The organism is Mesorhizobium sp. W016, assembly GCF_054719485.1.
Genome location: NZ_JBTTIF010000002.1, coordinates 1573787 through 1629208, shown reverse-complemented (window position 1 = coordinate 1629208; position 55422 = coordinate 1573787). Strand labels below are relative to the sequence as shown.

Here is a 55422-nt window from a genome sequence, read left to right as displayed (position 1 = left end):
ATCTCCATTACGGCAATCGACATCAGAACCGACCCGAACAATCCGATACCGCAAGCAAAGGTGGCGTGGTCCTGGAGCGTGCTGGATGGGAAGACTGGCCGCGACTCCAACCCGACAACTTCCACCACCGTTCCGGCGACGCTCAATGTTGCGGGGACTTTCCTCATTCGTGTCAAAACCACTCTAGCATACCAACCGATCATCTCCTGGTCGGAAGGCTCCGAAAAGCCGCTCGGATTTATCTCGGCCTTCAACAAAGGCAAGATAACGATGAGCGAAACCTACTATCTCAGGCCGCGCCGGGCCACGTCGATCCCCTGCAGCGATTGCTGAAGCAGTTCTACCCATTCAACCCGGGTTCATTGCGCGCTGCTGTCGGTGCTGGCTGACACCAGGCGCACGATGGAAGCGGCCATCGCATAGTCACTCGCAGCGGCGAGCGTGAACCCTCCCGAATGTCTCGATTCCACGAAATCGTAGACTTCCGGCGACTGCGATCTGAGATTGGTGAGGAAGACGGTCAGTCGGCGTTTGGCTTCGGGGTCGAGATCGCTGCGTACGGCGTGAGGGCCGTATCTGAGCACGCCGGAAGTCCAGATGATCTGGAGCGCGGCTTCTGGAATCCCCGCCGCCTCCAGCCGCGCCGCCGTGCCGTCCGGATCAGCCGGCTGATCGCCAGCAATCGCCGTCCGGTTTTCCGCCGTGGCCCGCTCCCAGCCGAATACGGCATCGGCCTGGCCATCGGCCAGCATCGCTTCTGCGGCGGCAGCCGAGCCGGCATGAACGAGGAATGGCGCATTCTGGCTGATCTTGATGCCGTCGGCCGCCAGCCCGGCGAGCGGTAGAAGCGAACCGCCGACATTGCCGGACGGCGCCATGGCGATGCGGTGCGTTTCCAGGGCCGCGAGATCGGAAAGCCTGCCGTCGCGCGTCAAAAGCACGGAGCGGATGCCCGTGGCACCGTCGGCATCGACCGGCGCCACAAGAGGTTCGACGCAGCCGCAGCGCTCCGAGGCGGTGGCGTAGGCGGTCGCCGAATAGACCGCGTATTGAATCCGGCCATTGGCCTGCGCCTCTATCAGCGCCGCATAGTCATGCGCGACGACGAATTCCACCTTCATGCCGAGCGCCCTGCCGTAGGCGTCAGTCAGCATGGCCAGACCCGGAACCGTGTTGCCGGCGCCCGGCTCGGCAACGATGCCGATCCGAAACGCGCCGATCTGGTCGCGCCAGTCGGCGTGCGCGGCGAGCTGCGAGGCCAGCAGTGCTACGGTGGTCGCCAGTGCACTCCAACCGAGGTCAGCCCGTCTCATCGATCCATGCCCCGCACACCGTTCCTTGAAGCGCATTGCATGTCTCAAGGATGCGTACACCACGCCTGCCCGACTTCGCGACCATCGCGTCAGGCCGTTGCCGCCTGGTTTACGATTTGCCAATGCCGCGACGGGACCTTATGTCTGGTCAACCAGACTGGCAATGACGGCACCTATGTCACGCGCTTTCCTCTTCGTTCTCGATTCTTTCGGCATTGGCGGCGCCGCCGATGCCGAACGCTATGGCGACGCCGGCTCGAACACGTTCGGACATATCGCGCTGGCCTGCGCGGAAGCCCGCGCCGATCGCGAGGGCCTGCGCGAGGGACCGCTGAAGGTGCCCACCATGGTTTCGCTCGGTCTCGGCCGCGCAGCAGAAACCGCAACCGGCTTCCAATTCGACAGCAAAGCCGCCGTTTCAGCCTCCGCTTTCCACGGCGCCGCGCAGGAGATTTCGAGCGGCAAGGATACGCCGTCGGGTCACTGGGAAATCGCCGGGCTGCCCGTGCGGTTCGACTGGGGCTATTTCCCCGATAAGGTGCCCGCCTTCCCTGCCGAACTGACCGAAGCGATGATCCGCGAGGGTAAGGTGCCGGGCATTCTCGGCAACTGCCATGCGCCCGGCACGGAGATCATCGAGCGCTTCGGCGAGGAGCATATCCGCACCGGCCAGCCGATCTGCTACACCTCGGTCGATTTCGTCCTGCAGATAGCAGCGCACGAAGTTCATTTCGGCCTTGAGCGGCTCTACGAGTTCTGCAAGACGGTACGCCGGCTGGTCGATCCGCTGAAGATCGGACGGGTGATCGCACGGCCTTTCCTGGGCGAAACATCAGCCACCTTCGAGCGCACCTACAACCGCCATGACTACGCCGTGCCGCCGCCTGAGCCGACGCTGCTCGACCGCTTGACCGGGCGCGGCAGCCGGGTGATCGCGGTCGGCAAGATCGGCGACATCTTCGCCCACCGCGGTATCTCGGAAGTACGCAAGGCGCCCGGCAACATGGCAATGTTCGACAAGGCGCTGGGCGCGATGGACGATGCCGGCGACGGCGACCTGGTGTTCGCCAATTTCGTCGACTTCGACACCGAGTTCGGCCATCGCCGCGACGTCGCCGGCTATGCTGCGGCGCTCGAAGCCTTCGACCGCCGGCTGCCCGAGGCACTGGCAAAGCTGAAGCCGGGCGATCTGCTCATCCTCACCGCCGACCATGGCAACGATCCGACATGGCGTGGCACCGACCACACGCGCGAACGCGTCCCGGTCATCGGCACCGCACCGGGTCTCACGGGCGGCGACATCGGGCTCAGGACCACCTTCGCCGATATCGGCGAGACGGTCGCCGAACACCTCAAGCTGGCGCGCGGCCGCCACGGCGCTTCCTTCCATGCGGCGATAGGCGGCCATGCCTGAACTGCCCGAGGTCGAAACCGTCCGGCGCGGCCTGCAGCCGGTTCTGGAATGCGCGCGGATCGTGCGCGTCGAGGCGCGCCGGCCCGATCTCAGATTTCCGTTTCCGGCGAGATTTGCGCAGCGGCTGACCGGCAAGACCGTCATCGCGCTTGGCCGCCGCGCCAAATATCTCACCATACACCTGGACGATGGCCCGGTGCTGATCTGCCATCTCGGCATGTCGGGCTCGTTCCGCATCGAGGCCGCTGATGACAAAGAGACGCCCGGCACGTTCCATCAAGAGCGCTCGAAGAATGCCAAGCACGACCATGTGGTGTTCCATGTCGTGTCGCCTGTCGGCGTCCAGTCTCGCGTGGTCTTCAACGACCCGCGTCGCTTCGGCTTCATGCTGTTTGCGGAAGGCCTGGCCGACGCGCATCCGATGCTCGCGGGACTGGGCGTCGAGCCGACCGGCAATGCGCTGGAAGGCGCCCTGCTCGCCTCTCTGCTGAAGGGCCGCAGATCGCCGTTGAAGGCGGCGCTGCTCGACCAGAAGCTGATTGCCGGGCTCGGCAATATCTATGTGTCGGAAGCGCTGTGGCGCGCCGGCCTTTCGCCATTGCGCGAGGCAGGCACCATCGCCGGGACCAGCAAGAAGGCCAAGGAACAGAGCGAACGACTGGCCGAGGCAATCCGTTCGGTGATCGCCGATGCGATCGCCGCCGGCGGGTCTTCGCTGCGCGACTATGTGCACACAGACGGGTCGCTGGGCTATTTCCAGCATTCCTTCGCGGTCTACGATCGCGAAGGCGAGCCCTGTCCGACGCCCGGCTGTCGCGGCCACATCGAGCGCATCGTGCAAAGCGGCCGCTCGACCTTTTATTGCCGGACCTGCCAGCGGTAAGCTAGACGGTCCTTCAGTGCCGCAACCAGGAGGCCAGCCCATGAGCTATGAAACCATCATCGTCGAGACGCGCGGCAAGGTCGGCCTGATCACGTTGAACCGGCCTAAGGCGCTCAACGCGCTGAACGCGCAGGTGCTGGCGGATTTGCTGACGGCGGCAAAGGGGTTCGACGCCGATCCCGGCATCGGCGCCATGGTCATCACCGGTTCCGAGAAGGCTTTTGCGGCGGGCGCCGACATCAAGGAAATGCAGGCCGTCACCTACGCGGAGGCCTATGTGCAGGATTTCTTCGTCGGCTGGGAAGAGTTTACCCGTGCGCGCAAGCCGATGATCGCCGCTGTCGCGGGCTATGCGCTGGGCGGCGGCTGCGAACTGGCGATGATGTGCGATTTCATCATTGCCGCCGACACGGCCAAGTTCGGCCAACCCGAAATCACGCTTGGCGTCATTCCCGGCATGGGCGGCTCGCAACGGCTGACCCGCTTTGTCGGCAAGTCGAAGGCCATGGACATGTGCCTGACCGGTCGGATGATGGATGCCGCCGAAGCCGAGCGCAGCGGCCTGGCCTCGCGCGTCGTGCCGGCCGGCGAGTTGATCGAGGAGGCGATGAAGGCCGCGGCCAGGATATCAGAGTTTTCACTGCCATCGGTGATGATGGCCAAGGAGGCAGTCAACCGCGCCTACGAGACGACGCTGGCGGAGGGACTGCGCTTCGAACGCCGGCTGTTCCACTCGCTGTTTGCGCTCGACGACCAGAAGGAAGGGATGGCAGCCTTTGCCGAGAAGCGGAAGCCGAATTTCACCAATCGCTAGAGTGGCGGCGGCGAGGACCAAAAAGAAGCCAAAGCGGCGTTGACGCGCCGGAAAAGCTGAACTATAAGCCGCTCCAACCGAGGCGGCCGTTGGCTGCCCGTTTGTTTTTTGCGCCCTGCGGCATCCCGCATGCGCCCACCAGATCAGAAGAGAGGCATCATGGCCAATACCTCCTCGGCCAAAAAGGCAACGCGCAAGATCGCCCGCCGCGCAGCGATCAACAAGAACCGCCGCTCGCGCGTGCGTACATATGTCCGCCAGGTCGAAGAGGCACTGGCTGCCGGCGACAAGGCAGCCGCGCTGGAAGCCTTCAAGACCGCAGAGCCGGAATTGATGCGCGCCGCGACCAAGGGCGTGATCCATAAGAATACGGCATCGCGCAAGGTGTCGCGTCTGGCTCACCGCCTCAAGGTGCTGTCGGCCTGATTGACCGTTCCTGAACTGTCGTTCTTTCAAACCCGGCCAATCGTGCCGGGTTTTTTCGTTTGCCGGCAAGCACTTAAAAAGAACGGCCGCAAAGCACGCCCGAGCCGCATTCCAGAGTCTGGAATGCTTTGCCGGCACATACACTCCCACTGATATTCCAATCCGCCGAAACGGCCCACGCCAATAAATTTGGCTGTCACAAATTGCTGATATTTTTCAACGACTTGCTGGAAGTGATCCACAGCTTGTTCACATCGCCTGTGGGCGATAGGCAGCAAGTTGGTGTCAAGCGAATTATTTCAGAAAATTTCAAACCGCACAGCCATTTTCATATTCGCGGCAAAAGGGTTTGAATCCCAATGGCTTTGTCAAAATATGCGCTTCCAGCACGGAGCCCGAACCGTTGTTCACTAACCAGATTCCTTAAAAATCCGTTAGAGGTGGCCTTGCCCTATCCACAGCGATTTCGGTAATGTCGGTCTATCGAAAGGGACGGGCCATTAGCCCTTAACCCAGCCTGAATCGGCCAGCTAACAGTGGCAGAATTCATGACGTGGATCAATTCCGCGAACGGGTATGGCTTGCCTTTTCGATACGATAGGGGACTGGCGTAATTGTACATGGCAGCTTGATGGCGCACCGGCGTTTTCGCCGGGTAGCACCGCTTTGCCCGAACATGTCAGACGGACTGGCTTTAAGCAGCCGGGACCCATCCCATTCTGACGAGGCAACGTCATCCGCCGGCGGCGGCGGTGGTGTTGTAGCGAAGATACGGTCGCCGGAAACATGGGTGCAGGAGGCGCACTCCCGGCGGAAAAAAGGTACAAAGGAAAAGGGACGCACAATCATGCAGAGCGGCATCGAGCGGGAGCTTACGGGCGACCTGCCATTTCCCGGAACATTGGTCGGAGCGCACGATATGGCGGCTTCCAACGACGCGGAACAGAAGTTCGACCGGGTCAAGGCCCAATTGAAGGCGCGCCTGGGAACCGAGGTCTATTCGAGCTGGTTCGGCCGTATGAAGGTGGCTGAGGCTTCCCGGGGCATTGTACGCATCTCGGTGCCCACGGCCTTCCTGCGCTCGTGGATCAATGGCCATTATCTCGATCTCATCGCCGATCTGTGGAAGCACGAGGATCCCGAAATCCTCAAGATTGAGATGGTCGTGCGCACCGCGACCCGTCCGGCCCGCAATGGCGTCGAACCCGAGGTCGTGCCGGCGCGCAAGATGACCAAGCATACGCAGACCGCATTGGCGGCCGGCACGGTCGGCCCCGGCAGGATGGAGCGGGCGCCCGCCCCTCGTCCCGGCACGCCGATCGAGAGCGAATTCCGGCACAATGTGCTGGGGTCGCCGCTCGACCCGCGCTACACGTTCGGCTCCTTCATCGAAGGCCCGTCGAACCGGGTGGCTTTCGCCGCAGCCAAAGCCGTGGCGGAATCGCAGTCGAGCGCGGTGCGCTTCAACCCGCTGTTCCTTCATGCAACCGTCGGGCTCGGCAAGACGCACCTTTTGCAGGCGATTGCGGCCGAATCCCTGAAACAGAACCCGAAATCGCGCGTCGTCTATCTGACGGCCGAATATTTCATGTGGCGCTTCGCCACCGCGATCCGCGACAACAATGCGCTGACGCTGAAGGAACAGCTGCGCGACATCGACCTCTTGATCATCGACGACATGCAGTTCCTGCAGGGCAAGTCGATCCAGCACGAATTCTGCCATCTCATCAACATGCTGCTCGACAGCGCCAAGCAAGTGGTGGTTGCCGCCGACAGGCCGCCGTCGGAACTGGAATCGCTGGAACCGCGGGTGCGCTCGCGCCTCAATGGCGGTGTCGCGCTGGAAATGTCGGCGCCGGACTTCGCCATGCGCATCGGCATGCTCAAGCTGCGGCTTGCCACGGCCAAGGTCGACGATGCGTCGCTCAATATTTCGGAGGAGATCCTCAACCATGTCGCCCGTACCGTCACCGGCAGCGGGCGTGAGCTGGAAGGCGCGTTCAACCAACTGCTGTTTCGTCAGTCGTTCGAGCCGGCGATCACCATCGACCGCATCGACGAGATCCTGGGGCACATCTATCGCTCTGGCGAGCCGAAGCGGGTGCGCATCGAGGACATCCAGCGCATCGTGGCGCGCCACTACAATGTGTCGAAGACCGAGTTGCTGTCCAACCGGCGCACGCGCACCATCGTGAAGCCCAGGCAGGTCGCCATGTACCTGTCGAAGGTATTGACGCCGCGCTCGCTGCCGGAGATCGGCCGGCGGTTCGGCGGGCGCGACCACACCACGGTGCTGCATGCGGTGCGCAAGATCGAGGACCTTTCCGGCGTCGACAACACGCTGGCGCAGGAACTGGAACTGTTGCGCAGGCTGATCAACGACCAAGCCTGATCGGCGCGGCAAACGGAGCGCGCCGGGTTAGAGTATTCGGTCGTCGCGCTTTAAATTTTCTTGTTTTGATGCATGTCGTTGTCCCAAAACCGCTGCGCAGTTTTCGGCGCTATGCATCGGTTGCCGGCCAACGTCCGCTTTATCCCCAGAAAGCCCGCTTAACCGGCGCGAACCGGTGGCCCGGACTTGCGTTTGCTGGCTTTTTCCTGTCAGTTTGCATAGATTCTGAGCCTGTTCAGACCTTTCGCGGGGCGCCGCCCACTGGTGACCCGTCCATTCATTCAAGCGAGCCTGTTTCGTCATGCGTGTTATCCTGGAACGGTCCAATCTCCTGAAGTCGCTCAACCACGTTCATCGCGTGGTCGAGCGGCGCAATACCATACCGATCCTGTCGAACGTGCTGCTCAGCGCCGAGGGCGCCAGCCTTGAAATGAAAGCCACCGACCTCGACCTCGAAGTGACCGAAGCGACGCCGGCAAAGGTCGAGCGCGGCGGGGCGACGACGGTTCCGGCGCACCTCCTCTACGACATCGTGCGCAAGCTGGCCGACGGCGCCGAAGTGATGCTGAAGACCGATGAGGACGGCAACGCCATGACGGTGACGTCGGGCCGCTCGAGCTTTCGCCTGCAGTGCCTGCCGCAGTCCGATTTCCCGGAGCTTTCGGCGGGGTCCTTCTCACACATCTTCCGGCTCGATTCCGTCGCCCTGAGAGGCCTGATCGAAAAGACCCAGTTCGCCATCTCCACCGAAGAGACGCGCTACTATCTCAACGGCATCTACCTGCACACGCATGAAACTGGCGGCAAGCTGAAGCTGCGTTCGGTGGCGACCGACGGTCACCGCCTGGCGCGCGCCGAGATCGACGCTCCGGCCGGGTCCGAAGGCATGCCGGGCATCATCATTCCGCGCAAGACGGTCAGCGAATTGCAGAAGCTGGTCGACGATCCCGATGTCGCGGTGACCACCGAATTGTCCGACACCAAGATCCGCTTCACCATCGGCAGCGTGGTTCTGACCTCGAAGCTGATCGACGGCACTTTCCCGGACTACCAGCGCGTCATTCCGACCGGCAACGACAAGAAGCTGATCATCGACCGCCAGAGCTTCGCCGCCGCCGTCGATCGCGTCTCGACCATTTCCTCCGAGCGCGGCCGCGCGGTGAAGCTTTCGATCACCGAAGGCCAGGTGACGCTTGCCGTCAACAATCCGGATTCGGGCAGCGCCACCGAGGAACTGGCGGCCGACTATTCGTCCGACCCGATCGAGATTGGCTTCAACGCCAAATATCTGCTCGACGTCGCTGCTCAACTCACCGGCACGGAAGCCAAGTTCATGCTGGCCGATGCCGGCTCGCCGACGCTGATCCACGACATGGCCGATGAGACCGCGCTCTACGTGCTGATGCCGATGCGGGTGTAGCCGCACTGCGGCACACTGCAGCATAGTGATTGCGGCGACTTCTATAGGCGGATAGCGGTTGCCGGAACAAAATCACATAAGTAAGCTCACACTTACGAATTTCCGCAATTATGCGGCGTTGTCGATCGGCTTTTCACCCGGCGCGGTGGTGTTTTCCGGCGACAATGGCGCCGGCAAGACCAATCTCCTGGAAGCCATCTCGCTGCTGACGCCTGGCCGCGGCCTGCGCCGGGCGCCCTATGTCGACGTGGCCCGCGAAGGCGGCGATGGCGGCTTTGCGCTGCACGCAAGGCTCGACGGGCCGGAGGGGCAGGTCGAGATCGGCACCGGCATCACCGGGGGTGAAGCGGCCGGCGAGGGCGGTCGCAAGGTGCGCATCAATGGCGCGCCGGCACGGTCGGCCGACGCCATGCTGGAATGGCTGCGCGTGGTCTGGCTGACGCCGGCCATGGACGGCCTGTTCCCGGGGCCTGCCGCGGACCGGCGGCGCTTTGTCGACAGGCTGGTGCTTGCGATCGATCCCGGCCACGGCCAGCGCGCGCTCGACTATGAGAAGGCGATGCGCGGACGTAACCGATTGCTTACGGAAGGTTCGCGAGACGGCGCATGGTTCGACGCCATCGAGATGCAAATGGTCGAAACCGGCGTGGCGATTGCCGCGGCGCGCGCCGAGCTGGTGCGCCTGCTGGCCGCCATGATCGACAGGTTGCCGTCCAGCGGGCCGTTTCCGCAAGCCGACATCAGCCTCTTCGGCGACCTTGAAAGCCATGTCGCCTCAGCACCCGCTGTGGATGTCGAGCAACGCTATCGCGACGCCCTTGCCGACGGCCGCGAGCGCGACCGCGCCGCCGGACGCACGCTCGACGGCCCGCACCGTTCGGATCTACTGGTGCGCCACCGCCCCAAGGCGATGCCGGCCGAACTCTGCTCGACCGGAGAGCAGAAGGCGCTGCTGGTCGGCATCGTGTTGTCGCACGCAAGGCTGACCGGCGAGATGTCGGCGATGACGCCGATCCTGTTGCTCGACGAGATTGCCGCGCATCTCGATGCCGGCCGGCGCGCCGCGCTGTTCTCGATCCTGGAGGAGCTGAACTGCCAGGCCTTCATGACCGGAACCGACGCCGCGCTGTTTTCCAGCCTGAGGGGACGCGCGCAGTTCCTCACCGTCGACCACGGCACGGTTGGGCCAACCGAAGAGACCTGACAAGGTTTTTGCTCCGCTATATGGTCGGGCAATGACCCCTGCCGCCCTCACCGACGAAGAACTCGAACGCTATGCCCGCCACATCGTGCTGCCCGAGATCGGCGGCGCCGGCCAGCAGCGGCTGAAGCGCGCACGGGTGCTGGTGATCGGCGCCGGCGGCCTCGGCGCACCGGTGCTGGAATATCTCGCTGCCGCGGGCGTCGGCACACTTGGCATCGTTGATGACGACATTGTCTCGCTGTCCAATCTGCAGCGGCAAGTGATCCACGCCACCGATACGGTCGGAACGGCGAAGACCGAGAGCGCCAAAGCAGCGATCGCCCGGATCAATCCCCATGTCGCGGTGGAATTGCACGATTTCAGGCTGACGGCCGACAATGCTGCCGTTCTCGTCGCGCGCTACGACGTGGTCGTCGACGGCTCCGACAATTTCGAGACGCGCTATGTGGTGGCGGATGCCTGCGCGGCGGAAAAGCGGCCGCTCGTGCATGCCGCCGTCGGCCGCTTCGACGGCTCGGTTACGGTGTTGATGCCGTTCGGCACCGGCACCGACGGCAGACCGAACCCTGGATATCGCGACCTCTTTCCCGAAGCGCCGCCAGAGGGGCTGGTGCCATCCTGCGCGGTGGCCGGGGTCGTCGGTGCGCTGACCGGCGTCGTCGGCACGCTGCAGGCGATGGAAACGATCAAGCTGATCACCGGCATCGGCGAACCGCTGGTCGGCCGGCTGCTGCTCTACGATGCGCTGTCGGCGCGCTTCGACACGATCCGCTACAAGAGAAGCTGACCGCATGGATCAGCCTGCCAGTGTTTTGGTCACGCAGCTCGCCCCCGGCTTCGACCGCTGGGACGAACTGCTCAGCCTGATCATGCGCGCCTTTGCACCGATGGACGGCGTCATCGACCCGCCCTCCTCGGCACATCTGCTGAACGCCGGAAACCTCAGGGACAAGGCTGGCCGCGAGACCGTGTTGCTGGCCCTGCAGGATGACAGGATCGCCGGCTGCGTTTTCGCGCTGGAGAGAGCCGATGATTTCTACATCGGCAAGCTCGCCGTCGAACCTGAGCTTCAAGGGCAAGGCATCGGCAGGCGGCTGATGCAGGCTGTCGAATTTCTCGCCCGCAGCCGGAACAAACCGGCCATCGAACTGCAGACGCGAATCGAACTGACCGTAAATCATGCAACCTTTGCCGGTCTCGGCTTTCGCGAGACTGAACGCACCGCGCATGACGGCTATGACCGGCCGACCTCGATCACCATGCGCAAGGAGTTCGCGTGAGCCTCGCCCTCAGCGCACAGGAGCAGACAATCGCCTCCGGCCATGACGGGGCGGCGATGGCGATGCGCATCGTTGCCGAAAGCGCTGCGCTGCTCGGCGCGCCGCGACTGATCCCGATCGCCTCGACGCATATAGACGGCGCGCTCTATCACGGCGATTCCGGCACGCTGTTTGCCGAAAGGCTGGTCGATGGCGGCGCCAGGGTCGCGGTGCGCTCGACGCTCAATGTCGGCGCGCTCGATCTGATGGGCTGCTCGCGCGTGCGCCTCGAAGAGCCGGCGCGCGGCATGGCGCGACGAATGATGGAGGCCTACCGCAAACTTGGCTGCGAGCAGAGCTGGACCTGCGCGCCCTATCAAGCCGGCCACAGGCCAGCGCTTGGCAGCGATGTCGCCTGGGGCGAATCCAACGCGGTGGTGTTCTGCAATTCGGTGCTGGGGGCACGCACCAACCGCTATGGCGACTTCCTCGACATCGCCTGCGCCATATCGGGGCGCGCGCCGGATTACGGCCTGCATCGCCCCGAGAACCGGCAGGCACGGCTGGTGTTCGATGTGTCCGGCCTCTCCGCCTCGTTCCTTGGCTCCGAGATCGCCTGGCCGGTGCTAGGCAGCCTCTACGGCCGCGAGGTCGGCAACGCGGTCGGCGTCGTCACCGGCACATCCAGCCATCCCGGCGAGGACGCGCTGAAAGCCTTCGGCGCCGCGGCGGCATCGTCGGGCGCCGTCGGCCTGTTCCATATCGCCGGGGTAACGCCAGAAGCGCCCGACGCCGAGACCATCCTGGTGGGCGGCAGGCCGGAAACGATGATCCGCGTAACGCCGGAGATGGCCATGAAGGCCCGCGCCGGCCTGTCCACCGCAGCCACGCAGACCGCCATCGATGCCGTGGCGATCGGCAGTCCGCATCTGTCTTTGGCCGAATTCGATGCACTTGAGCGGCTGATTGGCGGGCGGCGGCTCAGCGTGCCGATTTACGCCTGCACCGGCCGCCACGTGCTCACCAGGCTGGAGCAGAACGGCAAGCGCAAGATGCTCGAAGCCAGCGGCGTCATCATCGTCGCCGACACCTGCGTGGTGGTGACGCCGATCCTGCCGAATCTGGCCGGCGGCGTGCTGATGACCAATTCGGGAAAATTCGCGCACTACGCGCCGGGCAATACCGGTTACGCCGTGCTTTACGGCTCGCTGGCCGACTGCGTGGAAAGCGCGGTTGCCGGTAAGCCCAGGTTTACGGATATCGCCGCATGAGCGCCGTCGCTGAAATCCTGGTGCCGGGCAGCGGAGGCGAAGGGCTGGCCTTGGTGCTGACGGCGCCGATCAGCTTCTGGGGCGGCGTCGATCCGAAGAGCGGCCGCATCGCCGATGTCCGTCACCCGCAGCATGGCGAGACCATTTCCGGGCGTGTGCTGTTCCTGCCCGGCACGATCGGCTCGTCCTCAGCGTCAGCCGTGCTGATGGAACTCGTCCACAATGGCCATGCGCCGACGGCACTCGTGCTGCACGAGCCGGACGCGATCCTGCTGCTTGGCTTGATTGTGGCCAGGGAAATGGGCTGGCCGACGCCGGTAGCGCTCAGGCTCAGGCGCGACGCTTTTGAGGCCTATCGCGGCAAGCGTGTGAGTGTCGCGGCGGATGGCGCCCTCACAACCGCATCCTGAACGCGGCCCGCTTCAAGTCCGTAGCGGCAGCACGCGGTCCGGCGGCCGGTGGCCGTCGAAGAAGGCGCGGATGTTGATGATCACCTTCTCGCCCATGTCGATGCGGCCCTCGATCGTCGCAGAACCCATATGCGGCAAAAGCACGACTTTGTTCTTGGCGGCAAGCTTCAGCAGTTTCGAGTTCAGCGCCGGTTCGTGCTCGTAGACGTCGAGGCCGGCGCCGGCGATCTTGCCGTCCTGGATCAGCTTGACCAGCGCTTCCTCGTCGATGATGTCGCCGCGCGCGGTGTTGACCACATAGGCGGTGGGCTGAAGCAGAGCTAGGCGCCGCGCCGAAAGCAGATGAAAGGTCGCCGGCGTCGACGGGCAGTTGATCGAGATGATGTCCATGCGGGCAAGCATCTGGTCGAGGCTTTCCCAATAGGTCGCCTCCAGCCCTTCCTCGACCGCCGGCAGCACGCGATGGCGGTTATGGTAGTGGATCGACAGGCCGAAAGCCTTGGCGCGCCTCGCAACCGCAGTGCCGATGCGGCCCATGCCGACGATACCGAGGCGCTTGCCCCAGATGCGCCGGCCGAGCATCCAGGTCGGCGACCAACCGGCCCATTTCTTGTCGCTGGTGAGCACATTGGCGCCTTCGGCCAGCCGCCGCGGCCCGGCCAGCATCAGCGCCATGGTCATGTCGGCCGTATCTTCGGTCAGCACGTTCGGCGTGTTGGTGACGGTAATGCCTTTCTTGGCCGCCGCCGCCACATCGATCTTGTCGACGCCATTGCCGAAATTGGCGATCAGCTTGAGATTGTCGCCGGCCTGGGCAATCAGCGCCGCATCGATCTGGTCGGTGATGGTCGGCACCAGCACATCGGCTTCCTTGATCGCCGCGACCAGCTCCGGCTGCGTCATCGGGCGGTCCTCGACATTCAGCCTGGCGTCGAAGAGTTCGCGCATGCGGGTCTCGACCGGATCGGGCAGCTTGCGCGTGATGACGACGAGAGGCCGTTTTTTGCCTGCCATTGTTTCCTCGAACCCGATCTCGTTGAGACCTCTTTAACCAAGACAGGCGAAACTGAATACCGGTCGCGGTGCCTGCCACTCCTGTAACAAGCGGTGCCGCCGAAGACAAAGAAAAAGGGGCGCCCGGGCCAAAGGGCACGCGCCGAAAGGAATGAAAGTGTCTGGTTTCGCGTCGCTTCGCCTGATCCTCAGCGCAGCGCTTCTCGGCGCTCTCCTGCATTTCCCGCAAGCCGCGGCGCAAGGTGCCGCCGCACCTGTGCAGACGGTCACGCTCGGGCCGAGCGGCCTGCCGCTGCCGCGTTTCGTCAGCCTGAAATCGGCTCGCGTCAACTCGCGCGTTGGGCCCGGCGCCAACTATTCCGTCGACTGGATGTACACAAAGGCCGGCCTGCCTATGGAGATCATCCAGGAATTCGATACCTGGCGGCGCGTGCGCGATGCCGATGGCTCGGAGGGTTGGATCAACCAGTCGCTGCTGTCGGGCCGCCGGACCGCGATCGTCGCCCCCTGGCAGCGCACCAAGGGGGGCCGAATCAATCTGCTCGACGATGCCGACAAGGACGCCAGCGTCATCGCCATCATCGAGCCGGGCGTTACGGGCACGATCAAAACCTGCGATGGCCAGTGGTGCGAAATGACCTTCGACGGCCACACCGGCTGGATCGCCCAGTCGCAGGTGTGGGGCGCCTATCCCGGCGAGCACGTCAAGAATTGAGATTGCTGGAGGCCTAACGGCCGATACGGCCGAGATGGGTGTCCCGAAAACCGGCCGACAGTTTGAGACCGTAGCCGAGCGCGCGGTCGACGGCGATGTGGATGATCCAGATCAGACCAATCGCGGTCGCCGTCGAATTGGCCAGAACATATCCGGCGAGCGCCAGCAACAGCGGGACGATCAATATGTGCAAGGCATTGTAAGCGACAGCGCCGATCCGTGCCCCGGCGAGATAGCCCAGCATCGACAGGTCTGGCGCCAGGATAAGCAGGGCGAACAGCCACCAGGAAACGCCTGACGCGGCATAGGCGACTATAGCCACGACCGCGACCGCAACCCATTCGAGCCGGATTGCAAAATCGACAGGTTTCACGGGTTGGGGCTTAAACGCTGCGTTTCGGGCGCAGCCTCACCACGATGTCGACATTGGCGATCTCCATACCTGCGGGTGGCTCCGGCAGGTTGGAGACGGTCACCGGACCGCTTTCTATATCGAAGATCCTGTTTTCGCCTTCGATGTAAAAATGATGGTGATCGGAGGTGTTGGTGTCGAAATAGGTCTTGGACCCCTCGACCGCCAGGATGCGCAGCAGGCCGGCCTGGGTGAACTGGTGAAGCGCGTTGTAGACGGTGGCGAGCGAGACCGGCACGCCGGCGGCGACCGCCTCTTCATGCAGTTCCTCGGCCGAAAGGTGGCGGTCGCCCTTGGCAAACAGCAGATCGGCCAGCGCAATGCGTTGGCGTGTCGGCCTAAGGCCGGCTTCGCGAACCCGCTTGTCCACAGCGACATTTTCCTTCCGGCCGCCCAGATCCATCTATCCGTCCAAGCCCACAGTTCTGCCTCAAGACACGCCCAGAGTGGCGAAAAAACGTCATCGGCCGAAACTGGACACCTCCCGACATATATTCTGTTGGCCGAATACGATCAATAGAGCGACGTGCGGCCAGTTGGACGCACCAAATGCGCTCTATCACTTTTGGCATAGCATCGTGCTTTCTGGAAATCGGAATCGATTTCCAGGCCGATGCGAGAGCGCGCATTGACCCGGGCAGACGGGCGGGTTAAGCGCAAACGCCGGTTTCCGGCCCGAAAGGGATTGTGATAGGAAACCAACGACAAGGGCGCCCCACCGCCCGGGACGATTATGGGGACGAGACATATGGCGGGTAAATCCAGCTACGGTTATGAGGAATTGCTCGCCTGCGCCCGCGGCGAGCTGTTCGGGCCCGGCAACGCCCAGCTGCCCTATCCGCCGATGCTGATGTTCGACCGCATCACCGAGATCAGCGAGACCGGCGGCGCCCACGACAAGGGCTTCATCCGTGCCGAATTCGACATCAAGCCGGACCTGTGGTTCTTCGCCTGCCATTTCATCGGCAATCCGATCATGCCGGGGTGCCTGGGTCTTGACGCCATGTGGCAATTGACGGGTTTTTACCTCGGCTGGCTCGGCGAACCGGGCAAGGGCATGGCGCTGTCGACCGGCGAGGTCAAGTTCAAGGGCATGGTGACGCCTTCGGTCAAGAAGGTGGAATACGGCATCGATTTCAAGCGCGTCATGCGTGGACGCCTGGTGCTCGGTATCGCCGATGGCTGGCTTAAGGCCGACGGCGAACCCATATACGCTGCGACAGACCTCAAGGTGGGGCTGTCCAAGCAATCGGCCGCCTGACCGGCGCCACTGCAGCGGCGCGTTCTTCCGAGACGCAACGCCGCTGCGGCATTTTGATTTTGCGTATGATCGCCGGCGAAAACCGACTAGGGTTTCGGGATCATCCGCTGGAAGGAGTTGCGAATGAGAAGGGTCGTCGTCACAGGCCTCGGCATCGTATCGTCGATCGGCAACAACGCCAACGAGGTGCAATCCTCGCTCCATGATGCCAAATCAGGTATCAGCTTCTCCGATTCCTTCGCCGAACACGGCTTCCGCTGCCAGGTCTGGGGTGCGCCGACGCTCGACCCGACCCCTATGATCGACCGGCGTGCCATGCGCTTCCTGAGCCAGGGCGCGGCCTGGAACCATGTCGCGATGGACCAGGCGATCGCCGACGCCGGGCTTGGCGAAAGCGACATCACCAATGAGCGCACCGGCATCGTCATGGGCTCGGGCGGCCCCTCGACCCGCACCATCGTCGAGGCGGCCGAGACCACGCTCAAGAACAACAGCCCCAAGCGCATCGGTCCGTTCGCGGTGCCGAAGGCGATGTCGTCGACCGCATCTGCGACGCTCGCCACCTGGTTCAAGATCCACGGCGTCAACTATTCGATCTCGTCGGCCTGCTCGACCTCGGCGCATTGCATCGGCAACGCCTACGAACTGATCCAGTGGGGCAAGCAGGATGTGATGTTTGCCGGCGGCCATGAAGACCTCGACTGGACGATGTCGGACCTGTTCGATGCCATGGGCGCGATGTCGTCGAAGTATAACGATCGTGCGCCGACAGCTTCCCGCGCGTATGACGCCAATCGCGATGGCTTCGTCATCGCGGGCGGCGCGGGCGTCCTCATCCTGGAGGAGCTCGAACACGCCAAGGCGCGCGGCGCCAAGATCTACGCTGAGATCGTCGGCTATGGCGCAACGTCGGACGGTTACGACATGGTGGCGCCGTCGGGCGAAGGCGCGGTGCGCTGCATGCGCCAGGCTCTGGCGACGGTGTCCACGCCGGTCGACTACATCAACACCCACGGCACCTCGACGCCGGTCGGCGATTCCCGGGAAATGGGCGCCATCCGAGAGGTGTTCGGCGACACGATGCCGTTCATCACCTCGACCAAGTCGCTGACCGGCCATTCGCTGGGTGCCGCCGGCGTACAGGAATTGATCTACTCGATCCTGATGATGCAAGGCGGCTTCATCGGCGAGAGCGCCCATATCGAAAACCTCGATCCCGAATTCGAGGGCATGCCGATCGTGCGCAAGCGCATCGACGACGCCAGGATCGACACGGTTTTGTCCAACTCGTTCGGCTTCGGTGGCACCAACGCAACGCTGATTTTCCAGCGCTATTCCGCATAAGGCCAGCGTTTTTTTTGTAGGGGGATTGCCGGCCATGGACGGACTGATGAAGGGCAAGCGCGGGCTTGTCATGGGCGTCGCCAACGATCATTCGATCGCCTGGGGCATCGCCAGGAAATTGTCCGAACACGGAGCGGAGCTTGCCTTCACCTATCAGGGCGACGCATTCGGGCGCCGCGTCAAGCCGCTTGCCGAGAAGCTTGGCGCGTCTCTGGTGGTGCCCTGTGACGTCGAGGACAGCGCATCGGTCGCCGCCACCTTCGAGACGCTCGGCAAGGAATGGGGCGGGCTCGACTTCGTCGTCCACGCCATCGGCTTTTCCGACAAGAACGAGCTCAAAGGGCTCTACGCCGACACCAGCCGCGACAATTTCGTCCGCACCATGGTCATCTCCTGCTACTCCTTCACCGAGGTCGCCCGCCATGCCGCCCCGCTGATGAGCGAAGGCGGCGCGATGATCACGCTGACCTATGCCGGCTCTGTCCGCGTCATGCCGAACTACAACGTCATGGGCGTCGCCAAGGCCGGGCTGGAAGCCAGCGTGCGCTATCTCGCCAACGATTATGGCCCGCGCGGCATCCGGGTGAACGGCATATCGGCGGGACCGGTGCGTACTTTGGCCGGCGCCGGAATCTCGGACGCCCGCCACATGTACTCCTACCAGCAGCGCAACTCGCCGCTGCGCCGCACGGTGACCATCGACGAGGTCGGCGGCTCGGCGCTCTATCTTTTGTCCGACCTCTCGTCAGGCGTCACCGGCGAAATCCATTATGTGGATTCCGGCTATCACATCGTGTCGATGCCAACCCTGGATGAGTTGAAGCAGACCGACAGCGTACGCGATTAACTCACCAGTAAAATTAGATGCATCGGCGGAAACTCATTTTAAGGAGATATCCGCTAGAAGTCCTATGGGCTTGGGCTCTGCGCGTTCTTGCTGGGCGCAAAGGATGCTTTAGCCTTTATGAATTTGCGCTTGATATTTCCCGAAGTCGAGTTGATTTCGGGATCATGCGACAGGGACTGAGCAATGCCTGCTGTCAGCAACCCGAAGCGAACACCTGTGTTCCGGCTGCTCACCGTCGCCAGTTCGGGCCTTGGCAGTTTCATCCTTGGGCTTTGGGGCCTCCGGCATGGTTTCGGGGACGGCTTTGCCGGCATGCAGGCGGAAACCATGATCGGCATCGCGTCGGCGCTATGCGCGCTGGCCGCCGCCGGTGCTGCCTTGTCCTTCTTCGCCGGCGTCGATGAATTGGTGGACTACGTTTTCAACGAAACCCATTTCGACAAGCTGACCGGGCTTTTTGCGCGGCCGGCGATGGTCGGCAGGATTGCCGACGCGGCGTCCGCGACGATCAGGACCGGTGAGCCGGTGTTCCTCATCGACATCGACATCGACCGCTTCAAGCAGATCAACGACGCCATCGGCTACAGCCATGGCGACGAACTGATCCGCGGCTTCACCAAGCGGTTGAAGGCCTGCATGCCCGAAGGCGCGGTCATGGGGCGCATCGGCGCCGGCGAGTTCGCTATCCTTGTCTGGGAACACCAACTCCAAAGGTCCATGGAAAGCACCGTCGAAACCATGATCGAGGAGATGCTGAAGCCGTACCAGCTCGATTCCCACCTGCAGTCGGTCGGCCTGTCGGTCGGCATCGTGGCGATGCCAAAGGATGGCGTCGATCCGGTCCTCATCCTGCGCCGCTCCAACCTGGCGCTGCAGAATGCCCGCGCCGGCGGCGTGGGCAACTGGTCGGTCTTCCATTCCGACATGGGCCAGGTCGCCGACTACCGCCACTGGATCGAATCCGAACTGCACATCGCCTTCGACCGTGGCGATTTCGACCTTCATTACCAGCCGCAGCTCGACCTGCCGACCGGCCGTGTCGTCGGCTACGAGGCGCTGATCCGCTGGAAGCACCCGGAACGCGGCATGATCCCGCCGATGGAATTCATTCCTATCGCCGAAGAGACCGGCATGATCCACCCGATCGGCAATTGGGTGCTGAACAAGGCCTGCAGCGATGCCCGTCATTTGCCCGAGGACTGCTTCGTTGCCGTCAACATCTCGCCGGTCCAGTTCAGGACCAAGGATTTCGTCGGTATCGTGCGCGACACGATGGCCAGCACCGGCATCAAGCCGTCGCGGCTGGAGCTCGAAGTGACCGAGACGGCGATGATGCAGGACCGCGACCGCGCCGCCATCATCCTGCAGCAGCTTGCCGACATGGGCATTTCGGTGGCCGTCGACGATTTCGGCACCGGCTATTCCAATCTCAGCTACCTGATCGACTTCGCCTTCGGCAAGCTGAAGATCGACCGCTCGTTCGTCAGCCGCATCGACACCGATTCCAATTCGGGCGCAGTCGTCTCTACCATCGTCGGCCTGTCGCGGGCGCTCGGCGTCGGCATCATCGCCGAAGGCGTCGAGACCGAGAACCAGGCGACGCTTTTGCGAGCAGCTGGTTGCGAGATGGTGCAAGGCTATCTGTTCGGCAGGCCGGCGCCGCTCAAGATCAAGCCTGGCGATATCAGACCGACCATTCCCGTCCACGAGCCGGCGCGCATCGTCAGCATGCATTGAGGCGACCGGCACCGTCCTATCGGCGCGCGGAGAAAACCTTGAACATGCCGTCGCGGGCGAGCTCGGCATGGCTGGAGAAGACGGCCTTCAGAACCGGTTCGTAAGGCAGCTGACGGTTCGCCACCATGAACAGCCGCCCGCCCGGCTTCAGCGCCTTGCCCGCCGCCTGGATCATGCCGGCGCCGATTTCCGGCTCGGCCGCCCGGCTGCGATGGAAGGGCGGGTTCATGACGATGGCATCATAGCGCCGCTCGACCGGCTCGCTCAGCAGATCGGTCCAAAAGAAGCCGGGCTCGAAGCCTGTCTGGCCGATATTGCCCTTGGCCGCCTCAAGCGCGTCGAAATCCGCTTCGTAAAGGTCGAGCCCCGTTATACCGGATGAACGTGCCGCGACCTCGGCGGCGACATAACCCCAGCCGGCGCAGAAATCCGCAATGTTGCCGCGCAGGTCTTTGGGCAGGTTGTCGACCAGAAGTTTCGAGCCGGCGTCGATCCGGTCGAAGGAGAACATGCCGGGCGCGGTGCGGAAGCGGTCCTCTACGACCAAGGCGGGATTGGCGACGCGCAGTTTTTCCGCAGGCGCCAGATCGACCGGACGGCGAAGCCAGAAGGCGATGCCGTGATATTTCGGCAGATGCCCTTCGATCGGAACAAGCTCGTCGATGCGCTTGCGCAGGCTGGCGATGCCTTCGTCCTTGCCGCCGGCGACAATGATCAGACCGCCCGGCGTGACGCGTTCGATCGCCTCGGCAATACGCATCTCGTTTAGCCCACGATGGCGGCCGGCAAGCACGAGCGCTGCATCGAATGCATCGCCTTCCGCGCGCGGCGTTACCTTGTGGCCGGCACGCTCCAGCGCTCGGAGATACGGCCGGAAACCCTGTGCAAGATGGAGCTCTGCCTCGAAGCCTTCCGGCAAGCGGAAGCCGGGCTCCGCACCCAGGAACAACACACGCTCGCCCTTTTGCGGCAGAGGGAGCCCCTCGGCCTCGAAGGGATGGAACAGTGTCTTCAGCGGCTCAGCGGCCATTCTTCGATTCTCATGTCGTAGACGGGTCTTAAACGAAAACGGGCGCGACATAAGCCGCGCCCGTTCAACTCTATTGTCAGACCACTCAGGCGGCGTTTTCTTCGCCTTCGGCCTTCTTGTCGCGGGCGATTTCCTTGCCGGTGGCCTGGTCGACGACCTTCATCGACAGGCGGACCTTGCCGCGCTCGTCGAAGCCCATCAGCTTGACCCAGACCTTGTCGCCTTCCTTGACGACGTCCGAGGTCTTGGCGACCCGGTCGTTGGCAAGCTGCGAGATGTGGACGAGGCCGTCACGCGGACCGAAGAAGTTGACGAAAGCGCCGAAGTCGGCGGTCTTGACGACCGTGCCTTCGTAGATTTCGCCGACTTCCGGCTCGGCGACGATGGTATGGATCCACTTCTTGGCCGCCTCGATCTCCTTGGCGTTCGACGAAGCGATCTTGACCGTGCCGTCGTCCTCGATGTTGATCTTGGCGCCGGTCTTCTCGACGATCTCGCGGATAACCTTGCCGCCGGAGCCGATCACGTCGCGGATCTTGTCGGTCGGGATGTGCATGACCTCGATGCGCGGTGCGAACTCACCGAGTTCGGGGCGGGCGCCGGTCAGAGCATGCGCCATCTCGCTGAGGATATGCTGGCGGCCATCCTTGGCCTGGTCCAGCGCGATCTTCATGATCTCCTCGGTGATGCCCTCGATCTTGATGTCCATCTGCAGCGAGGTGATGCCGCCTTCGGTACCGGCGACCTTGAAGTCCATGTCGCCGAGGTGATCTTCGTCACCCAGGATGTCGGACAGAACCGCGAAGCGCTCGCCTTCCTTGATCAGGCCCATCGCGATACCAGCAACCGGCTTGGCCAGCGGAACGCCGGCATCCATCAGCGCCAGCGATGTGCCGCAGACGGTGGCCATCGACGACGAACCGTTGGACTCGGTGATCTCCGAGACGACGCGCAGCGTGTAGGGGAACTGGTCCGCGCTCGGCAGCATCGGACGGATGGCGCGCCAGGCGAGCTTGCCGTGGCCGATTTCGCGGCGGCCCGGCGAACCCATGCGGCCGGTCTCGCCGACGGAGTAGGGAGGGAAGTTGTAGTGAAGGAGGAACTTCTCCTTGTACATGCCGGTCAGCGAATCGACATACTGCTCGTCCTCGCCGGTGCCCAGCGTGGCAACGACCAGCGCCTGGGTCTCGCCGCGGGTGAACAGCGCCGAACCGTGCGTGCGCGGCAGGACGCCGACTTCCGAGACGATCTTGCGGACAGTCTTGAGGTCACGGCCATCGATGCGCGAACCGGTGTCGAGAATGTTCCAGCGCACGACCTTGGCCTGGAGTTCCTTGAACACCGAACCGATCTGCTCGGAGGTGTACTTGGCGTCTTCGCCTTCGGCCGGAGCGAACGCTGCCTTGACCTTCGCCTTGACGGCGTCGACGGCGGCGTAACGCTTCTGCTTATCGACGTTCTTGTAGGCATTGCTGAGCTCGTCGCCGACGATCTTCAGCATTTCGGCTTCAAGCGCGGAGTAGTCCGGCGCTGTGAAATCGCGCGGCTCCTTGGCGGCAACTTCGGCCAGCTTGATGATGGCGTCGATCACCGGCTGGAAGCCCCTGTGGCCGAACATGACGGCGCCGAGCATCAGCTCTTCGCCGAGTTCCTTGGCTTCGGACTCGACCATCAGCACGGCGTCGGCGGTGCCGGCGACAATGAGGTCGAGCCTGGATTCCTGCATCTCGTCGACATGCGGGTTGAGCACGTATTCGCCGTTGATGTAGCCGACGCGAGCGCCGCCGATCGGGCCCATGAAGGGAACGCCCGACAGCGTCAAAGCGGCCGAGGTGGCGACGATCGACAGGATATCGGGATCGTTCTCGAGGTCATGCTGGACGACGGTGACGACGATCTGGGTGTCGTTCTTGTAGCCGTCGGCGAAGAGCGGGCGGATCGGGCGGTCGATCAGGCGGGAAACCAGCGTTTCCTTTTCGCTCGGACGTCCCTCGCGCTTGAAGTAGCCGCCCGGGATCTTGCCGGCGGCGTAGGTCTTTTCCTGGTAGTTGACGGTCAGCGGGAAGAAATCGAGGCCTGGCTTCGGCTCCTTCATCGAAACGACGGTGGCGAGAACCTTGGTTTCGCCATAGGTCGCAAGCACCGCGCCGTCAGCCTGACGTGCGATCTTGCCGGTTTCCAGGATGAGCGGACGGCCGCCCCATTCGATTTCCACTTTGTGGTAGTTGAACATATCTTGTCCTTAATAAGCGGAAAGGGCCGCGCCGTTTCACGGTGCGCGGATGCCCTTTCCCTGGCTTCCTTTCTCGGGCAGCCACGGGCAAGACAACGGGAAGCTCGGGTAGATTTCGGCGCTGGTTAGCGCACGAGCGTCCTGCAATCCTGCCCCATGACCGTCCATGGGCGGTTTCGAGTGGCCTCTGCGCGCTCGAAACCGGGTCTAGCCAATCGATGCGACTGGCAGAATGCGCGACCGGCGGGCTCTCCTTCGAAAGCCCGCCGGTCAATTCGTCAACGGCGCAGACCGAGCTTCTCGATCAACGTCTGATAGCGCGCGTCATCCTTGCGCTTGAGATAATCAAGCAGGCTGCGGCGCTGGGAGACGAGAGCGAGCAGACCACGGCGGGAATGGTTATCCTTCTTGTGGTCCTTGAAGTGGTCGGTCAGGTTCTTGATGCGCTCGGAAAGGATGGCCACCTGGACTTCCGGAGACCCGGTATCGCCCTTGGCGGTTGCGAATTCACCCATCAATTCCTGTTTGCGCTCGGCAGTAATCGACATCGTGTTTTTCCTTATCTGTTTGAGGAAACGGGTCGCCCTCAGCCGGGATGTCGTCCAGCAGGGGCCGGTGCAAGCAAAGCGACATGGCGCGATGCTGCGGCGCATATAAGGCAATTCCCTGGAAAACACCAGCCCATTCATAAAGCCGGCTCCTCGCAGCCCTTTGCTCAGGAATCCAGGATCCCCCTGACACCTGAAGCTTACAGCCACTTTTTGCTTTTGAAGAAGACGATCAGCCCGACAGCAACGGCCAGCATGAACAGCAGCGAAGCCGGGTAGCCATAGTAGGCTTTCAGTTCCGGCATGTTCCACGGCGAGCTCTCGGGATCGAAATTCATCCCCCAGATACCGACCAGGAAGGTTAGCGGCATGAAAATCACCGAGACGATGGTGAGATAAGAGATCACATCGTTCGTGCGCGCCTGGCTCAGCGACAAATGCATTTCGATCAAGCCGGTCAGCATATCACGCTGGTTCTCGACCAGCTCGATCAGCCGCAATGCGTGGTCGAGCGTGTCGTTGAAGAAGATTTTCGTCTCCGGCTTCACATAGGGCACGTCGTTGCGGATCAACGTCGCCAGCGCGTCGCGCATCGGCCACAGCACGCCCTTGAGCACATTGGCGTCGCGCCGCAATTCGTGCAGCTGGCGCATCTGATGCTTGTGAGGCGTGTTGAGCATCTCGTCCTCGATGCCATCGACCTCCTCGCTAGCGGCCTCAATCGGCGGGAAATAGCTGTCGACGATGGAATCGATGAGCGCATAGGCCAGATAGTCGGCGCCGCGCATCCGCAAGCGGTTGGGCAACGCTGCGGCGATGCGCTTGCGCACGGGGTCGAACGGATCGCCTTCGCGCTCCTGGAAGGTGACGACGAATTTCTTGCCGAAGAACACCGCGATCTGCTCATAGCGATGCACCTTGACGTCGTCGATCATGCGCATGACGACGAAGGCGTGGTCCTCGAAGAAGTCGACCTTCGGCCGCTGGCCGGTGTTGACGACATCTTCCAGAGCCAGTGGATGCAGGTTGAAGATCCGGCCGATCTCCTCGATCAGCTGGATGTTGGCGAGACCGGTGCAGTCCAGCCAGACGACCGGCCAGTTGTCGCAATGGGTGTTGAGATCGTCGATGCTGGCATCGTTGATGGTCTTGAATTTTTCAGGCGAAATCAGCGTCAGCCGCAGCTCGGACCGTCGCGCCGCCGGATCGGCGATCAGCGTGCCGGGCGAGGCGCCAACCGGCGGCCGGCGCGTTGTCACCGGCGCCCGCTTCTTCACCGCCTCAGCCTTTGCCATGTGCCCCTCGGATGTGACGTCGACGTAAGACTAGACGAGAGTGGTCAGCCGACAAACACCCGCTTCGGCTTGAACATGCCTTGCTCGATGGCGCCGATGGCGACAAGCTTGCCGCGCGCGGTGGCGCAGGCTTCCTCGGCTTCCACGGGCGCGTCGCGGCCGCGGATGATGACGGGATTGCCAAGGCGGATCTTGGTCGCCGCTTCGTCGCTGATGGCGATCTGGGGCAGGCAGTCGAGCGCGGCGGCCGTGTCGACAAGCAGCGCATCGATGGCGCCGAAGTCGATCGGCGCATCGGCAACATCGGCGTCGCCCTCTCCGTCAGCTTCGCGCTGTTCGCCGAAACGGGCGACTTCCAGTTCGGCGAGGGTGACGAAATCCTCCTGGGTGAACGGCTCGACCTCGACCCGGCGCAATTCGGCGATATGACCGAAGCAGCCGAGGTCGCGGCCCATGTCGCGGGCCAGCGAGCGCACATAGGTGCCCTTGCCGCATTCGACCTCGAACAAAGTGTGGTCGGCAGCGTGCTCGACGATGTCCAGACGGCCGATCTCAATCTCGCGCGCGGGGATGTCGACTGTCTCGCCCCCACGAGCGAGATCGTAGGCGCGTTCGCCTGATATCTTGATGGCCGAGAATTGCGGCGGTGTCTGCATGATGACGCCGGTGTAGTTCGGCAGCAGCGCCCTGACATCGTTTTCCGCCGGACGGCGGTCGGAACTTTGCGTCACCGGGCCTTCGAGATCGTCGGTCGAACGCTCCTCGCCCCAAGCGACGGTGAACCGGTAGATTTTGGCGCCGTCCTGCACATAAGGCACGGTCTTGGTTGCCTCGCCCAGCGCGATCGGCAGCATGCCAGAGGCCAGCGGGTCGAGTGTGCCGGCATGGCCGGCCTTTTCGGCCTGGAAAAGCCATTTGATCTTGGAGACGGCTTCGGTCGAACCCATGCCAACCGGCTTATCCAGCACCACCCAGCCGGAGATCGGCCGGCCCTTCTTCTTGCCGCGGCGCCCCACTATTTCTCGTCCTTGTCGTTGTCTTCGCCATCGGCACCCAAGTCTCGCGCGACTTCGGGCGATTTCAGCAAATCGTTGATCCTGGCGAAATTGTCGAAGGACGTATCGAGCTTGAAGCGGAACTCCGGCATGAACTTCATCTGGCGGAGCGCGCCGGAGACGCGGCCACGGACGAACTTCGCATGCTTGTTGAGCGCGTCGATGACCGCACCCGTGTCCTTGGCGCCAAGCGGCGAAACGAAGGCCGTTGCGACCCTCAGATCAGTGGACATGCGCACTTCCGAGACCGAAACCACGGTGTTCTCGATCAGCGGGTCGATAATCTCGCCGCGCTGCAAGGTTTCCGACAGCGCATGGCGCACCTGTTCGGCGACGCGAAGCATGCGCTGGGATGGGCTGGAGGCGGTTGGACGGGGCATTTTTCTCAATCCGGAAAGCGTGAGGCGCGGGATGGGACCGTGCCGCATGTCTCATACTTGTTTCTATGCATGTCGTTTATCCCGCACTTTTGGGCGACAGGCATTAAAGTTAGGGCGGCGGTCTTTCGACCACCGCCCGGTCGTATCGACAGTATACGAACTCAGAGCGTCCGGGTCACCATCTCGACGCGGAAGCACTCGATGATGTCGCCAACGCGCATGTCCTCGTAGTTCTGGAAGGCCATGCCGCACTCCTGGCCGCCCGGAACTTCCGCGACTTCGTCCTTGAAGCGCTTGAGGGTCTTCAGCGTGCCTTCATGGATGACGACGTTGTCGCGGATCAGGCGCACGCCCGCTCCACGCTCGACCTTGCCTTCGGTGACACGGCAGCCGGCGATCTTGCCGACCTTGGTGATGTCGAAGATCTCGAGGATCTCGGCATTGCCGATGAAGGTCTCGCGGCGTTCCGGCGACAGCAAGCCGGAAAGTGCTGCCTTCACATCGTCGACGAGGTTGTAGATGATCGAGTAGTAGCGGATTTCGATGCCCGCGGCCGCCGCGGCCGCACGTGCCTGCACGTTGGCACGGACGTTGAAGCCGATGATCGCGGCCCCCGAGGTCTCCGCCAGCGACACGTCGCTTTCGGTGATGGCGCCGGCGCCGGCATGAACGATGCGCGCACGCACCTCGTCGGTGCCAAGCTTGTCGAGAGCGGCGTTGATCGCCTCGATCGAACCCTGCACGTCGCCCTTGATGACCAGCGGGAATTCCTTCAACCCGCTCGTCTGCAGCTGCGACATCATCTGTTCGAGCGAGCCGCGCTGGCCGGCATGGCGAGCCACTGCCTTCTCGCGCGCCAGACGCTGGCGATATTCGGTGATCTCGCGGGCGCGGGCCTCGTTGTTGACGACAGCGAAGCGGTCGCCGGCTTGCGGCGTGCCCTGCAGGCCAAGCACCTCGACCGGCATTGCCGGCGGCGCCTCCTTGATCTGCTCGCCACGGTCGTTGACCAGCGCGCGCACCCGGCCCCATTCGTTGCCGGCGACGAGGATGTCGCCCGGCATCAAAGTGCCGGTCTGCACCAGTACGGTGGCGACGGGGCCACGGCCCTTGTCGAGCTGGGCTTCGATGACCACGCCCTCGGCGGTACGGTCCGGATTGGCCTTGAGGTCGAGGATTTCGGCCTGCAGCAGGATCGCCTCGAGCAGCTTGTCGAGGTTGGTGCCCTTGGTCGCCGACACTTCGACGTCCAGCACTTCACCGCCCATCGATTCGACGAACACCTCATGGCGCAGCAGTTCCGACCGCACCTTCTGCGGATCGGCATCATGCTTGTCGATCTTGTTGATCGCCACGATGATCGGAACGCCGGCCGCCTTGGCATGGCTGATCGATTCGATGGTCTGCGGCATGACGCTGTCGTCGGCCGCCACCACCAGGATAGCGATGTCGGTCGCCTGAGCGCCGCGGGCGCGCATCGCCGTGAAGGCGGCGTGACCGGGCGTGTCGATGAAGGTGATCTTCTGACCGTTCTTCTCGACCTGGTAGGCGCCGATATGCTGGGTGATGCCGCCGGCTTCGCCGGAGACGACATTGGCATTGCGGATGGCGTCGAGCAGCGAGGTCTTGCCGTGGTCGACATGGCCCATGATGGTCACGACAGGCGGCCGCGACACCAGGTCCTCGGCATTGTCGGCAATGTTGAACAGGCCTTCCTCGATGTCGGACTCGGCGACGCGGCGGACCGTGTGGCCGAATTCGGTGGCGACCAGCTCGGCCGTGTCGGCGTCGATGATGTCGCCCGGCTTCAGGATCTGGCCCTGCTTCATGAAGTACTTGACCACATCGACAGCGCGCTCGGACATGCGCTGCGCCAGTTCCTGGATGGTGATGGTTTCAGGCAGGATCACTTCGCGCATAACCTTCTCGCGCGGCTCATTATGCATCGCGCGCTTGAATTTTTCCTGGCGGCGACGCATCGACGACAGCGAGCGGGCGCGCGCGTCCTCGTCGGAAAGCGCCGTGTTGAGGGTCAGCTTGCCGCGACGACGGTCTTCCTCGGCCTTGGTCGGCTTGGCCGGGCGCGCCACTTCGGGCGTAACCGGACGGCGTACCGGGGCGCCGGCGGCGGTGCGCTTCGGCTTGACCTCTTCCTCGTCGTCCGATGCCACAAGCTCGGCAGCCTGCGGCGCGCGGCGGCGCGCTTCTTCCTCGGCGCGGCGGCGGGACTCGGCCTCGGTCTGCAGGCGGGCTTCTTCCTCGGCCTGACGGCGCGCGGATTCCTCGCGCTCGCGCTTGCGGCGTTCCTCATCCTCGTTGCGGCGCTTGGCCTCTTCGATGGCGCGTTGGCGGTCCTCGACGTCGCGAACCTTGGAGCCTTCGAGCGCCCTGCGGCGCGCTTCCATTTCATTGCGCGACAGTTCGTTCAGCACCATGCCGCCGCGTTCGGCCGGCGGCGGCGGAGGCGGCGCCTTAGGCGCTTCCTGCACGACGGGGGCTGCCACTACCGCGGGCTTGGGCGTAAATACGGGTGCAGCCACCGGCTCCGGCTTGTCGCCGGGCATGGAGAATTTGCGCTTCTTGATCTCGACCTGGACCTGCTTGGTGCGGCCATGCGAGAAATTCTGTCGCACGACGCTCTGCTCTGTACCGGGGCGCTTCAGCGTCAAGGTCTTCTTCGGTGTAACACTCAACGTCTTATCGTCGCCCGATTTCGTATCGCTCATTCCATATCCTCTGCAGCATCATCTTCGTCAGCAACGGCCGCAAGCATTGCCAGATCGTCGGGGGTTCCGCCCCGATATCGGTCGAGCGCAACCATGCGCCTCTCAACCGCCTTGCCCGCGTCTCCCGCGAGAACGGCAGCATGTATCACATTTGTACCCCCCAATGCCAAGCTCAACTCGGCCTCGGAGAAAAGTTTGTAGGCAAGGACTGCCGGCCCGCCGAGGTGGACAGTTGCCCGCCGCGCCTGACTGATCTTGCGCACGCCATCGTCGGATGCCTCGGTCGCGTGGAGCACGAAAAGCGCCGACCCCGAGCGCACCGCGCTCTCGACCTTGGTTGCGCCGAGTGCGATCGAGCCAGCCTTGCGGGCAAGGCCAAGCATACCCAAAGCGGATCGTGCAAGCAGTCCGTCGACCATGCCGCCGAGATCGGGCGGCACGACGACCTGCGCCTTGAAGGCGCGGGCAAACAGGTTCTTCGCCGCCGCCTTGTCGATATGTAGGCGGTCGGCGCTCACCCAACAACCACGGCCGGGCAGATTTCTCTTCAGGTCAGGAACGACGGCCGAATCCGGGCCGACGACGAAACGGATCAGCTCATCCGGCTCGGCTTGCTTGCGCGTGACGATGCAGGTGCGATCGTTCATCTCGTCCTGGGGCGGGTTGTGTGCGATGCGGTTTCACCTCACGCACCAACGGCTTCGTCAGCCGGGACCTGTTCGGCTGCAAGCTCGTCTTCGGTGATCCAGCCGGCCTTGAGGCGGGCTGCCAGAACCATCTGCTCGGCGTCGGCGCGCGACACGCCGTGATTGGCGAGCACACCCGGGAATACCTTGGTCTCGCCGTCCTTGCGTTCCTTCCAGCCGGTCAGGTCGTCGGCGGCATAGCCGGCGAAATCCTCGATCGTCTTCACGCCATCCTCGCCGAGCGTCACCATCATGGCGGTGGTGACGCCAGGGATCTCGCGCAGTTCGTCGGTGACGCCCAGCGCCTTGCGCTTGTCGTCATGCTCGGCTTCGATCTTCTCCAGATATTCGCGGGCGCGGGTCTGGATCTCCGAAGCGGTGTCTTCGTCGAAACCGTCGATCGAGGCGATCTCGCCCGAATCGACGTAGGCAACTTCCTCGACGCTGGTGAAGCCTTCGGAGGCCAACACCTGGCCGACCATCTCGTCGACATCAAGGGCTTCCATGAACAGCGACGAGCGTTCGACGAATTCCTTCTGGCGGCGCTCAGACTCCTCGGCCTCGGTCAGGATGTCGATGTCCCAGCCGGTGAGCTGCGAGGCAAGACGCACGTTCTGGCCACGACGACCGATGGCAAGCGACAGCTGGTCATCGGGAACCACCACTTCGATGCGCTCGGCATCCTCGTCGAGCACGACCTTGGCGACTTCCGCCGGCTGCAGCGCGTTGACGATGAAGGAGGCAGCCGAAGGCGACCACGGGATGATGTCGATCTTTTCGCCCTGCAATTCGCCGACCACGGCCTGGACGCGGCTGCCGCGCATACCGACGCAGGCGCCGACCGGATCGATCGACGAGTCACGCGAAATGACGGCGATCTTAGCGCGCGAGCCTGGGTCGCGGGCGACCGACTTGATCTCGATGATGCCGTCATAGATTTCCGGCACTTCCATGGTGAAGAGCTTGGCCATGAACTGCGGATGGGTGCGCGACAGGAATATCTGCGGGCCGCGCTGTTCGCGGCGCACGTCGTAGACATAGGCGCGGACGCGGTCGCCGTACTTGTAGTTTTCACGCGGGATCAGCTCGTCGCGGCGGATAATCGCCTCGCCACGGCCGAGATCGACGATGACGTTGCCATATTCGACGCGCTTGACGGTGCCGTTGACGATCTCGCCGATGCGGTCCTTGTATTCGTCATACTGGCGGTCGCGCTCGGCCTCGCGCACTTTCTGCACGATGACCTGCTTGGCTGACTGGGCGGCGATGCGGCCGAAATCCATTGGCGGCAGCTGTTCGGCGATGAAGTCGCCAAGCTGGGCGTCCGGATTGCGCTCGCGGGCCGAGGAAATGGCGATCTGGGTGGCGTAGTCGTCGACCTTCTCGACCACTTCCATCAGCCGCTGCAGCTTCATCTCGCCGGTGTTGGCGTTGATGTCGGCGCGGATGTTGGTTTCCTGGCCGTAGCGCGAGCGCGCGGCCTTCTGGATCGCATCAGCCATGGCGGCAATGACGATCGACTTGTCGATCGACTTTTCACGCGCCACCGCGTCGGCGATCTGCAGCAGTTCAAGTCTGTTGGCGCTTACAACCATCTTATTTCTCCCGAGCTTGTTGCCGAGCTTTTAGGCCCGGCCGCTCATCATAGTTCCTGTTCGATTTCGTCTTCCGCGCCGCCTTCAGCACCTTCGGGTGCATCATCAGCTTCGCCGCGGCGTTTCTTGGCTTCCTTGCGTTCCCGGTTGTCCTTCGAAAGGGCATCGCGAATAAGATCGTCGGTGAGGATCAGCCGCACATCGGCGATCGCGTCATAAGGAATGCGAACCGTCGGCTCTTCGCCGTAGGCGGCCTTGTCGCGCTCGAGCAGCATGTCGTCTTCGCCGGCTTCGGCGATCTTGCCCTTGAAGCGCTTGCGGTCGGCGACCGGCACCGAGGTTTCCATCTTCACCAGATGGCCGGTCCAGGTGACGAAATCCGACTTGCGTACCAGCGGCCGGTCGATGCCCGGCGACGACACTTCGAGATGATAGGCCTTCTCGATCGGGTCATCGACGTCGAGCGCCGGCGACACAGCGCGGCTGACCTCTTCGCAATCCTCGACGGTCATGGTGCCGTCCTCGCGTTCGGCCATGATCTGCAGCGTCAGGCCGTTCTGGCCCGACAGATGCACCCGCACGAGACGGAAGCCAATGCCTCGCAACACCGGCTGAACGATCAGCGCGATGCGCGCATCGATACCGCTTTCGCGGATGATGCGGTCGTCGGCTTCGCTTGCCGTTGCAGTCATGCGTTTCCTGTCGTTCTATGGGTCAGGATGATCGTCGTCCCGAACCATCTCTTTGCTGATGGCTGACCGGCAGGTAATAAAAAAGAGCGGGACCGGGTGGACCCACTCTTCGTCATACCGACCAAGAATTTGAGGCTGATATAGACGATCCCGGCCAGTGTTTCAAGTCTGTTGAGGGGCCGGGCAGAGTGCAGCCGGCGACGGCTGGCAGGATTGCGCGGGGCGCATGCCGGCTATGCGGTAACGGCCCTGTGATCCCGGATGTCACATCGCTATCTATGGTGCACTGCACAAATCAAAGATGAGCGCGCGGTGGCGCGCGAAAGGTCAAGACAATGAGCAACCGTACCGTGTTTTCCGCCATAGGCGACGCCTTTGCCCTGTTCGGCAGCGCCGTTGCCGCCTCGCGGGCCGTCGAAGCCGGCCGCAAGCCGCGCGCCAACGATCTGCGCCGGCTTGGCATGGATCCGACCGCTTTCGGCAAGATCGGCCGTTTCTGAAGCCAGACCGGCTGTCGATGCGGGACACTTTCCCGCATCGAACTATTTTCTGATGAAGGTGAGATAGGCCGGCCGTCGGCCCTCGCGAATGGCTTTCGCCTCGTAGCGTGTGCCCGGCCAGCCTTCATAGGGCCGATGCCAGTCGGCCCCATCTTGCGCCTGCCAGAGGAGCGCGCCATGCGCCCGGCAGTGCAACAAGGTCCAGTTCACATAGGTGTCGATGTCGGATGCGAAGCGGAATTTTCCGCCCGGCTTCAGCACGCGCGCGAACCGATCGAGGTTGAGCGGGCTGACAAAACGCCGCTTCCAGTGCTTTTTCTTCGGCCAGGGATCGGGGTAGAGCAGGTCGATGCCGTCGAGCGACGCCTGCGGCAACCAATCGAGCAGGCGCGTGGCGTCGTCGTCATAAACGCGAAGATTGGCAAGCGGCTTTTCCCGCACCGCCATCATCAGCTTGGCCATGCCGTTGACGAACGGCTCGACACCGATGAAGCCGGTCGCCGGTGCCTCCGTGGCACGGTGCAGCAGATGCTCACCGCCGCCGAAGCCGATTTCCAGCCGAACCGTTGAAACATCCGCTGAGAATAGCGCGCGCAATTCTGCCGGTGCCTGGACGGAGAGGTCGAGGCCATAGGCCCCAAGACCGCTTTCCAGCGCCGCCGCCTGCTGCGGGCGAATGGTCTTGCCGTGCCGGCGGCCGAAGAACCCTTCGGTCGCCCGGCTCCGCCTGTCCTGTGGATCCATGGCCTGGTCGCGCGCCGCGCTTAGATTGAGATGAGATTTGGGATTGAGATGAGATTTGGCTGAAATCTCATCTCAATCTAATCCTTTGTTGGAGCATGATCTTTTCCAAAAAACCGGTACCCACTTTTTGGAATCATGCCTAAGCAGCGATCGCGTCCTTGAGCGCCTTGGCCAGATCGGTCTTTTCCCAGGAGAAGGACCCGTCTCGGCCGGCCTTGCGGCCGAAATGGCCGTAGGACGAGGTCTTTGCGTAGATCGGCTTGTTGAGGTCGAGATGCCTGCGGATGCCGGATGGCGACAAATCCATCACCGTGCGCAGCGCTTCCTCGAGCTTGGCCTCGTCGACCTTGCCGGTGCCGTGCAGGTCGACATAGACCGACAGCGGCTGAGCAACGCCGATGGCGTAGGACAGCTGGATGGTGCAGCGGTCGGCGAGCTTGGCCGCCACCACATTTTTGGCGAGATAGCGCGCCGCGTAGGCGGCGGAGCGGTCGACCTTGGTGGTGTCCTTGCCGGAGAAGGCGCCGCCGCCGTGCGGGGCAGCACCACCGTAGGTGTCGACGATGATCTTGCGGCCGGTCAGGCCGGCGTCGCCGTCCGGCCCACCGATGACGAACTTGCCGGTCGGGTTGATGTACCACATGCAATCGTCGGCGATCTTGAGGTCGCCGAGCGCCTCACGGATGTAAGGCTCAACGACCTTGCGGACCTTCTTGGAATCCCAGGTCGCGTCGAGATGCTGCGTCGATAGCACGATCTGAGTCGCTTCGGCGGCCTTGCCATCGACATAGCGAACGGTGACCTGGCTCTTGGCGTCAGGCCCGAGCTTGCCGGCTTCGCCGTTGTTTTCGTGACGGGCAGCGGCGAGCAGTTCGAGAATCTTGTGGCTGTAATAGATCGGCGCCGGCATCAGGTCCGGGGTCTCGCGGCATGCATAGCCGAACATGATGCCCTGGTCGCCGGCACCCTCTTCGCCCTGGCGGTCGGCGGCGTTGTCGACGCCCTGGCCGATGTCGGGCGACTGGCCGTGCAGCAGAACCTCGATCTTTGCCGTCTTCCAGTGGAAGCCGGCCTGCTCGTAGCCGATTTCGCGGATCGCCTTGCGGGCGACCGACTTGAACTTGGCCGGGTTGACGACCGAATGCCCGGCGGCGTCCTTGAGGATGTTGCCGGCTTTGTCCCGCTTCAGCAGAGTATCGGGAACCCTTACTTCGCCGGCGATGACGACGCGGTTGGTGGTTGCGAGCGTCTCGCAGGCGACGCGGACTTTCCATGGGTCCATGCCGGTCTTCTTGGCCTCGCGATAGACCAGATCGACGATCTCGTCCGAGATGCGGTCACAGACTTTATCGGGATGACCCTCGGCCACGGATTCCGAGGTGAAGAAGTAGTTCTGCCGCGTCACGGGTGTCCCCTCTTGAAAAAACGATCGGCAGGGCTGCCGATTTTGGCGCGCCACGTGTTAACGGTGCCGGGCGCCGCTCGTCAAGCGGTGCCGCGGTTCTGGCATGAGTGCCGCAGCAATATATCTTGTACCACCGGCGGCTTGGCGCCGCCGGCAGTCGAGCCTCTGGGCTACTCGGGCCCGGGGGATTACTGGGGCCAATGGGTCAATCGACCCACCGAATCACTCGGCATCTTCGGCAGAAAGGGACTTCACAAGGTCGATAATCCGGCGGCGCACCTTCACATCCGCGATCTTGACGAACGCGCGGTTGAGCTGAAGCCCTTCCGGACTGCCGCAGAATTCGACGGCGAAAGCCATCGAAGTGTCCTCGGCAAATCCTCTATTACCCACCGGCTCCTGCCCTGGCGCATCCTCGAAAAAGAAGGCGACAGGCACGCTGAGTATCGAGGCTATTGCCTGCAGACGGCTGGCGCCGACGCGGTTCGTTCCTTTTTCATATTTTTGGATCTGCTGAAACGTAATACCGAGATTTTCACCAAGCTTTTCCTGGCTCATTCCAAGCATATTGCGCCGAAGGCGGACGCGACTTCCGACATGGATGTCGATCGGATTCGGTTTCTTCTTGTTTTCTTCTGTCATTTTTTCCTCGCCGAATTTTTCCGGCCTTTTCTATTTTTCTCGCCCAAACGAAGCCGGAGCCAACTGCCCCAACAGAAACACCAACCGACTTCGAGAAAATTAGGCGGTAACAGTATGAGTTTCTAATGTGTCGACTGTCAATTCACCCGTAGCCGTTGCCTTACGTTCAAGCTGAGGGCGATTGCGGCAAACACCAACATGATCAGCATTCCGTTAATGCGCCGCCCCGCGGCGGAGATGAAGGCTTGGCCGGAGATCGGCACCCGCACGTCGATGGCGCCACGTGCATCGACCGCCAATGCGTCGACGATGCGTCCCCGCGTATCGACAACGGCGGAAATGCCGTTGTTGGCGGCGCGCAACAGCGGCAATCCGTTTTCCACCGCGCGAATCTGAGCCTGCCTGAAATGCTGGTACGGCCCAGGCGTGTCGCCGAACCATGCGTCGTTGGTGACGTTCACAATAAGCTGGGATGACGTTGCGTCAACAGCCACAAGATCAGGAAAGATCACCTCGTAGCAAATAAACGGCAAGGCGCTGATGCCGCCGGGCAAAGCGATCGGATGGCGCTCGTTGCCGGCGGCGAAATTCATCGGCCCGGCGACGAGCTGTCCGATGCCGAAGCGGCTGAGCAGACCGGAAAACGGCAGATACTCGCCGAACGGGACCAGATGGACCTTGTCGACGGCATCAGCGATTTCGCCCTTGTCATCGATCGCCACCACCGAATTGTAGTAGCGGCTGTCGGCATCCGCCCCGGATCCGCGCTCCTCGCGCACGACGCCGGCAATCAGCATCTGACCAGGCTGCAGCATGTCGCCGACCGCGGTCAGCGCGTCCGGACGCTCGGTGAACAGGAAGGGTACCGAGGTCTCCGGCCACAGGATCAACTGCGGTTTGTTATGGCCGGGATCGGGCGCTGCGGCCGACAGGCCCATCATCGTGGCGAAGATGCGGTCGCGCACCGAGGCGTCCCATTTTTCGCTGAGGTCGACATCCGGTTGCACGATACGGACATCGAGAGTGCGGGTTGTCGGCTTGTCGGGGGTCGCGAGCCTGAAATAGCCGAAGCCAGCATGGGCGGCGACGAGAATGGCAAGCAGGACCACACCGAGACGGACATGCCGGCGTGCTGCAAGCAAGGCCGGCATGGCGAAGACAAAGACCGCCAGCGCGTTCATGCCGACCATGCCGGTCACCGACACGCTTTGCATCAACAGCGGCACGGGCATCGCCGCATAGCCGACGGCATTCCAGGGAAAGCCGGTGAACAGGAAGCCGCGCAGCCATTCCGTCAGGCCAAAAGCAAAGGCAAGGGCGGCAACGCGGCCAATATCGTTGGTCCATAACAGCCGCGCGACGACGGCGGCGAAGCCGTAGAAAAATGCCAGCGCCAAAGGAATGCCGACGACCGCGAAGGGTAAGGCCCAGGCGAAACTGTCGGCCTCGACCAGAAGCGCCTCGCCGATCCACCACAGGCCGGCGAGGAAATAGCCGAAACCGAACCACCAGCCGATGGCAAAAGTCGGCCGCAGGCGCCTGAGCCAGCCGTCGGAAGCCTCGCCGGTGGCGCCGTCGAGCAGCCAGACCAGCAGTGGAAACGAGACGAAACAGACGGCGAAGAAATCGTAAGGCGCCTGGGCGAGCACCGCCAGCGCCCCGGCAAGAAACGCCACCAGCGCGCGTCGCCAGCCCCAAAGCAGAATTATCCGGCCGGCAAGGCGCTCCATACAGACTTCCCAAGTCGCGCGAATCAGGAGCCAAGATTTATCAGATTTATTGAAACGCGAACCGGCCGATCGCTGCGCTATCGGTGCCATCCCTCGATGGTGAGCCCGCTCAGGTGCTCGGCCTCCTCGCGCGGCACGGTGCGCACGGTCTGGGTGAAGGTCCAGACATGGCCTTCGGGGTCGCGCGCCCGATACTGCCGTTCGCCGTAGAAATGGGCGGCAGGCTCCTCGACGATTTGGGCTCCAGCCGCCATTGCCCGCTCACAATGCACGTCCAGGCCGTCTTTCAGATGCACACAGACCGACTGAGTGTTCTTGCCGCCGACGCTTACCGGACTGGCAATATGATCGGCCCATTCGGAATCGACGATGATGTAGCCGTCGCCAAAACGCATTTCGGCATGGACCAGCCGTCCGTCGGCGTCGCTGACCACCATGCTCGGCTCGAAGCCGAAGGCCGTTTCGAGCCATTTCAATGCGGCTCGCGGGCCCTTGTAGAACACACCCGAGCCAAAGGTTGAGTGCTTGAAGGGATCGTCGATCGTCATCGGCCGGGCGACGTTCTGTCCTAGGCCTGCTCGGTGCGGGGGGCGGTCACGCGGCGGCGACGCTCGCCCTTCTGGTTCTGGACGATGCGCACCCGCTTGACGCGGCGCGGATCGGCGTCGAGCACGTGGAATTCGAAGCCGGGGATGGCTTGCACAACCTCACCACGCGCGGGCACGCGGCCCAGCGTGTTGAAGATCATGCCGCCGATCGTGTCGACATATTCACCATGCTCACCGGCGGTAAAGTCCTCGCCGATCATCTTGGCGACCTCGTCGATCTCGGCCTTGCCGTCGACGACGAACACGCCCTCGCCGGTCTGGGTGATCAGCGGCTCGTCCTCGTCATGCTCGTCCTCGATATCGCCGACGACCATCTCGACGATGTCTTCCAGCGAGGCGAGACCATCGGTGCCGCCATATTCGTCGATGACCAGCGCCATCTGGGTTCGCGTCGTCTGCATATGGCCCATCAGGTCGGAGGCAAGCATCGAGGGCGGCACGAAAAGCACCGGGCGGATCAGATTGAGGTCGCCGATGGTGCGGCCGAGATCGACCTGGGCGAGGTCGAGAAGCGTCGTTGCCGGCGTCTTCCTGGATGTTCTGCCCTTCTTGACCCGGGCGACCTTGGTGATGTGGGCCAGCACGTCGCGGATGTGAACCATGCCGCGCGGATCGTCGAGCGTCTCGGAATAGACCGGCATGCGGGAATGGCCGGACTGCTCGAACAGACCGAGCAGATCGCCCAACGTCGTGGTGATCTCGACGGCCTCAATATCGGCGCGCGGCACCATGACGTCCTCGACGCGTACCTCGCGCAGGCGCAATATGTTGTTGAGCATGGCGCGTTCGCCGGGCGAGAAAGACCCGGCATCGCTGGTCGTTTCGGCAAGCGCGCCGGCGATTTCCTCGCGCAGGCTGGTGCCGTTCCGCTGCCTGAAAAGGCCCAAGACGCGGTCGAACAGGGACGGACCGGCAGGCGATGGCTCGCTGGCAATGCCACCAGAAGCGGGGCTGCCGGAACTGGGACTCGGACTCGATCCCTCTTCCGTCGTATCGGAAGGCTTTGTCGCACTGCCAGCCTCGGGGCGGGCGGCAGTTTCTGGTTTGTCGTTCATCGTCGTCCGGTCAATTGGTCTTTTGTCATTACGTGTAGGGATCGGGAATGGCAAGCCTTGCGAGCGCTGAGCGCTCGATGGCTTCCATCTCATCGGCCTCTGCATCGGTCTCGTGATCGTAGCCCAGCAAATGCAGCAGGCCGTGGATGACGAGATGGGTGATATGGTTCTCGAAGGGCTTGTCTTCCAGGGCTGCTTCGCGCGCCACCGTCTCGGCGGCCAGCACGATGTCACCCAGCATGGGCGGCAGCTTGCCACCCCTGGGGAACGGAAAAACAGGGAAAGACAAGACGTTGGTCGCCTTGTCCTTGCCGCGCCAGCCGGCATTGAGGGTACGGATATGGGCATCGTCGGAAAAGACGATGCTGAGTTCGGAAGGACCGGCAGCAGCGGTTTCGGCAAAGGCAGCCGACACGGCGCGATCGACCAGACGCGTCAGCGCCGCCTCATCGGGCCAGTCGCCGGCCTCGACCGACATATCGATCTCGACGGGAACCGAACTATCCCCGCCGCCAGGTCTTATGTCTTCAGGCATGAGCCCGCATCGTCACATCAGCTCTCGGCGCCGAGGCCGCGCGCCAGCTTGGCGTCGCGGTCATAGGCCCTGACGATTTCGGCCACCAGCGGGTGGCGCACAACGTCGACATCGTTGAAGCGCACGGTTACCGCGCCCGCCACGCCGTCAAGGACACGCAAGGCTTCGACGAGGCCCGACTTGGTGCTTGGAGGCAGATCGATCTGCGTCGGATCGCCGGTGACGATCATGCGCGAATTCTCGCCGAGGCGGGTCAAAAACATCTTCATCTGCATCGGCGTGGTGTTCTGCGCCTCGTCGAGGATGACGGCGGCATGCGCCAGCGTGCGGCCGCGCATGAAGGCCAGCGGCGCGATCTCGATGACCTCGGCGGCAATGGCGCGCTCGACCTTGTCGGCCGGCATCATGTCGTAAAGCGCGTCATAGAGCGGCCGCAGATACGGATCGACCTTTTCCTTCATATCGCCGGGCAGAAAACCCAGCCGCTCGCCGGCCTCGACCGCCGGCCGTGACAGGATGATGCGCTCGACCATGCCGCGTTCGAGCAGCATCGCCGCATGCGCCACCGCCAGATAGGTCTTGCCGGTGCCGGCGGGGCCAATGCCGAAGACAAGTTCCGAACGCTCCAGCGCCCGCATATAGGCGTCCTGGTTGAGCGAACGGGCATAGATCGTCTTCTTGCGGGTGGAGATCTGGGCGGCCGAAACCTTGCCCTTGCGTTCCAGCGTCGGCAGCGTCAGCTGGTCGTCGGCGGCAATGGCCATGCGCACGGCGCCATCGACGTCGGACTGGCCAATGTCGGTGCCCTTCTGGAGAATGCCGTAGAGATTGTCGAGTGCGCGGCGCGCCTGTTCGGCCGCCGAGGCCGAGCCCTTGATGGTCAACTGGTTGCCGCGCGAGCGGATGTCGACGCCGAGCTTCTGCTCGAGCCGGGCCAGGTTCTCGTCGAACTGGCCGTACAGGGCGCTGGCAAGCTTGTTGTTGTCGAAAGTCAGAACGATGTGCGCCATGTCAGAGGCCCCGGATGTCTGGTTCTGGGGCAGAGTCTTCACTTCAGCAGCGCTCAACCGTCTCTCCTCATCTGCCGAGGCCATCAAGCCAACTCGGCGAACAGGCTATTGTAGCCCGTCTTCGTGATTCGCACCCGGATAATGTCACCGATTTCGCCGGCCTTTTCATCAACAATAACCGGCTGCAGCCAAGGCGAGCGGCCGACCTTCTGGCCGGCCTGACGGCCGGGCTTCTCGATCAGCGTGTCGATGGTGCTGCCGACCAGGCCCAGGCCGAAATCCTGCTGCTGCTTGAGCAACAATGCCTGCAGCTGTTGCAAGCGTTCATCCTTGACCGCTTCCGGCACGTGATCGGGCATATCGGCGCCCGGCGTGCCGGGACGCGGCGAATATTTGAACGAGAAGGCCGAGGCGTAGTTCACCTGGCGCACCAGACCCATCGTCGCCTCGAAATCGGCCTCGGTTTCGCCGGGGAAGCCGACGATGAAGTCACCGGACAGCGCGATGTCGCCGCGTGCAGCGCGGATGCGCTCGAGCAGCGCCAGATAGTCCTTGGCCGTGTGCCTGCGGTTCATCGCCTTGAGGATGCGGTCTGACCCGGATTGCACCGGCAGGTGCAGATAAGGCATCAAAGCCGGGAGGTCACGATGGGCAGCGATCAATTCGTCGTCCATGTCGCGCGGATGGCTGGTGGTGTAGCGCAGCCGCGCCAAGCCGGGAATCTCGGCTAGCCGGAACAGCAGGCGACCAAGCCCCCATTCCATGCCATCCTCACCCTTGCCGTGCCATGCATTGACGTTCTGCCCCAGCAGCGTCACCTCGCGCACACCGGCATCGGCCAGCCGCTCGGCTTCGGCGACGATCTGCGCCACCGGCCGCGACACTTCCGAGCCCCTGGTATAGGGCACGACGCAGAAGGTGCAGAATTTGTCGCAGCCTTCCTGCACCGTGAGGAAGGCGGTGACGCCGCGCTTGATCATTTCGGCACGCTTCGGCTGCGGCAGATGCTCGAACTTGTCCTCGATGGCGTATTCGGTCTCGACGATCTTCTCGCCGCCACGCACCCGGGCCAGCACATCGGGCAGCCGGTGATAGGTCTGCGGGCCGATGACCAGATCGACAGCAGGCGAACGGCGGATGATTTCCGCGCCTTCGGCCTGCGCGACGCAACCGGCGACGCCGATCAGCATTTCGCGCCCAACTGCTGCGCGTTCAGCCTTCATGTCGCGGATGCGGCCGAGCTCAGAATAGACCTTTTCCGCCGCCTTCTCCCTGATATGGCAGGTGTTGAGCAGCACCAGGTCGGCGTCGGCGATGACATCGGTCGCGGTGTAGCCGTCGGCTGCCAGCGCATCGGTCATGCGCTGTGAGTCATAGACATTCATCTGGCAGCCATAGGTCTTGACGAAGACCTTTTTGGCCGAGGCGGACGCCACAGCAGCGCTTTGCAAGGCGCTGTCGGTTTCGTTCCGCTCTATCGTGTTCAAATCCATCCGGCGGCTTCTAACGCCTTTCCGTGACAAAAAACAGACGATTCTAGGTTGCGCTACCGACTCTGGCGCGGGTCGGCGAGCGCGGCCTGCATCATGGCGCGCACCTGGCTTTCCATCAGCCTCGACGTTTCCTTGCGGTTCGAGCCCTTGGAAAAGGCGATGGGCTCGCCGAAATGCACCTCGACGTCAATGGCGCCTTCGGCCATCAGCACCTTGAGATGCGGCATCAGGTCCTGATCGCCGATCCAGGCAGCGAGCGGCCGGTGGCGACGGCCGAGAGGCACGCCGTGCACCCGCGTGTAGGCAATCGCCAGCGGCTGGATGAAGACCTGCTCGGCCGCGCCTTCCGAAATCGCCATCGAGGCGGCGCCGAACAAGGTGCTCTTGAACGGCAGGATGGTGTTGCCGTCGCCGGTAGAGCCCTCGGCAAACAGCACCATGGCGTCGCCCTTGGCCATGCGGCTGGCGATCTCGCTGGCCTGGTCGCCAGCTGTCCGCTTGCGCTCGCGTTCGATGAAGACCGTACGCTGCAGTTTCGACAGCCAGCCGATCAGCGGCCATCCCTCCATGTCCGCCCGAGCGATGAAGGTCACATCGGCAAAGGAGCCCAGCACCATGATGTCGGTCCAGGAGATATGGTTCGAGGCGACCAGCAGCGGGCGCTGGCTGGACAGCGCACCTTTGACATGGATGCGCAGGCCGAGCGTCCGGACGATGAGGCTGTGCCAGGCCTTCAGAATGACCGTCTCGCGCCAGATTCCGGTCTTCATCGACAGCAGCTGCAAAGGCACAAGGACCAGCGAACCGATGACAACGAGGCTCAGCGCCAGGAAGATCCTGATTTTTCCGATCATGCAGCTTGGCCCTGCCCCAAAACTTTGGCTAGCGAAGATCGCGGCGCATGACAAGCGCGCCGGTAGGACCATGTTCGGTCGAGCGGTAATAATTGGCGCGGTGGCCGACCTGGCGGAAACCCAGCCGCCGGTAGAGGGCGATGGCAGCGACATTGGTCTCGTCGACCTCAAGGAACAGCGCCTCGGCCCGCTGCGCATGCAATTCGCGCAGTACCGCGTCCATCAACTGCCAGCCGAGCCCCTGGCGGCGATGCGAGCGCGCCACCGCCACGGTCAGAATCTCGCCCTCGCCGGCTGCAAGCCTGGCCAGCACGAAGCCGACCGGCGGCTTGGCGCCCTGGCCGATTTCGCGCGCGGCATAGCCGAACACGGTTTCCTGTTCGAGCAACGCGGCGAACTCGCCATCGGTCCAGGGCCGGACGAAATCCTCGCGGTGCAGCACCGACGCTGCCGGGCTGTCGGCGATGGTCAGCGGCTCGAGCGCATAGTCCCTGCGGCGCGGCTGGAGGAAAGGGATGCGCATCACTTTTCCTGCCTCAACAGGATGAACCCGGCCTGCGCCTTGGCATCGGCGCCGCGCAGATAGAGTGGCTTCGGCTTGTCGCCCTCACCTTTTGCAGCGGCGAGCCGGGCGTAGACGGCAATGTCGGCGGTGGCAGCCGTCGGGCCGATATCGAAATCGCGACCGGCCGCGGCTGCGATCTGCACGGCGGCCGTGCCGGCAAGCACCGGACGATTGTCCGCCGCCATTCCCGCGGCTTGGGCAAGTGTGGTCACAGCCGGACCATAGCGCAAAATCGCTTCCGCATCGTAAAACGCCGCATGGATCTCCTCGCGGCCTGCATCGAGAGCCGCCAGGATCGGGCGGCCGGGAAATGCCGCCCTCGCCTCGGCCGCCAGCGCCTCCAGTGTCGTTACCCCGATCGCCGGGATCTTCAGCGCCAGCGCCAGGCCGCGCGCCGCCGAGACGCCCACCCGCAGGCCGGTGAAGGAACCCGGACCGATGGAGACCGCAACGGCGCCAAGGCCGGCATAATCGGTGCCGTCCGCTTTCAACGCTTCGTCAATGACAGCCATCAGGTGTTCGGCGTGGCCTTTGCCGAGATCGAGTACCGAGCGGCCGAGCTCTCTGTCGCCCGATGCGTCATAGACGCAAGCGGCGCAGAGATTGGCGGCACAGTCGATGGCGAGCAGTTTCATGGGCGACCGGTTCGAAAAACAGTCTCCCTCTGCCCGCCACGGCGCGCCGCCGCAAGAGCCAGCGCGTAAATTGTTAAGCGGCTTCGCTTCGGTGCAGGCCGGACGGCTTACGCCGCCGGCGCGATGCGCAGCATGTGGTTGTCCCAGACATAGTCGGGCTCGGAGCGCGTCGCGCCGCTGCCTTCGATGATTTCGCCGGCACCCGTGGTTGCCATGAAGCCCGGGCCGTCGGGCGCCAGGCCGCAGACCTCGACCAGCGCCTTGGTGGCGACGATCTTGCCGCTGGCGGCGTCGATGACGGCCAGCGAATTGCCTTCCGGCGAAGACACCGCGACCGTGCCGGCAATCGGGTTGGCGGCGACCGAGCCGATGTAATTCCGGAAGCCGGATAGCACGTCCTGCGGCATGTCGAGCAGCTGCAGCCCCTTGCCGCGCGTGGCGCGGCCGACCAGCGGTGGCCGCTCGGTGCCCGGCCCGCGGTACTGGCAGCCGAACCAGATGGTGCCTGTGGGGTCGGCATCCATGTGGCGAATCGACAGCTGGTGCAGAGCCGGCGGCAGTTCGTGCTTTTCGATGAGATCGCCGGTTGTGCGATCGACCAGCACATAGGACGGCTTCATGGTGGCGATGTTGAGCTCGGCGCGGCCATAGTCGGGATGGGTCTCGATGCCGCCATTGGCGATGGCGATCGTCCGGCCGTCTCCGAGCAGCAATAGCTCATGCGGCCCCATGCCATAGGTCGGAAACTCGCCGATGCGGCTGAACTTGGCCCGTGCGTCGTAGATCCCGACGACGCCGGCGGCATTGTCGAAATTGTTTTCGGTGACGTAAAGCAGCGCGCCGTCGGTGGAAAACACACCGTGGCCGAAGAAATGCCGACCGGTGATGCTGGCGATGGTCAGCGGCGGCTCGCGGCCGGCATGGTCGAAGACCACGGCGAAGGTGCCGGGTTGCCGGGCGAAGACCACGGAGCGCTTCGAGACCGGATCGAAGGTGACGTCGTGGCCACGGTCGGGCAGGTCGATCGCATGCAATACTTTTCCGGCTTCCGACAACACAGCGGCGCCAAAGCTGCCGTCGCGCTTGACGAAGGCGGTGGCAAAGACGGCATCGGCGGCAAGCGTGTCCGCCCAGGCCCGCGGCGCCATTGACGCGACGAAGCCGGCGCCGGCAGCTCTGAGAAAATCGCGGCGGTCCATCAGCGGCGTGCGTGTCGCAACCATTGGTCAGTCCCCGTCCAGTGACGAAAAGCCGGCGGTCAGGCCGAACTCGGCGGTTAGCCGGGTGCCGATCAAGCCCGACAGGCTGGAGGTGATCAGCGCGAAATGTTCGAGTTTTCCGCGCTCCGCGGGATCGGCGAGCGTCTTGTCGATCCGACCCTGGATGGATTTGGCAGTGGCAACGCCATTGATGAGCTGGATATGGATGGATTCCGCCATCCATCTGCTATCCTCGGGCAGCGCGTCGCCGAGCTTCGAGGCCTGGAACAGCGCATCAATGCCGGAGAGGTTGCCGGCTAATGAAAGGCCGGTGTTTTGCGAGCGCCAGTAGATCGCTTGCCTCGGCTTGTCACCCTGCGGTTTGGCGCCGAGAAAACCTTTGAGGCGCACGTCGCGCACCATTTCGAGTTCATTGATGAACACGCCGACCAATTCGGTCACCGCTTCAGTGCCGTCGCGGTAAAGCGCATTGTCGGGTCCGGGATTGGCCCACAGGCCTGCAAAACCGTCCGGTTTTTTCCAGGCGGCGTCGACATCGGCCGCCATGGTCTCGATATTCTTGGCGATCGCCGCGCCATAGGCGCAGCGATAGGGCTCGTCCTTGCCGACGAGCGTCTCGGCGCCGTCGCCGTAAAGCACGAACTCAAGCGCCCCTAATCCCTGCATCGCGACACTCTTGCCCGCCAGCTGCGCCGGATCGGTGGCGGTCGGATCCTTGCCGGCCAGCGCCGCCTGCACCTGCTTCAGGCCGATGCTCTTTCGGTCCGGCCAGTAGAGCATGCGCTCCAGCCGGTTGTTCTCCTTGATTGGCCCGAAGCCGATGATTTCAGCCGACGACCAGGCTGCGACCGTGGCCGAGAATCCGGCATGCGCGGCATCGAGGTTACCCTGCGACGGCGCCTGGCAGAGCGCGTCCATGGCCTTCGCCAAGGTGCCGGCATGGCCATGCAGGCTGGCATAGGCGGGGCGGACAAAGCCGTCGATCGCTCTTTGGATCACGTCGGAGGCTTTCACCGAGGCCGATGCCGGGGACGCACCGAACAGAGCCAATGGGAGGAGTAGAACAGGTAAAACCCGCTTGAGCATCAGAATGACTCCAGGAATTTGATGAGAGCATCGCGGTCGGCCGTATTGGCGGCGGCGAAGCGATCGCGCGCTTTCTGCCCCTCGCCACCATGCCACAGGATCGCTTCGGCAAGCGTGCGCGCACGCCCGTCATGCAGGAAGAAAGCGTTGCCGTTGACGGTCTTTGTCAGGCCGATGCCCCATAGCGGCGGGGTGCGCCATTCACTGCCCGTGGCATCGCCCACCGCCTGGCCGTCGGCAAGGCCAGGCCCCATGTCGTGCAGCAGAAAGTCGGAATAGGGCCAGATCAGTTGGAACGCCTGCGCCTTGTTCCCGCGCATGGTGACGAATTTCGGCGTATGACAGGCAATGCAGCCCATCTCGTAGAACAGCTTCTTGCCGGCGAGCACGGCGGGTGCGCCGACATCGCGCCGCGCCGGCACCGCAAGGTTCTGCGAATAGAAGGTGACGAGGTCCATCACCGGTGGTGGCGCCTCGACCGGGCCGAGCCGCTTCTGCACGCCATTGGGCATGGCCAAACAGGCCTCTTCGGCTGCGGTGCAATCGCCCCAGTGACTGGGCTCTTCCGGCGTCGAAATGCCGATGTCGCCGGCAAAGGCGTCCGCCGCCTGCTGGCGGATCGACGCGGTCTGGGCCTTCCAACCGAAGCGGCCAAGCGTCAGTTGCCCACTGCTGAGGTCACGCACCATGTTGGGCTTGCCGGAAATGCCGTCGCGGTCGTCGGGATCGGCATGGGCAAGGAGGTCGGCCGGCGCGATCTGCTCGATCAGGCCAAGGCCGATCATTGGCGGCGTCAGGCGCGGCGACAGCGTGGTGCGCGGGTCAAGCGGGCCGTAGCCAAGCCCGTCGACCGAATAGCTCGGCTTGCGCAGCCAAACCAGGCTGCCGTCGCCGAGCGTGACCTTTTCCTCGCGATAGTCGACATACATGCGGCCTTCGCCCTTGAGGCCGGGCACCGCCAGTCCCTGCAACTGCGCGCCGTAGACCGGATCGGGGAAGTTCAGCACCTTGTGCGCGGCGATCTCGGTCTTTTCCTCGGCCGTGCTCGCATCGCGCGCTAGCCGCAGGAACATCGACGTGGTGCGGCTGTCGGCGGCCGGCGGGCGGCCGCGGCCATCCTTCAAATGGCAATTCTGGCAGGCGCGCTCGTTGAACAGGGGTCCGAGACCATCCGAGGCCTGGGTCGAGGATGGCGACGACACCCAGTTCTTGCGGAAAAGCGCATTGCCGAGCTTGAAATTGCCCTGTTCCTCGAAGGTGATGTTTTCAGAGGGTTGCGAGAAAGCGTCGCGGTCGACCTGCCTGCGCGACGTGCCGGCGCCGCCTTGCATCGTTTCGAAGGATTCGGGCTTGGAGAAATCCTGGGTTGGCCTGGTAACGGCAAGGACGCGGGACCGGTCCTTCGGCGTCAGGTCGGTGCGGCTCGTGGCGAGGCCGACCGGTTCCGACGATCCGGCCAGGGCCGGGGCCAAAATTGCCGCCAGGATTACACCCGAAAGCCCACGAAACGCCTGATATCCCAGGTTTTTAAGGCGCAGCGGGCCGTTAGCCCGCCGCACGCGGCGCAGAATATCTAGGGGGCGCCGCATTCCTGCATGGTCCTATTCCGCCTCGTCCGCCGATGCGGCGTTGAGCTGGCCGTATTTTTCCTCGCCGATAGAGGCAAGGAGGTCGAGCTGCGTCTCGAGGAAGTCGATGTGACCTTCCTCATCCGCCAGCAATTCCTCGAACAGCTTCATCGTCACGTAGTCGCCGGCTTCGTTGCAGATCTCGCGCGAACGCTTGTAGGCGGTGCGTGCGTCATATTCGCCGGCGAGATCGGATTCGAGCACTTCCTTGACGTTCTGGCCGATGCGCAACGGCGCCACGGACTGCAAATTGGGATGCCCTTCGAGGAAGATGATACGGGCCACCAGCCGGTCGGCATGGTGCATCTCCTCGATCGATTCGGCGCGTTCCTTCTTTGCCAACTTGGCGTATCCCCAGTCTTCCAGCAGGCGGAAATGCACCCAGTATTGATTGACGGCGCCAAGCTCCAGGAACAGAGCCTCGTTAAGCCGCTCGATGATCTGCGGTTCGCCTTTCATGGATTCTGCTCCCATATTGGACGCGCAGGCCTCTGACGCGATCCAGGTGTGAAACGATGTCCACGCCGCTCGCCTCCGAACGGGTGTGGTAATTTTCGGTGACCCGAATGATCGTTTCGACCACATTTGGGAAGCAGCCGCAACAGCGACCGCGCTTTTGCATCGTGTGATAGACCTTCGCCGGCACGATCAGCTGCCAGGGGTCCTGATCCAGCAGATCGACGATCGTCTGCTCAATCTCCTTTTCGGTGATGATGTTGCAATGGCAGATCAGCATGGATTGGCTCTGGCTGACGGCGCCCCTCCGCGCCGTTTGGCTGGTGGTACGTCTTAGTTGAGCATGACCTTTTCCGAAAACCGGCTTCCACTTTTCGGGGTCATGCTCGCGGCTACTTGAACACCTTGTCCGGTGCGTCGAGGCTGTCGGACCCCTCGAAGGCTATGTTGTTCAGCTTCAGCGCGCCGACGGCGCGTTCGATCGACTTGGTCTGGTCGACCAGCGCGTCGATTGCCGCTTGCACGGTAGCATTGCCTTCGGTGTTGCCCTCGGCGATCTGCTGGTCGTAGGCCTCGCCGGCCACTCCCCGCGCCTTGATCGCCTCCATCTTGGCGACCGAGACATCGAGCTTGTCGTACAGTTCCTTGTCGATCGCCGGATCGGCCGCCTTGACCATATCGTGCACCGACGGGCCTGAAACGACGGCGCCGTCGGTGCGCGTGTAGCTGGCGAGATAGGCGGCGCGGATGCCGATGGCGTCATAGAGATGCGAGTTGTAGGTATTATCCGAGAAGCAGTCGTGCTCCTCTTCGGGATCTTGCAGCAGCAGGCCGAGTTTCATGCGCTCCCCGGCCAGTTCGCCGTAGGACAGCGAGCCCATGCCGGTGAAGATCACCGAGATAGCGGTGTTCGGCTGGCCATCGACGAGGTTCTTGCGGGCGGCGCCGTCTTCCTTCCAGTTGCCGACCATCTCCTGCAGGTCGGAGACCAGAAGATCGCTGGCCGACTTCAGATACTCGGCCCGGCGATCGCAATTGCCGCCGGTGCAGTTCTTGAGGTCATAGTCGGTGTACGGACGCTCGCCGGCGCCCGGGCCGGTGCCGTGCAAATCCTGGCCCCAGAGCAGGAATTCGATGGCGTGATAGCCGGTGGCGACATTGGCCTCGATGCCGCCGGCCTCCTGCAGCGTGCCGGAGAGGAATTCCGGCGTCAGCCTGGAGGCGTCGACCTTCTTGCCGTTGATCTCGATTTCCTTGTTGGCGATGACATTGGCGGTGTAGAGCGCGTTGGCGTCGGACTCGGTGCCGTAGCTCTTGGCGACGTAGTCGATCAGCCCTTCGTCCAGCGGCCAGGAGTTCACCTTGCCTTCCCAGTCGTCGACGATCTTGTTGCCGAAGCGGTAGACCTCGGTCTGCTGGTAGGGCACGCGCGACGCCTTCCAGGCATCGCGGGCGGCATTCAGCGTGTCCGCCGACGGGTTGGCAAGCAGCGCGTCAATAGCCTTGTCGAGTGCCTGCGCCGTGGTCAGCGAATCCTCGTACTTGGCCAGCGCGATGTCGGAATAGGTCTTGATGACCGCCTTGGCATCGATCTCCGCCGCTTTGGCCGGCAGGATGAAAACCGCCGCCGTCAACATAGCCGTGGCACCGATCGCAGCCAGCCTGCCGCCATATCGCGCTGTCATCATCATTCTCCAGTTCAAAGGGAATTCGGTAAAAGGCGCGCGTGCCAAACGGTGCCAAGACATAGGCATGCCGTAGGTCACGACAGATGCCGCGCCGCTCTGCGGCTCACGGAAGAAAGACACCAAATGCCTCCAATCGAACGGGTTCAAGGCCCAAACATCAAAGGGATGCGCTGACGCGCGAGCCTCCATAAAACGATGGCGAGGCCGGAAGTCAACTGGTGAGCCTTAGAAAATTCAATTGAAACAACAGTTTAGAATTATTCTAAACTAGGACTGTCAACTTTAAATCGTATAGCCAGCAGCCAAGATGAGAGACGGCGCGATTGACAAGCGACCGTTCCGGGTGCGACCCGGACCGGGCTCTTGCGACGGCGGCAGACAATCGCCATCTGGCGGAACGGCTCACAATCAAAGCATGATGTCGTCCGAAAACCGCTTCACACTTTCGGCATCATGCTCCAGATTTGAAACAGGAATTCGGTTTGCGATGAAGAACGGGGTCGTCATTCTCGGTGCGGGTCATGCGGGCGTGCAAGCGGCCGCCAGCCTGCGCGAGGAAGGCTATGACGGGCCTGTCGTACTGATCGGCGACGAAACCGATCTGCCCTATCACAAGCCACCGCTGTCGAAGACCTTCATCAAGGACGCCGATGCCAAGCCGCAACCCTTGCGCGGCGAGGCCTTTTACACCGGCAGCGCCATCGACTTCAGGCCGGGCGTCCGAATCGACAGCATCGATACGGCAGGCCGCAAGCTGGACATAGCAGGCGGCGGCGTGCTGCCGTTCGACCGGCTCATCCTGGCCACCGGTTCGCGGCCGCGGCTCCTGCCGCTGCCGGGCGCCGACCTCTCGGGCGTGCTGTCGCTGCGCTCGATCGCCGATGCGCGGCTGATCCGCCAGCTCAGCGCCCAAAGCGAAGACGTGGTCATCCTCGGCGGCGGCTTCATCGGGCTGGAGATCGCGGCTACGCTGAGGGCCGCCGGCCGCAACGTCACCCTGGTCGAGGCTGTCGACCGGCTGCTTGGCCGCGCCGTGGCGCCGGTGGTGGCGAGCCATGTCCGCCAACGGCTGGAGGCGATCGGCGTGCGTATCCTCACCGGCACCACCATTGCCAGGCTGGAAGGGGAAAACGGCCATGTCTGCGCTGCCATCACCTCCACCGGCGAAAGGCTGCCCGCGCGCATGGTCATCGTCGGCATCGGCGCCGTGCCGAATGTCGAACTTGCTCAGGCTGCCGGACTGACTGTCGCCAATGGCATCCGCGTCGACCAACAGATGCGCACCTCAGTGCCTGATATTCTGGCCATCGGCGACGCCGCTTCCTACCGCCACTGGTCGACCGGCGGCGACGTGCGGCTGGAATCGGTGCAGAACGCCACCGACCAGGCGCGGCTTGCCGCACGCACGATCACCGGCCATACGGACGCCTATGCGGCGGTGCCGTGGTTCTGGTCTGACATCGGCGACATGAAACTGCAGATGGTCGGGCTGACCTCGGGCGGCGACAGCCATGTCGTGCTGGGCGACCTCGCTGAGAACAAGTTCTCGATCTACCACTATGCTGGAAGCCGGCTGCTCGGCATCGAATCCGTCAACAGGCCGGGCGACCATATGCTGGGCCGCAAGATGCTCGGGGCCGGGTTTTCGCCGATGGCGCAGACTGTTGCGGAAGGGCCTGATGGGCTGAAGGCGGCGCTGGCCGCGTTCCAGCAGGATGAGCCGGCACGGGCTGCGGGCTAGACGCACTTACCCTCCCCCTTGTGGGGAGGGTCGCTGCGAAGCAGCGGGGTTGGGGTCGGCGCGAGGCCCCCACCCGGACCTGCGGTCCGACCTCCCCACAAGGGCGAGGTAGGGGTTTGCACTAGGCAGCGCAGACTTCGCGGATCGAGCTTTCCAGAATGTCGAGCGCCTCGTTCATGACATTGTCCTGGATGGTGATCGGAGCCAGGAAACGGATGACGTTGCCGTAGACGCCGCAGGTCAGCAGGATCAGCCCCTTGTCGAGCGCCTTCAGCCGGATCGCATTGGCGATCTCGGCCGACGGCAGGCCCCTCTTGACGTCGTTGAGCTCGACCGCGTTCATGAAGCCGAGACCCCTGATGTCGACAATCTCGGGCACATCGTCGCGGATCGACTGCAGCCGCTGTTTCAGCCGGGCGCCCAGCGTATTGGCGCGGTCGCACAGCTTTTCGTCCTCGATTACGTCGAGCACGGCGTGTGCTGCGGCGACACCGATCGGGCTGCCGCCATAGGTGCCGCCGAGCCCGCCAGGACCGGGCGCATCCATGATCTCGGCGCGGCCGGTGACCGCCGCCAGCGGGAAGCCGCCGGCCAGGCTTTTCGCCATGGTGGTAATGTCGGCCGCGACCTCATGATGATCCATGGCGAACATCTTGCCGGTGCGGGCAAAGCCGGTCTGCACCTCATCGGCGATCAGCAGCATGCCGTGCTGGTCGCAGAGCTTGCGCAGCGCCGTCAGGAATTCGCGCGGCGCGTCGTAGAAGCCGCCCTCGCCCTGGACCGGCTCGATGATGATGGCGGCAACGCGAGCCGGATCGACATCGGCCTTGAACAGTTTGTCGAGTGCGACCAGCGAATCGGCTGTAGACACGCCGTGCAGCGGCACCGGAAACGGCGCGTGGTAGACGTCGCCCGGCATGGCGCCGAAGCCGACCTTGTAGGGCACGACCTTGCCGGTCAGCGCCATGCCCATGAAGGTGCGGCCGTGGAAGCCGCCGGCAAAGGCGATGACGGCTTGGCGGCCAGTGGCGTTGCGGGCGATCTTGATGGCGTTCTCGACCGCTTCAGCACCCGTAGTGACGAAGATGGTCTTCTTCTCGAACTTGCCGGGCAGCATGCCGTTCAGCCGTTCGGCCAGCCTGACATAGCTCTCATAGGGCACGACCTGGTGGCAGGTATGGGTGAAGCGGTCGAGCTGTGCCTTGACCGCCTCGATCACCCTGGGATGGCGGTGGCCGGTGTTGACGACGGCGATGCCGGAGGAGAAATCGATGTATCGGCGGCCTTCTACATCCCAGATCTCCGAATTCTCGGCGCGGTCGGCATAGATCTGCGTCGTCATGCCGACGCCGCGCGAGATCGACTGGTTCTTGCGCTCAGAAATGGCTGCGTTCTTCATTTCGTCCCTCATCGGGCCGACGCCCGTTCTCGTTAGATGAATGCCAAGGCCTCTTCTGACCTTATTTCACGTTTTCCTCAAGTTGGCACCGCCGCCGGGCGATTGGGCCTGTCGTCGATGCGGGCCACTTCGACAGACCGGTCTTAACCAGCCGACCGATACACGTACGGGGCAGTCCGTGACAGCTCACCCGTCACCGGGAACGGCGAAGCGATCCCGCTCGCCGCGGTGGCGAACTTCCGCTACGACCTCGAACAGCCGACGGTGTGGCGGCGCAACCGCATCCCGATGATCACCGTTCGCGCAGGCCTCGTTGGCGACGTGCTGCCGGCCACCGTCGTCAACGAATTGAAGCCGTCGGTCGACGCCTTCATCGCCAAACTGCCGCCCGGCTATTCCGTTGCAACCGCCGGCTCGGTCGAGGAAAGCGCCAAAAGCCAGGGACCGATCGCAGCGGTGGTGCCGCTGATGCTGTTCGTGATGGCGACCATCCTGATGATCCAGTTGCAAAGTTTTCAGCGCCTGTTCCTGGTCGTGGCGGTGGCGCCGCTCGGCCTGATCGGCGTGGTCGCGGCCCTGGTGCCGAGCGGCGCACCGCTCGGCTTCGTCGCCATTCTGGGCGTCCTGGCGCTGATCGGCATCCTGATCCGCAACTCAGGTGATCCTGATCGTGCAGATCGAGGATCTGGTGGCCGAGGGCCAAGACCGCTGGGAAGCCGTGATCGAAGCGACCGAGCACCGCATGCGGCCGATCGCGCTGACGGCCGCGGCCGCCAGCCTAGCGCTGATCCCGATCGCGCGCGAAGTGTTCTGGGGCCCGATGGCCTACGCCATGATGGGCGGCATCATCGCCGGCACGGCGATCACGCTGCTGTTCCTGCCGGCGCTTTATGTGACGTGGTTCAGGATCAAGGAGCCTAAGCAGGGGGACGAACCATCTGTTCCGGAGAACGGCGAACTGGCGCAAAGCTCGACTTAGCCCTCCTGCATCACTCGTTGTCGTTGGAGGGTACAGGGAGTGATTTAGCGCGCTGCCAAGGCGACAATTTTGAACTGCGCCAAGCATGCCAGCCTTTTGGCAAATCAGCCAATTCCAGGATGCTCTCATCCCGCTGAACCACATTCTGGAGGCTGACGAGCATTAGCTCGGGTTCATCTCGATTTTGCTTGTCGTTGCTATGAAATTGCCAACTGCCACCCTCATCGTTGTGGTTATCGTCGTCATCAGCTTCGTGCACAACGTATGCGATCCAGTCACCACGTTTAAATATGCTTCTGTCCGACAACACCGCGACATTGGGTGGGTCTTCGAACGTCCATTCCGCCATAGGAAACCTCAGATTCAAGCGGTCCGCACAAACCCCTCGCTCGCCCTCAACAGATTGCGCGTATAATCCTTCTCTACGCGATGCCCGATCAGCTGGCTCGCGGTGAGATTTTCCACCGCTTCGCCGTTCTGCATCACCATTAGGCGCTCGCACATATGGGTGATGATGGCGAGGTCGTGGCTGACCATCAGGAAGGTCAGCTTGCGCCGACGGCGAACCTCTTCCAGCAGGTTGAGCACTTCCGCCTGCACCGAAGCGTCGAGCGCCGAGGTTGGTTCGTCGAGCAGCAGGATCGACGGTTCGAGGATGAGCGCCCGCGCGATCGCCACGCGCTGACGCTGACCGCCGGAGAGCTGGTGCGCGTAGCGGAAACGGAAACCGTTGCCTAATCCGACCTCGTCGAGGGCGCGCTGGATGCGTTGCTCGCCATCGGCAAAGCCGTGAATGGCGAGCGGCTCCTGCAGCAGGCGGTCGACGGTCTGACGCGGGTGCAGCGAACCATAGGGGTCCTGGAAGACCATCTGCACTTCGCGATAAAAAGCCTTGTCGCGGCGCGCTCCCAGCGTCTTGCCATTGACCGTGATAGTACCGGATGCGACAGGCACCAGGCCGGCAATGGCTTTGAGCAGCGTCGACTTGCCGGAACCGCTCTCGCCGACCAGGCCGAAGGATTCGCCGGACTTCACCTCGAGGTTCGCCCCTTTCAGCGCGCGAAAACGGTCGA

The 55422-nt window shown here is 63.3% G+C and carries 55 protein-coding genes and 1 pseudogene (2 of these 56 only partly in view); 20 read left to right on the top strand and 36 right to left on the bottom strand.

Features of this window, described 5'->3' with window-relative positions; all coding sequences use genetic code 11:
- Nucleotides 1-333, top strand: the 3' portion of a protein-coding gene (locus tag ACYG9V_RS08330) for a TadE/TadG family type IV pilus assembly protein (protein ID WP_023699476.1). Its footprint begins 303 nt before the window's first position; the window shows 333 of its 636 coding nt (coding positions 304-636); its start codon lies beyond the left edge, outside the window; the stop codon is at nt 331-333.
- A gap of 26 nt (nt 334-359) precedes the next feature.
- Here ACYG9V_RS08330 and ACYG9V_RS08325 read toward each other — a convergent pair whose 3' ends face one another.
- Nucleotides 360-1313 (bottom strand): PhnD/SsuA/transferrin family substrate-binding protein, encoded by a 954-nt coding sequence (locus ACYG9V_RS08325; protein ID WP_352670043.1) that lies wholly within the window; start codon nt 1311-1313, stop codon nt 360-362.
- Nucleotides 1314-1488: 175 nt separating this feature from the next.
- Here ACYG9V_RS08325 and ACYG9V_RS08320 point away from each other — a divergent pair, with 175 nt between their 5' ends.
- From ACYG9V_RS08320 to rpsT, 4 genes are all read left to right on the top strand, one after another.
- The gene (locus ACYG9V_RS08320) at nt 1489-2727 is read left to right on the top strand and encodes a phosphopentomutase (protein ID WP_460221933.1); all 1239 of its coding nucleotides are present in this window, start codon (nt 1489-1491) and stop codon (nt 2725-2727) included.
- The gene (mutM, locus tag ACYG9V_RS08315) at nt 2720-3610 is read left to right on the top strand and encodes a bifunctional DNA-formamidopyrimidine glycosylase/DNA-(apurinic or apyrimidinic site) lyase (RefSeq protein WP_352670040.1); all 891 of its coding nucleotides are present in this window, start codon (nt 2720-2722) and stop codon (nt 3608-3610) included. Before ACYG9V_RS08320 ends, mutM begins: the two co-directional genes overlap by 8 nt.
- A 40-nt stretch (nt 3611-3650) precedes the next feature.
- The gene (locus ACYG9V_RS08310; protein ID WP_023681994.1) at nt 3651-4424 is read left to right on the top strand and encodes an enoyl-CoA hydratase; all 774 of its coding nucleotides are present in this window, start codon (nt 3651-3653) and stop codon (nt 4422-4424) included.
- 159 nt (nt 4425-4583) lie between these two features.
- A complete protein-coding gene (rpsT, locus tag ACYG9V_RS08305; RefSeq protein WP_023681995.1) occupies nt 4584-4850 on the top strand; it encodes a 30S ribosomal protein S20 in 267 nt (88 codons plus the stop codon).
- Nucleotides 4851-4876: 26 nt separating this feature from the next.
- Here the strand turns inward: rpsT and ACYG9V_RS08300 are convergent, their stop codons facing one another.
- Nucleotides 4877-5092: a hypothetical protein gene (locus ACYG9V_RS08300; RefSeq protein ID WP_155923752.1), complete on the bottom strand. Its 216-nt coding sequence runs from the start codon at nt 5090-5092 to the stop codon at nt 4877-4879.
- Nucleotides 5093-5697: 605 nt separating this feature from the next.
- Between ACYG9V_RS08300 and dnaA the strand changes: the two genes are divergently transcribed.
- From dnaA to ACYG9V_RS08265, 7 genes are all read left to right on the top strand, one after another.
- Complete coding sequence (gene dnaA, locus ACYG9V_RS08295; RefSeq protein WP_031204276.1) at nt 5698-7242, top strand: chromosomal replication initiator protein DnaA; 1545 nt, start codon at nt 5698-5700, stop codon at nt 7240-7242.
- A gap of 301 nt (nt 7243-7543) precedes the next feature.
- Entirely contained in the window at nt 7544-8662 is a 1119-nt protein-coding gene (gene dnaN / locus ACYG9V_RS08290) for a DNA polymerase III subunit beta (protein WP_023669575.1), read from the top strand.
- Between the two features lie 58 nt (nt 8663-8720).
- A complete protein-coding gene (gene recF, locus ACYG9V_RS08285) occupies nt 8721-9866 on the top strand; it encodes a DNA replication/repair protein RecF (RefSeq protein ID WP_023806292.1) in 1146 nt (381 codons plus the stop codon).
- A 31-nt stretch (nt 9867-9897) separates the two neighbouring features.
- Nucleotides 9898-10653 (top strand): molybdopterin-synthase adenylyltransferase MoeB, encoded by a 756-nt coding sequence (locus ACYG9V_RS08280; protein ID WP_023703473.1) that lies wholly within the window; start codon nt 9898-9900, stop codon nt 10651-10653.
- A gap of 4 nt (nt 10654-10657) precedes the next feature.
- Entirely contained in the window at nt 10658-11146 is a 489-nt protein-coding gene (locus ACYG9V_RS08275) for a GNAT family N-acetyltransferase (protein WP_352623919.1), read from the top strand.
- Nucleotides 11143-12396 (top strand): aconitase X catalytic domain-containing protein, encoded by a 1254-nt coding sequence (locus tag ACYG9V_RS08270; protein ID WP_352763830.1) that lies wholly within the window; start codon nt 11143-11145, stop codon nt 12394-12396. The genes ACYG9V_RS08275 and ACYG9V_RS08270 overlap by 4 nt, the downstream gene beginning before the upstream one ends.
- Nucleotides 12393-12806 (top strand): aconitase X swivel domain-containing protein, encoded by a 414-nt coding sequence (locus ACYG9V_RS08265; RefSeq protein WP_023834323.1) that lies wholly within the window; start codon nt 12393-12395, stop codon nt 12804-12806. The genes ACYG9V_RS08270 and ACYG9V_RS08265 overlap by 4 nt, the downstream gene beginning before the upstream one ends.
- A gap of 12 nt (nt 12807-12818) precedes the next feature.
- On the opposite strand, the gene ACYG9V_RS08260 is transcribed toward ACYG9V_RS08265, so the two are convergent.
- Nucleotides 12819-13820 (bottom strand): 2-hydroxyacid dehydrogenase, encoded by a 1002-nt coding sequence (locus ACYG9V_RS08260; protein WP_023703476.1) that lies wholly within the window; start codon nt 13818-13820, stop codon nt 12819-12821.
- Between the two features lie 157 nt (nt 13821-13977).
- Between ACYG9V_RS08260 and ACYG9V_RS08255 the strand changes: the two genes are divergently transcribed.
- Complete coding sequence (locus ACYG9V_RS08255) at nt 13978-14535, top strand: SH3 domain-containing protein (protein ID WP_023703477.1); 558 nt, start codon at nt 13978-13980, stop codon at nt 14533-14535.
- Between the two features lie 13 nt (nt 14536-14548).
- Here the strand turns inward: ACYG9V_RS08255 and ACYG9V_RS08250 are convergent, their stop codons facing one another.
- Entirely contained in the window at nt 14549-14908 is a 360-nt protein-coding gene (locus ACYG9V_RS08250; RefSeq protein ID WP_023703478.1) for a DUF4260 domain-containing protein, read from the bottom strand.
- A 10-nt stretch (nt 14909-14918) separates the two neighbouring features.
- Nucleotides 14919-15350: an iron response transcriptional regulator IrrA gene (gene irrA, locus ACYG9V_RS08245; RefSeq protein WP_031193300.1), complete on the bottom strand. Its 432-nt coding sequence runs from the start codon at nt 15348-15350 to the stop codon at nt 14919-14921.
- A gap of 345 nt (nt 15351-15695) precedes the next feature.
- Between irrA and fabA the strand changes: the two genes are divergently transcribed.
- The 4 genes from fabA (at nt 15696) to ACYG9V_RS08225 (ending at nt 20136) form a co-directional block, all read left to right on the top strand.
- On the top strand, nt 15696-16208 hold the full coding sequence (gene fabA, locus ACYG9V_RS08240; protein ID WP_023696727.1) for a 3-hydroxyacyl-[acyl-carrier-protein] dehydratase FabA: 513 nt from the start codon (nt 15696-15698) through the stop codon (nt 16206-16208).
- A gap of 123 nt (nt 16209-16331) precedes the next feature.
- Entirely contained in the window at nt 16332-17552 is a 1221-nt protein-coding gene (gene fabB / locus ACYG9V_RS08235) for a beta-ketoacyl-ACP synthase I (protein WP_460221932.1), read from the top strand.
- A gap of 34 nt (nt 17553-17586) precedes the next feature.
- Nucleotides 17587-18399, top strand: a complete 813-nt coding sequence (gene fabI, locus ACYG9V_RS08230) for an enoyl-ACP reductase FabI (RefSeq protein WP_023669564.1) — start codon at nt 17587-17589, stop codon at nt 18397-18399.
- Nucleotides 18400-18582: 183 nt separating this feature from the next.
- Entirely contained in the window at nt 18583-20136 is a 1554-nt protein-coding gene (locus tag ACYG9V_RS08225) for a putative bifunctional diguanylate cyclase/phosphodiesterase (protein WP_460221931.1), read from the top strand.
- A gap of 16 nt (nt 20137-20152) precedes the next feature.
- Here ACYG9V_RS08225 and ACYG9V_RS08220 read toward each other — a convergent pair whose 3' ends face one another.
- The 10 genes from ACYG9V_RS08220 to rimP all read right to left on the bottom strand — a co-directional run bounded on the left by ACYG9V_RS08220 (nt 20153) and on the right by rimP (nt 32376).
- Nucleotides 20153-21166 carry a class I SAM-dependent methyltransferase gene (locus ACYG9V_RS08220; RefSeq protein WP_023708182.1) on the bottom strand — a complete coding sequence of 338 codons (1014 nt, stop codon included), beginning with the start codon at nt 21164-21166 and terminating at the stop codon, nt 20153-20155.
- An 85-nt stretch (nt 21167-21251) separates the two neighbouring features.
- A complete protein-coding gene (gene pnp, locus ACYG9V_RS08215) occupies nt 21252-23399 on the bottom strand; it encodes a polyribonucleotide nucleotidyltransferase (protein ID WP_023682005.1) in 2148 nt (715 codons plus the stop codon).
- Nucleotides 23400-23677: 278 nt separating this feature from the next.
- A complete protein-coding gene (gene rpsO, locus ACYG9V_RS08210) occupies nt 23678-24052 on the bottom strand; it encodes a 30S ribosomal protein S15 (RefSeq protein ID WP_280790898.1) in 375 nt (124 codons plus the stop codon).
- Between the two features lie 95 nt (nt 24053-24147).
- Nucleotides 24148-25242: a magnesium/cobalt transporter CorA gene (corA, locus tag ACYG9V_RS08205; protein ID WP_023682006.1), complete on the bottom strand. Its 1095-nt coding sequence runs from the start codon at nt 25240-25242 to the stop codon at nt 24148-24150.
- A 44-nt stretch (nt 25243-25286) separates the two neighbouring features.
- Nucleotides 25287-26258, bottom strand: a complete 972-nt coding sequence (gene truB / locus ACYG9V_RS08200) for a tRNA pseudouridine(55) synthase TruB (RefSeq protein ID WP_352763836.1) — start codon at nt 26256-26258, stop codon at nt 25287-25289.
- The gene (gene rbfA / locus ACYG9V_RS08195) at nt 26258-26677 is read right to left on the bottom strand and encodes a 30S ribosome-binding factor RbfA (RefSeq protein ID WP_023669558.1); all 420 of its coding nucleotides are present in this window, start codon (nt 26675-26677) and stop codon (nt 26258-26260) included. The genes truB and rbfA overlap by 1 nt, the downstream gene beginning before the upstream one ends.
- A gap of 161 nt (nt 26678-26838) precedes the next feature.
- Complete coding sequence (gene infB / locus ACYG9V_RS08190) at nt 26839-29403, bottom strand: translation initiation factor IF-2 (protein WP_023669557.1); 2565 nt, start codon at nt 29401-29403, stop codon at nt 26839-26841.
- Entirely contained in the window at nt 29400-30050 is a 651-nt protein-coding gene (locus ACYG9V_RS08185; protein WP_023726862.1) for an RNA-binding protein, read from the bottom strand. The genes infB and ACYG9V_RS08185 overlap by 4 nt, the downstream gene beginning before the upstream one ends.
- A gap of 38 nt (nt 30051-30088) precedes the next feature.
- Nucleotides 30089-31684 carry a transcription termination factor NusA gene (gene nusA / locus ACYG9V_RS08180; protein ID WP_023669555.1) on the bottom strand — a complete coding sequence of 532 codons (1596 nt, stop codon included), beginning with the start codon at nt 31682-31684 and terminating at the stop codon, nt 30089-30091.
- 47 nt (nt 31685-31731) lie between these two features.
- Complete coding sequence (gene rimP, locus ACYG9V_RS08175; protein ID WP_023669554.1) at nt 31732-32376, bottom strand: ribosome maturation factor RimP; 645 nt, start codon at nt 32374-32376, stop codon at nt 31732-31734.
- Nucleotides 32377-32711: 335 nt separating this feature from the next.
- On the opposite strand from rimP, the gene ACYG9V_RS08170 reads away from it, so the two are divergent.
- Nucleotides 32712-32876 carry a hypothetical protein gene (locus ACYG9V_RS08170; RefSeq protein ID WP_023669553.1) on the top strand — a complete coding sequence of 55 codons (165 nt, stop codon included), beginning with the start codon at nt 32712-32714 and terminating at the stop codon, nt 32874-32876.
- 42 nt (nt 32877-32918) lie between these two features.
- Here ACYG9V_RS08170 and trmB read toward each other — a convergent pair whose 3' ends face one another.
- From trmB to ACYG9V_RS08080, 18 genes are all read right to left on the bottom strand, one after another.
- Nucleotides 32919-33620 carry a tRNA (guanine(46)-N(7))-methyltransferase TrmB gene (gene trmB, locus ACYG9V_RS08165; protein WP_023823757.1) on the bottom strand — a complete coding sequence of 234 codons (702 nt, stop codon included), beginning with the start codon at nt 33618-33620 and terminating at the stop codon, nt 32919-32921.
- Nucleotides 33621-33759: 139 nt separating this feature from the next.
- A complete protein-coding gene (gene metK, locus ACYG9V_RS08160) occupies nt 33760-35025 on the bottom strand; it encodes a methionine adenosyltransferase (protein ID WP_023669551.1) in 1266 nt (421 codons plus the stop codon).
- Between the two features lie 222 nt (nt 35026-35247).
- Nucleotides 35248-35667 (bottom strand): helix-turn-helix domain-containing protein, encoded by a 420-nt coding sequence (locus ACYG9V_RS08155; protein ID WP_023669550.1) that lies wholly within the window; start codon nt 35665-35667, stop codon nt 35248-35250.
- Between the two features lie 137 nt (nt 35668-35804).
- Entirely contained in the window at nt 35805-37397 is a 1593-nt protein-coding gene (gene lnt / locus ACYG9V_RS08150) for an apolipoprotein N-acyltransferase (protein WP_023669549.1), read from the bottom strand.
- Nucleotides 37398-37474: 77 nt separating this feature from the next.
- A complete protein-coding gene (locus ACYG9V_RS08145; protein WP_352763838.1) occupies nt 37475-37945 on the bottom strand; it encodes a VOC family protein in 471 nt (156 codons plus the stop codon).
- 20 nt (nt 37946-37965) lie between these two features.
- Entirely contained in the window at nt 37966-39060 is a 1095-nt protein-coding gene (locus ACYG9V_RS08140; protein ID WP_023669547.1) for a hemolysin family protein, read from the bottom strand.
- A gap of 28 nt (nt 39061-39088) precedes the next feature.
- Complete coding sequence (gene ybeY / locus ACYG9V_RS08135; protein WP_023669546.1) at nt 39089-39595, bottom strand: rRNA maturation RNase YbeY; 507 nt, start codon at nt 39593-39595, stop codon at nt 39089-39091.
- A gap of 17 nt (nt 39596-39612) precedes the next feature.
- On the bottom strand, nt 39613-40605 hold the full coding sequence (locus ACYG9V_RS08130) for a PhoH family protein (protein ID WP_027049340.1): 993 nt from the start codon (nt 40603-40605) through the stop codon (nt 39613-39615).
- Between the two features lie 83 nt (nt 40606-40688).
- Nucleotides 40689-42098: a tRNA (N6-isopentenyl adenosine(37)-C2)-methylthiotransferase MiaB gene (gene miaB, locus ACYG9V_RS08125; protein ID WP_023688746.1), complete on the bottom strand. Its 1410-nt coding sequence runs from the start codon at nt 42096-42098 to the stop codon at nt 40689-40691.
- 53 nt (nt 42099-42151) lie between these two features.
- A complete protein-coding gene (gene olsA / locus ACYG9V_RS08120) occupies nt 42152-42952 on the bottom strand; it encodes a lyso-ornithine lipid O-acyltransferase (protein ID WP_023696735.1) in 801 nt (266 codons plus the stop codon).
- A gap of 28 nt (nt 42953-42980) precedes the next feature.
- Nucleotides 42981-43475, bottom strand: coding sequence for a ribosomal protein S18-alanine N-acetyltransferase (gene rimI, locus ACYG9V_RS08115; RefSeq protein WP_023669542.1), 495 nt, complete (start codon nt 43473-43475; stop codon nt 42981-42983).
- Nucleotides 43475-44152 (bottom strand): tRNA (adenosine(37)-N6)-threonylcarbamoyltransferase complex dimerization subunit type 1 TsaB, encoded by a 678-nt coding sequence (gene tsaB / locus ACYG9V_RS08110; RefSeq protein ID WP_023711441.1) that lies wholly within the window; start codon nt 44150-44152, stop codon nt 43475-43477. Before tsaB ends, rimI begins: the two co-directional genes overlap by 1 nt.
- A 107-nt stretch (nt 44153-44259) precedes the next feature.
- Entirely contained in the window at nt 44260-45375 is a 1116-nt protein-coding gene (locus tag ACYG9V_RS08105; protein ID WP_023669540.1) for a DUF1513 domain-containing protein, read from the bottom strand.
- 3 nt (nt 45376-45378) lie between these two features.
- A complete protein-coding gene (locus ACYG9V_RS08100; RefSeq protein ID WP_023682016.1) occupies nt 45379-46458 on the bottom strand; it encodes an imelysin family protein in 1080 nt (359 codons plus the stop codon).
- Nucleotides 46458-48047, bottom strand: a complete 1590-nt coding sequence (locus ACYG9V_RS08095) for a di-heme oxidoreductase family protein (protein ID WP_352763843.1) — start codon at nt 48045-48047, stop codon at nt 46458-46460. The genes ACYG9V_RS08100 and ACYG9V_RS08095 overlap by 1 nt, the downstream gene beginning before the upstream one ends.
- A 12-nt stretch (nt 48048-48059) precedes the next feature.
- Entirely contained in the window at nt 48060-48545 is a 486-nt protein-coding gene (gene bfr, locus ACYG9V_RS08090; protein ID WP_023669537.1) for a bacterioferritin, read from the bottom strand.
- Nucleotides 48511-48822 carry a (2Fe-2S)-binding protein gene (locus ACYG9V_RS08085; protein WP_023669536.1) on the bottom strand — a complete coding sequence of 104 codons (312 nt, stop codon included), beginning with the start codon at nt 48820-48822 and terminating at the stop codon, nt 48511-48513. Before ACYG9V_RS08085 ends, bfr begins: the two co-directional genes overlap by 35 nt.
- Before the next feature lie 112 nt (nt 48823-48934).
- On the bottom strand, nt 48935-50227 hold the full coding sequence (locus tag ACYG9V_RS08080; RefSeq protein ID WP_023703489.1) for an imelysin family protein: 1293 nt from the start codon (nt 50225-50227) through the stop codon (nt 48935-48937).
- A gap of 490 nt (nt 50228-50717) precedes the next feature.
- On the opposite strand from ACYG9V_RS08080, the gene ACYG9V_RS08075 reads away from it, so the two are divergent.
- Nucleotides 50718-51971 carry an NAD(P)/FAD-dependent oxidoreductase gene (locus ACYG9V_RS08075; protein WP_023708184.1) on the top strand — a complete coding sequence of 418 codons (1254 nt, stop codon included), beginning with the start codon at nt 50718-50720 and terminating at the stop codon, nt 51969-51971.
- A gap of 121 nt (nt 51972-52092) precedes the next feature.
- Here the strand turns inward: ACYG9V_RS08075 and ACYG9V_RS08070 are convergent, their stop codons facing one another.
- Nucleotides 52093-53370 carry a 4-aminobutyrate--2-oxoglutarate transaminase gene (locus ACYG9V_RS08070; RefSeq protein ID WP_023738174.1) on the bottom strand — a complete coding sequence of 426 codons (1278 nt, stop codon included), beginning with the start codon at nt 53368-53370 and terminating at the stop codon, nt 52093-52095.
- Between the two features lie 195 nt (nt 53371-53565).
- Here ACYG9V_RS08070 and ACYG9V_RS08065 point away from each other — a divergent pair.
- Nucleotides 53566-54349, top strand: a pseudogene (locus ACYG9V_RS08065) (efflux RND transporter permease subunit); the annotation flags it as partial.
- Nucleotides 54350-54359: 10 nt separating this feature from the next.
- Here the strand turns inward: ACYG9V_RS08065 and ACYG9V_RS08060 are convergent.
- Nucleotides 54360-54698 (bottom strand): hypothetical protein, encoded by a 339-nt coding sequence (locus ACYG9V_RS08060; RefSeq protein ID WP_023682021.1) that lies wholly within the window; start codon nt 54696-54698, stop codon nt 54360-54362.
- A 14-nt stretch (nt 54699-54712) separates the two neighbouring features.
- A protein-coding gene (locus ACYG9V_RS08055; protein WP_023682022.1) for an ABC transporter ATP-binding protein crosses the window boundary here: on the bottom strand, nt 54713-55422 show its 3' portion. Its footprint extends 40 nt past the window's final position; the window shows 710 of its 750 coding nt (coding positions 41-750); its start codon lies off the right edge, out of view — the gene reads right to left on this strand; the stop codon is at nt 54713-54715.

What these genes read in the sequence shown, in the direction of transcription:
- nusA (WP_023669555.1), bottom strand. Translation starts at nt 31,684, where the DNA reads ATGGTTGTAAGCGCCAACAGACTTGAACTGCTGCAGATCGCCGACGCG.
- ACYG9V_RS08170 (WP_023669553.1), top strand. Translation starts at nt 32,712, where the DNA reads ATGAGCAACCGTACCGTGTTTTCCGCCATAGGCGACGCCTTTGCCCTG.
- ACYG9V_RS08325 (WP_352670043.1), bottom strand. Translation starts at nt 1,313, where the DNA reads ATGAGACGGGCTGACCTCGGTTGGAGTGCACTGGCGACCACCGTAGCA.
- mutM (WP_352670040.1), top strand. Translation starts at nt 2,720, where the DNA reads ATGCCTGAACTGCCCGAGGTCGAAACCGTCCGGCGCGGCCTGCAGCCG.
- ACYG9V_RS08145 (WP_352763838.1), bottom strand. Translation starts at nt 37,945, where the DNA reads ATGACGATCGACGATCCCTTCAAGCACTCAACCTTTGGCTCGGGTGTG.
- ACYG9V_RS08320 (WP_460221933.1), top strand. Translation starts at nt 1,489, where the DNA reads ATGTCACGCGCTTTCCTCTTCGTTCTCGATTCTTTCGGCATTGGCGGC.
- ACYG9V_RS08085 (WP_023669536.1), bottom strand. Translation starts at nt 48,822, where the DNA reads ATGCTGATCTGCCATTGCAACATCATCACCGAAAAGGAGATTGAGCAG.
- ACYG9V_RS08070 (WP_023738174.1), bottom strand. Translation starts at nt 53,370, where the DNA reads ATGAAGAACGCAGCCATTTCTGAGCGCAAGAACCAGTCGATCTCGCGC.
- ACYG9V_RS08095 (WP_352763843.1), bottom strand. Translation starts at nt 48,047, where the DNA reads ATGCGGCGCCCCCTAGATATTCTGCGCCGCGTGCGGCGGGCTAACGGC.
- ACYG9V_RS08185 (WP_023726862.1), bottom strand. Translation starts at nt 30,050, where the DNA reads ATGAACGATCGCACCTGCATCGTCACGCGCAAGCAAGCCGAGCCGGAT.
- ACYG9V_RS08220 (WP_023708182.1), bottom strand. Translation starts at nt 21,166, where the DNA reads ATGGCCGCTGAGCCGCTGAAGACACTGTTCCATCCCTTCGAGGCCGAG.
- bfr (WP_023669537.1), bottom strand. Translation starts at nt 48,545, where the DNA reads ATGAAAGGCGAACCGCAGATCATCGAGCGGCTTAACGAGGCTCTGTTC.
- corA (WP_023682006.1), bottom strand. Translation starts at nt 25,242, where the DNA reads ATGGCAAAGGCTGAGGCGGTGAAGAAGCGGGCGCCGGTGACAACGCGC.
- trmB (WP_023823757.1), bottom strand. Translation starts at nt 33,620, where the DNA reads ATGGATCCACAGGACAGGCGGAGCCGGGCGACCGAAGGGTTCTTCGGC.
- irrA (WP_031193300.1), bottom strand. Translation starts at nt 15,350, where the DNA reads ATGGATCTGGGCGGCCGGAAGGAAAATGTCGCTGTGGACAAGCGGGTT.
- ACYG9V_RS08060 (WP_023682021.1), bottom strand. Translation starts at nt 54,698, where the DNA reads ATGGCGGAATGGACGTTCGAAGACCCACCCAATGTCGCGGTGTTGTCG.
- ACYG9V_RS08140 (WP_023669547.1), bottom strand. Translation starts at nt 39,060, where the DNA reads ATGAACGACAAACCAGAAACTGCCGCCCGCCCCGAGGCTGGCAGTGCG.
- miaB (WP_023688746.1), bottom strand. Translation starts at nt 42,098, where the DNA reads ATGGATTTGAACACGATAGAGCGGAACGAAACCGACAGCGCCTTGCAA.
- ACYG9V_RS08265 (WP_023834323.1), top strand. Translation starts at nt 12,393, where the DNA reads ATGAGCGCCGTCGCTGAAATCCTGGTGCCGGGCAGCGGAGGCGAAGGG.
- ACYG9V_RS08105 (WP_023669540.1), bottom strand. Translation starts at nt 45,375, where the DNA reads ATGGTTGCGACACGCACGCCGCTGATGGACCGCCGCGATTTTCTCAGA.
- rpsO (WP_280790898.1), bottom strand. Translation starts at nt 24,052, where the DNA reads ATGCGCCGCAGCATCGCGCCATGTCGCTTTGCTTGCACCGGCCCCTGC.
- pnp (WP_023682005.1), bottom strand. Translation starts at nt 23,399, where the DNA reads ATGTTCAACTACCACAAAGTGGAAATCGAATGGGGCGGCCGTCCGCTC.
- ACYG9V_RS08260 (WP_023703476.1), bottom strand. Translation starts at nt 13,820, where the DNA reads ATGGCAGGCAAAAAACGGCCTCTCGTCGTCATCACGCGCAAGCTGCCC.
- rpsT (WP_023681995.1), top strand. Translation starts at nt 4,584, where the DNA reads ATGGCCAATACCTCCTCGGCCAAAAAGGCAACGCGCAAGATCGCCCGC.
- fabA (WP_023696727.1), top strand. Translation starts at nt 15,696, where the DNA reads ATGGCGGGTAAATCCAGCTACGGTTATGAGGAATTGCTCGCCTGCGCC.
- dnaA (WP_031204276.1), top strand. Translation starts at nt 5,698, where the DNA reads ATGCAGAGCGGCATCGAGCGGGAGCTTACGGGCGACCTGCCATTTCCC.
- infB (WP_023669557.1), bottom strand. Translation starts at nt 29,403, where the DNA reads ATGAGCGATACGAAATCGGGCGACGATAAGACGTTGAGTGTTACACCG.
- tsaB (WP_023711441.1), bottom strand. Translation starts at nt 44,152, where the DNA reads ATGAAACTGCTCGCCATCGACTGTGCCGCCAATCTCTGCGCCGCTTGC.
- ACYG9V_RS08280 (WP_023703473.1), top strand. Translation starts at nt 9,898, where the DNA reads ATGACCCCTGCCGCCCTCACCGACGAAGAACTCGAACGCTATGCCCGC.
- ybeY (WP_023669546.1), bottom strand. Translation starts at nt 39,595, where the DNA reads ATGCCTGAAGACATAAGACCTGGCGGCGGGGATAGTTCGGTTCCCGTC.
- rimI (WP_023669542.1), bottom strand. Translation starts at nt 43,475, where the DNA reads ATGCGCATCCCTTTCCTCCAGCCGCGCCGCAGGGACTATGCGCTCGAG.
- ACYG9V_RS08130 (WP_027049340.1), bottom strand. Translation starts at nt 40,605, where the DNA reads ATGGCGCACATCGTTCTGACTTTCGACAACAACAAGCTTGCCAGCGCC.
- lnt (WP_023669549.1), bottom strand. Translation starts at nt 37,397, where the DNA reads ATGGAGCGCCTTGCCGGCCGGATAATTCTGCTTTGGGGCTGGCGACGC.
- dnaN (WP_023669575.1), top strand. Translation starts at nt 7,544, where the DNA reads ATGCGTGTTATCCTGGAACGGTCCAATCTCCTGAAGTCGCTCAACCAC.
- ACYG9V_RS08155 (WP_023669550.1), bottom strand. Translation starts at nt 35,667, where the DNA reads ATGACAGAAGAAAACAAGAAGAAACCGAATCCGATCGACATCCATGTC.
- rimP (WP_023669554.1), bottom strand. Translation starts at nt 32,376, where the DNA reads ATGACTGCAACGGCAAGCGAAGCCGACGACCGCATCATCCGCGAAAGC.
- ACYG9V_RS08275 (WP_352623919.1), top strand. Translation starts at nt 10,658, where the DNA reads ATGGATCAGCCTGCCAGTGTTTTGGTCACGCAGCTCGCCCCCGGCTTC.
- ACYG9V_RS08075 (WP_023708184.1), top strand. Translation starts at nt 50,718, where the DNA reads ATGAAGAACGGGGTCGTCATTCTCGGTGCGGGTCATGCGGGCGTGCAA.
- olsA (WP_023696735.1), bottom strand. Translation starts at nt 42,952, where the DNA reads ATGATCGGAAAAATCAGGATCTTCCTGGCGCTGAGCCTCGTTGTCATC.
- fabB (WP_460221932.1), top strand. Translation starts at nt 16,332, where the DNA reads ATGAGAAGGGTCGTCGTCACAGGCCTCGGCATCGTATCGTCGATCGGC.
- fabI (WP_023669564.1), top strand. Translation starts at nt 17,587, where the DNA reads ATGGACGGACTGATGAAGGGCAAGCGCGGGCTTGTCATGGGCGTCGCC.
- ACYG9V_RS08225 (WP_460221931.1), top strand. Translation starts at nt 18,583, where the DNA reads ATGCCTGCTGTCAGCAACCCGAAGCGAACACCTGTGTTCCGGCTGCTC.
- ACYG9V_RS08080 (WP_023703489.1), bottom strand. Translation starts at nt 50,227, where the DNA reads ATGACAGCGCGATATGGCGGCAGGCTGGCTGCGATCGGTGCCACGGCT.
- rbfA (WP_023669558.1), bottom strand. Translation starts at nt 26,677, where the DNA reads ATGCCCCGTCCAACCGCCTCCAGCCCATCCCAGCGCATGCTTCGCGTC.
- ACYG9V_RS08100 (WP_023682016.1), bottom strand. Translation starts at nt 46,458, where the DNA reads ATGCTCAAGCGGGTTTTACCTGTTCTACTCCTCCCATTGGCTCTGTTC.
- ACYG9V_RS08310 (WP_023681994.1), top strand. Translation starts at nt 3,651, where the DNA reads ATGAGCTATGAAACCATCATCGTCGAGACGCGCGGCAAGGTCGGCCTG.